This window comes from Marinobacter alkalisoli, from assembly GCF_045449795.1.
In the GTDB taxonomy this organism is placed as follows: domain Bacteria; phylum Pseudomonadota; class Gammaproteobacteria; order Pseudomonadales; family Oleiphilaceae; genus Marinobacter.
In genome coordinates this window covers 172451-226304 of record NZ_JBJJLB010000027.1, presented here as the reverse complement: position 1 = coordinate 226304, position 53854 = coordinate 172451, and the positions used below count along the sequence as shown (strand labels likewise).

The following is a 53854-nucleotide window of genomic DNA, read 5'->3' as shown; positions in this document are numbered from 1 at the left end:
TGACCGCCGTCCCAAACAAAAATGATCACAAAGACCACTATCCACTTTTTCAACCACCCTTCCATACCACTGATTTAGAAAGGAAACTTACAGGTTTCTACAAACTCACCCAGTTCATGGTCGCAATGATCATTTTTCCAGTTGCCAACGCCGCAAGCCCTACATAAACTGTATGCATATACAGCACCAAAAGGACTTGTATTCATGGATGACATTCCAGTCCCACTGCCAGCTATCCCGACCCGGTTCATGGATCGTTTCCGCGCATTTATTCGCGCCCGGCACCTGGCTTATCGCACCGAGAAAACCTACTGCAACTGGGTACGGGAATTTATCCGGTTCCACGACAAACGCCATCCGGAATCCATGGGAGCGGAAGAGGTGAATGCCTGACTGCCCTCAATTCCGCTCCTGTTTTTTTAGTGCCACCTTCAGCTCCGCGTTTTCCTGCGGCTGCCCCCAGCCGTTGCCATGCACCAGCTCCTCAATCGGCAACCGTGAGCGCCAGCCTTTGGCCTGCAGTTCCGGCTGGTCGAGGAATTCGCTGACGTAGCCCAGGCACAGGTAGGCCAGCGGATAAACCTGTTCCGGCAGGTTGAGAGTGTTGGCGAGCTTCTGCTGATCCAGGATGCTGACCCAGCCCACGCCGATGCCTTCGGCGCGGGCGGCCAGCCACAGGTTCTGTACTGCCAGGCAGGTGCTGAACAGGTCGGTTTCGACGATGGAATTGCGGCCCAGCACGTGGGTGCCGCCGCGGCTGCGATCGCAGGTGATGCAGAGGTTGATGGGGCTTTCAAGGATGCCCTGGAGCTTCAGGCTCTTGTAGCGGGTATTGCGCTCGCCGCTGTAGTTATCGGCGGCCTTGCGGTTCTCTTCCTCGAAGATGTCGAGGACGGACTGGCGCACCTCGGTACTGTCGATAACGATAAAATCCCAGGGCTGCATAAAGCCCACAGATGGCGCGTGGTGGGCGGCGCCAAGCAGGCGGGCCAGGACGTCCGCCGGGATCGGGTCGGGCAGAAACTGGGATCGGACATCCCGCCGTTCGTAGATGGCTCGGTAAAGTCCCTCACGTTCATTATCGCTGAAAGGGCGGTTGTGGTCGGTCATCGGTTTTGTGTGTCCTGTTTGCAGAGGCCCAGCAGGTTGCGTAGCCAATCCGTGTCCAGATGGTCTTCCACCAGGTCTGCCAGCCGGTCCAGTTGTTGTTGGCGGTGTTGCTGGTAATTCACCGCCTCGCCCGACAGCTCTGTGTCGGCACCCAGGCCCGCCCAGTGCAGGATCGCGGTGCAGGCTTCGGGTTGATCGAAGATGCCGTGAACGTAGGTGCCCGCCACCAGGTCATCCTCGCTGATGGCACCGTCCGGTCTGCCATTCAGTTCAGCCATGGGGCATGCCAGAGCTGGGCCGGTGGTGACGCCGTTATGCATTTCATAGCCGGTGAAGGCGGCTTTATCCGGACCGATGGCGAGGGTGCCGGTTACGTTCTTCAGCTGTTTGCCGTCGACCATGCGCGTGGTCATGTCGAGCAGGCCCAGGCCTTCAGTGTTACCGGCCTCGCCTTCCAGTCCGCCCGGGTCCTGTACCTCGGTACCCAACATCTGAAAGCCGCCGCAGATGGCGAAGACCTTGCCGCCGTATCGCAGATGCTTGCGGATCGCCGCAGGCCACCCCTGTGCCTTCAGCCACTGCAGGTCGTGGCGGGTGCTCTTGCTACCGGGTAGCAGGATCAGGTCCGCCGGGGGGATGGACTGGTCGGGGCCGATGAACTGGAGGTTAACTCCGGGGTGCAGGCGCAGGGGATCGAAATCGTTATGGTTGCTGATGCGGGGCAATACCGGAACGATCACGTTCAGCGCGCCGGCCTTGCTGGTGCCACTGGTGCCCACGCTGTCTTCGGCGTCGATCACCAGTCCGTGCAGGTAAGGCAGTACGCCGGTTACGGGTTTTCCGGTGCGTTCGGCCAGCCAGTCCAGCCCCGGTTCCAGCAGGGCGATATCGCCCCGGAAACGGTTGATGATAAAGCCTTTGGTGCGTGCCCGTTCGCTGTCGGAAACCAGTTCCAGGGTGCCCACCAGTTGCGCGAACACGCCGCCCTTGTCGATATCGCCGACCAGCAGCACCGGGCAGTCCGCCGCTTCGGCGAAACCCATGTTAGCGATATCATTGGTGCGCAGGTTGATCTCGGCGGGGCTGCCGGCGCCTTCAGCAATGATCACATCATAACGGGCGCTCAAATCGCGCCATGCGTTCATCACCGAGGTCATCGCCTCCGCCTTGTAGGCGTGGTAATCCAGCGCATCCATATTGCCATGGACCTTGCCCCGCAGGATCACCTGTGCGCCTCGATCACTCTGGGGCTTGAGCAATACCGGGTTCATGTCGCTGTGGGGCTCCAGGCCACAGGCCAGGGCCTGAAGGGCGGTGGAGCGGCCAATCTCGCCACCATCCACGGTAACCGCGCTGTTGAGGGCCATGTTCTGGGGCTTGAACGGCGCCACGGAAATGCCCTGGCGCGCCAGCCACCGGCACAGGGCGGCCACCACCGTGGTTTTGCCGGCGTCGGAGGTGGTGCCCTGTATCATCAGTGTGGTCATGGGTTCCCGCCTGTTACAGCTCTACGCCTTTCTGGGCCTTCACGCCCTGATCCTTGAAGGCGTGTTTCACAATGCCCATTTCCGTCACCGTGTCCGCCAGGTCCACCAATTCCTTCGGTGCCGAGCGACCGGTGACCACCACATGCTGCATCTCCGGCCGGGCCTGCAGATCATCCAGCACCCGGTCCAGGTCAATGTAGTCGTATTTCAGGGCGATGTTGAGTTCGTCCAGCAGGATCAGGTCGTAGCTGTCGTCCTTGAGCATGGCGGCGGCGACATCCCAGGCGGCGTTGGCGGCTTCCACGTCCTGCTCCCGGTTCTTCGTGTCCCAGGTGTAGCCCTGACCCATGACGTGGTAGTCCACATTGGGCAGGTCCCGGAAGAAGGCTTCCTCACCGGTGCTGAACGCGCCCTTGATGAACTGGATAATGCCCACTTTCATGCCATGGCCCAGGGCCCGGGCCACCATGCCAAAGCCGGAGCTGCTCTTGCCCTTGCCGGGGCCGGTGAGCACCAGCAACACGCCCTGCTCTTTCTGGGCGTTGGCAATGCGCTCCTGCATGATTTTCTGTTTGGCTTCCATACGGCGGGCATGGCGTTCGGGGTTTTTGGCGCGTTCACGCATGATCAGGCTCCTTAACGGTGAGCGGGCGTAGCTATTGCTTCGCCAGTAAATAAATGTCCATTATCCAGCCGAATTCCTGTCTGAGTTCCGCCCTGCGCTGTGTAATCTGAGGGCCAGTCTCGCTTAACCAGCCCGCCATCAAACACTGCTTGTCCATTCCCAGATAGGCTCCCCACCAGATATAAATGTCTTTAGGGGGGACAGAGCTGAAAGCACTGCCGCCATCGAGCATAACCGCGACACTGGGTACGTCCGCCGGCCAACCGCGCTCCCGCAGGCGTCGCCCCGTGGTGATCAACACCGGTTCCGCGATGGTATTGAGCGGAACACGGTGTTCCGCCGTCAGCACCTGCAGGCTGGTAATGCCCGGTATCACGCGGACCTCAACGGGTTTACCCCGCTCACTCAAACGGTCGGCAATCCGCAGACTGCTGTCATACAACGATGGGTCGCCCCAGATCATCAGCGCAGCGCGGCCGCCATCAGGCAGGTGGGTATCGACCATATCGCCCCACACGGCGGCTATGGCGCTATGCCACTCTTCCACCGCCTTCAGGTAGTCAGAACTGTCTTGCCGGGTCGGCAGATCAAACTCGACTATCCTGGCTGGGCGGTCTGACTCAAGCAGTCGCTCGCAGAGCAGGCGACGCAGGTCCACCAGGTCTGCCTTAGAGTCTCCTTTGCGCGGCAACAGAATCAGATCGGCATCATTCAAAGCGCGAACCGCAGCCAAGGTGACATGGTCCGGATTTCCGGTACCAATTCCGATCAGGGCCAGCTCAATCATGGCCATCCTCGTCAGCAAATGGCGAGTCTGCCGATTGCGGCCGGAAGCGTCGATCATAGCCTACAGCGTACAGGCGGCTTTCCTGAAAATCGTTGGTTGCCAGCGCCTTGCCCACCAGTATCAGTGCGGTGCGGGTAAGCGTTGAACCCACCGCCTGCTCCAGCGTAGCCAAAGTGCCCCGGACTATCCGCTCGTCCGGCCAGCTGGCACGCCAGACGATCGCGGCGGGGCAGTCATCACCGTAGAATGGTTTCAACTCTTCCACCACATGGGAAAGGTTATGAATGGATAGATGGATGGCCAACGTGGCCTGGGTGCGAGCGAAATGTGCCAGCGTTTCATTCTCTGGCATGGCACTGGCCCTCCCCTGGGTGCGGGTCAGCACAACGGACTGGGCGATACCCGGAAGGGTGAGCTCCTTGCCAAGACTGGCTGCGGCCGCGGCAAACGAGGGAACTCCGGGAGTGATCGAATAGGGGATTTGCAATTGTTCAAGGCGCCGGAGTTGCTCGCCCATGGCGGACCAGACCGACAGGTCGCCAGAGTGAAGACGAACAACGTCCAGGCCCTCCGCGTGCGCCCGCTGGATTTCCTCAATAATCTGATCCAAAGCCAGAGGCGCCGTATTAACGACCCGTGCATGGGCTGGACAATGGGCCAGTATTTCCTCCGGCACCAGCGAGCCGGCATAGAGGCAAACCGGCGAGGCCGTGATTAAATCGCGGCCTCTCAGGGTGAGTAAATCCGGGGCGCCGGGGCCGGCGCCAATAAAATGTACCGTCATAAGATTATGTGTTCCGCTATAGCGCCGGTGGCCATTCGATCTGCCGATATCTGACGGGGCCCAAGCAGGCGTGAATCCTGCCCCGCCCCAAGCAACGCCAGCGCTTCGGCGACGCTGCCGGTATTTTTAGCGTGCTGACTGTGTCGCGAGCGCGTGAGTGTCTCGACTCCCACACAGACATCACCTTCTATAAGGACCACGGGAAGCCCCCGCTCAGCGCCCAGTAGCTGAACCAGCTCGGCCTTGTCGGCCAGCGCCACGAGTCTATCCACCTGGCCATAGTGCTGGATCAGTCGCTCCAGGACTTCGGCCAGAGAGGATAACTGCGCTCCCCGGCGGTGACCAAACCCCGCTACCGTCATGTCGTCACCCGCCACTGAATGATGGGATACTGAGCCTTCCAGCCACGCCGGGGTCCGATTGGCCCGGCCGATGAAAAAGCCAGATGGACCAATTCTCCTCCTCGGGCCTGATGCCATTGCATCAGCAGGCTTTCCGATTCCAGTGTCACCGCATTGGCCACGATTCGAACCCCTTGCGGCAGGCGCTCCCAAAGCGCCTGAAGCAGAGCCTGTGACAAGCCACCGCCGATGAACACGGCATCTGGCAGGGGTTGATTGGCCAACACCTCCGGCGCCTGCCCCTCGACCAGCGCCAGCCAGTCCACGCCCAGCGACCGGGCATTTCGGGCAGCCCGGGCCGCTCGTTCCACCGATGCCTCAAAGCCAATGGCCTGGTTGTCCGGGTGAGCAAGCAGCCATTCGATCGAAACAGCACCAGAACCGGCCCCTATGTCCCACAATCTCTCGCCCGCCTTCGGCGCCAACGCCGACAGGGTCAAGGCACGAACCGATTGCTTGGTAATCTGGCCATCGTGTTCGAAAAAATCGTCGGGTATGCCAGCTGTGCACGGTAAGGGCGGCCCCTCGCCAGCCACCTCAAGCCCCAGGGCAACCGGGTGTTGAACATCGTCCGGCGGACTCTGATCAGCATTGATCCTGCGAAGGCGTTCCCCCGGACCATCCAGTGCCTCAAGAATGTGCATCACGGTGGGCCCGAACCCCCATTGAGTGATTTGACGGCCAAGCTCGGCTACCGCCCCACCGTCGCGTAACAGGACCAGCAGCCGTTGACCTGGCTGAAGAAAGGGGCGAATGCGGGTAAGCGGCGCAGCGTGCAGCCCCAGGCACTGGGTCGACTCCAACCCCCAAGCCAATCGCGACGCAGCCAGGCTAAAGGTGGAGGGTCCTGGGTATATAGCCCATTCCGACGGGTCCAGATGTCGCGCGAGCACGGTCCCGGCCCCAAACCAGAACGGATCGCCCGAGACCAGCATGACCACCCGCCGGCCCCGTTCAGCCAGGAGCATTGGAACACCCTCTGCAAAGGGCACCGGCCACTCACGAACGTCGGCATCAACACCGGACAAAACCTTCAGGTGCCGGTGGGCCCCGAAAATAATCTCCGCCTGTTCCAGGGCATTCAGACTTGCCGGCGTAATGCCCGATGTGCCACGCTCGCCCCACCCTATAATAGTCAGCCAATGGGCGTTCCCAAGATTAACCATGATTAAAGTCCTGATCCTTGGCGGTACGACGGAAGCAGGGGTGTTGGCCAAGGCCCTGGCTGATGCTCGTGTGCCGGCGCTGTATAGCTATGCAGGCCGAGTCAGATCGCCAAAGCCTCAACCGATACCGGTTCGTACCGGCGGATTCGGCGGGCCTGAAGGATTGGCAGAATTTTTGCGCGCCGAGGGCTTCACGCATCTGGTTGACGCCACCCACCCCTTTGCCGAACAGATAAGCCGGAACGCGGTCCTGGCCAGCGCACAGAGCAGCATTCACTTGCTGGCACTCACCCGCCTGCCCTGGCAACCAGTCAAAGGCGACCACTGGCAAGAGGTTGCCAACGTCGAGGCGGCGGTTCAGGCGTTGGCGGGCCCTCGCCAGCGAGTCATGCTGGCCATCGGCCGTCAACACCTTGAGGCGTTCCAGGCGCAACCACAGCATCACTATGTGTTGCGGCTTGTCGACGAGCCCGCGGGTCCCTTGCCGCTTCCTGACTGTACCGTCACTGTTGATCGGGGACCTTTCACGGCGAAAGGCGACCTGGCGCTGCTCAAGCGCCATCGTATCGACCGAATCGTGAGTAAGAACGCCGGCGGCGAAGGCGCGGCGGCCAAGCTGGTGGCGGCTCGCCAATTGAGGCTGCCGGTGCTGATGATCAATCGTCCTGCTCTCGCCACCCGCCATGAAGTGCACGATGTCGACCAGGCTTTGCACTGGCTCCGTCATGCGGTGGACCTCGGTGTGTAAGCCCAGGCTTGCCCATTTCGGTCAATGACCCGGGTCAGGCTTGATCCGACCATAACCAGAGTCCGCATATCGGCCATTTCCGGCTTGCTATCGGCCAGAGTGGTGATAAGAACCTGCTCCTCAGGCGTCGAGACGGCCCGGGCAAATATCATGACCCGTTCGGGCCCGCAGGCCTCCAGTAACACCTTGAGCGCACGAGCGAAACCCTCTGGACGCGCTTTCGAGCGAGGGTTGTACAGCGCCATGGCAAAATCCGCGTCGGCCGCCAGGCGTAGCCGCTTTTCGATGAGATCCCAGGGCTTGAGATTGTCTGACAGGTTAATACAACAAAAATCATGCCCCAGCGGAGCGCCAACCCGGGCACTGGCCGCGAGCATGGCGGAGATGCCCGGTAAAACCCGTATATCCAGAGAACGCCAGGCGGGGTCGCCAGATTCCAGCGCCTCATAAAGAGCCGATGCCATGGCAAACACTCCGGCATCACCGGACGATACCACCGCCACCTTGCGGCCCGCTGCCGCCAGTTGCAGCGCATGCCGAGCCCGATCCAGCTCCTCGCGGTTATCCGAAATATGCCGGACCTGATTTGGGTGGGGCGGAACGCGCTCCACATAGGAGCCATAACCCACCACGTCGGTTGCCTCCTGTAGTGCGAGACTCACTTGCGGGGTTACCAGTTCCGCCGCGCCCGGTCCCAATCCGGCGATGACGAGTGAACCGGTCATGGTCGCCTCCCATTGCCATGGATCAGCAAAATCGAAAAGTAAGGCGCAATGTCCCCGGCTTCCCGGAAGGGCAAGACGCGCTCCTCCGTCATGGCGGCGTATTCGACCAGCCAGGCTTGATCAATCCGCCCGGCCAGATCCAGCGCACGCCGGACTTTAGCGAGATTGCGACCAATTTTCATGACCACGAGCGCATCGGTCTCCGCTATCCGCTGAGCCAGGTCGGCTTCGGGTAAAGTCCCCATAGCGACAGTCATCACGTCGTCGCCCCATGTGAATGGCTGCCCTGTCGCCGTCCAGGCAGCGGACATACCGGTAATACCGGGCACCACCGAAACCGGCACTCTGTCTTTGAGACGCGTAAAAAGGTGCATGAAAGAGCCGTAGAAAAACGGGTCCCCTTCACACAGGACAACCACATCTTCCCCTGCCTGGGTCAGCCTGGTCAGATGATCAACACAGAACTGATAGAAGCCAGACAACAACTCGTTGTATCGCGGATCACTAACGGGAATTTCGGTGGTCACCGGGTATTCCATGGGCAGCTCTATGACCGAGTCCGCCAGCATGCCTTCAACGATGCTACGCGCATGGCCCTTGCGCCCTTTTTTACGGAAATAGGCGATATGGCGGACCTGCCGGATCAGCTTGTCTGCGCGCACGCTCATCAAATCCTGAGCCCCCGGGCCCAGGCCCACACCGTAGATTGTACCCTTCTTCATTCTGTTCGATCCGCTATAGCGTTAACGGCAGCCACGGTGACCGCGCTGCCTCCCAGACGGCCCCGCACAATACAGCAAGGCGCGGCGCCGCTGTCCCAGAGTGCCTGCTTCGATTCCGCCGCACCCACAAAGCCAACCGGGCAGCCAATAATTGCCGCCGGTCGCGGACAGCTCGGGTCTTGCAACATATTGAGCAAATGAAACAAGGCCGTGGGTGCGTTACCAATGGCCACCACCGCACCGTCCAGGAAAGGCCGCCATAACTCCAGCGCCGCCGCCGAACGGGTATTGCCCATCTCCTTCGCCAGCGCCGGAACCCGGTCAACGGTTAAGGTACAGACGATAGCGTTATCCGCCGGTAGTCTTTTCCGGGTGATGCCCTCGGCGACCATGCGGGTGTCACACAGGATTGGCGCTCCCTGCTCCAAAGAGGCCCGTGCCCGGGAAACCATTTGATCCCCGAATAATATCGACGGAGCCAGCTCTACCATGCCCAACGCATGAATCATGCGCACTGCCACCGGCTCTTCGTCTTCGGAAAAATGGTCGAGATTCGCCTCGTCCCGGATAATCGCAAAGGACTCCCGGTAAATGGCAGAGCCGTCTGTTTCATAGGTGTGAAGCATTATTCAACTCCAAAATAGTGGCGTACCTGAGATGCCGTCAGGCCAGTGACATGGGGTGTCCCATCAGCACTTCCGCGAAAAATCAGGTCATAACGACCGTGTCGGCCGACAATACAAACGTCCGCAGGCAGACGCCGCGCGCAACCCTTGGGGCAACCGGAGACGTGCAGAGAGCCGTTCGTTGCGCCCGCCAGATGCGTTGCCAGTAGCCGCGTACCAACGGTGGCCTGCTCGCAATAAGGTGCACCGGGGCAGGCATCAATCTTTAGCTCTGGTGCCTGGTTATCGATCAACAGGCCGTCCAGAAAGCGGGCTTTAACGCCGGTGACCAGAAGGCGACGCCAGGGCGTCACTCGAATGCATTCAACGTCGCTGGTCTTCAGTAGTTGACTCAGGGTTTCGGCGTTCACTTGGCCAAAACGCAGCCCATAAACCGCCCCCAGCGCATGGTTCCCCAAGGCAAACGGCGGGCGGGACTTTGCCGGCGGCAAAGATTCCGGCGCCCAAGGCGGCAAAAGGCCTTCGTGGCGTCGCATTCGTCCCGACTGGTGCCCTCCGGACTCGGCAAACCAATGGGCCAACCGGATAATGAGCGCCACTGCGGCGGCAGGCGACTCTACCGGCGTGCCCCTCTGACGGCCGTCAAGCCGAACCAGCAGTTGGCCGGTCGCCGCACGCTCAATGCGAAAGTCCGCTGAATGCGCCGCCAGAACAGGGCTTTCACCTGCATCAACGGCAAAACCCACCTTAGCGGGTAAGTCCGGTAACTCGGCGAGCTGGTCCAGCAAGGCGGTGGTCGCCTGGTGTGTGGCATCACCCGGCTGCCAATCCGGTGCCACCAACAGATTCCGACGCGCCTCCAGTGAGGGGTCATCCTCAACCAGACGCGCCTGAACCAATGCCTTCATGAGCGGGTGCCAAGCCTCTTCACGGACGCCGCGCAGTTGGAGGTTGGCGCGATTGGTGAGGTCGATCACCCCACTCCCCCAACGCTGGGCCGCCTCACAGAGCGCCAGCATCTGCCGTCGGGTGAGTTCCGCATGCCGGGGGCGCACCCGCACGATTAAACCATCGCCGGAGGCCATCGGTTGCCAGGCACCGGGGCACCAGCCTTTAATCTGGGCCTTATCCCCCATGGGGACCTCTACCGACGGTGGTCCCGGCACGCTCCCGCGTTTCGTCCAGATCGAGTAGCAAGTCCTGTAAAACCTCTGCGTAAGCTCCGGGCTCTTTCCATAAGCCCCGCTGTACGGCCTCCAACAACCGTTCCGCCATATCTTCCAGGGCCGACAGGTTGTAGTCGCGCAAGAATTGCTGGTTGCTCGGGTCGGTCAGCAACGTATTGGTAACCTGTTCGTACTGGTAGTCGGCGATCAGGTCGGTGGTCGCATCGTACCCGACCAGAGAATCGATTGTCGCTGCCATTTCAAAGCCACCCTTGTAGCCGTGTTCACGCATGGCCGTGATCCACTTCGGGTTCAGCACCCGTGACCTGACAACACGGTTAATCTCTTCTTTGAGCGTGCGGATACGCGGCTGAGCGGGGTTGGCGTGGTCGGCATGAAAAGTACTCGGCATGGCGCCACTGAGGCTATGGGTGGCGTTCGCCATGCCGCCCTGAAAGGCAAAATAGGTATTGGAATCCAGAATGTCGTGTTCCCGGTTATCCTGGTTATGCAGGACCGAATCCATACCCGCCAGCCGGTGTTCAAAGTCCGACCGGGCCGATACGCCGTATTCGGAGGCCTGGCCATAGGCATAGGCTCCGGCCTGAATATAGGCCTCGGCCAGATCATCCCGGGACTGCCAGTTGCGCTTCTCCATCAGACGATTCAGACCGGTGCCGTAGTCTCCTGGTCGGCTGCCGAATATACGGTAGCTCGCCTGGCGTCTGGCTTCGGTAGCGGAAAGCTCCTGTCCCTCAAGTTCTGCCTGTCGCGCACGCACAGCATCGCGGATGGTGTTCTCGTTGCCGGGCTCTTCATACTCAACGACAGCCTGAACAGCGGCATCGAACAGCCGCATGACATTGGGAAACGCATCGCGAAAGAAGCCGGACACGCGCAGGGTGACGTCCACCCGCGGACGGCCAAGCAGCATGGTGGGAATAACTTCAACATCCACCACCCGCTGCGAACCCAGGGACCACACCGGCTTGACGCCCATCAGCGCCAGCGCCTGGGCAATATCGTCGCCACCGGTACGCATGACCGCCGTACCCCAGATAGACAGGCCCAGGCTTTTGGGGAAGTCACCGTTATCCTGCAGGTAGCGCTCGATGAATGACTGGGCGGACTTTTCCCCCAGGGTCCAGGCAGCAGGCGAAGGAATGGCCCGGTTATCGACCGTGAAAAAGTTTCGCCCGGTGGGCAGGGTATCCAGGCGCCCGCGCGTAGGCGCGCCACTCGGGCCAGGGGGAATAAAATAGCCGCTGAGACCATCCATCAGTGACTGGATTTCCATATGGACGCCCCGCTTCAGGGCCGCCAGCAATGTGTCGCGGGCATAACGGCATTGCTCGGCTGTAGCCGGGTAGGCAGCGGCCAGCGCCTCACTCACATCACCCTGTACGACGTGGTCCAGCACAATCTGGTGTGCCAACGTTTCCAGGCGATCACGGGTATCAGCCCCACTGCGCCAGGGGGTGTCGCTGAGTTTTAGCAATACCTCGGGGCGGGGTCCCTCCCAGGCACCTGTCCCGGGGACCAGCGGGTCAAAGCAGCTGCCGTCGGGCGGGCTCGCAGGGGCCAGGCCCAGATCCGCCACCAGGTTATGCAGAATACCGCGATAGGCGGGCTCACTCCCGCGCGGCAGCCGCAGCAAAGCCACCAGGGTACCGGCGAGTTTATCGTCTTCGGGAAGCTCCCCCAGCACGTGCAAACCGTGCCTTATCTGGGATTCTTTGATCTCACAGAGGTAGCCATCCAGCTCATTGAGAAGTGCTTCATCATTGTCCTCGGCGTCGTCAGTAACGCCCTGGCTTAGCTCCTGGTCGATGCCAGCCTGGCGCAGATGGTCGACAATCGACTGACGCAACAGCGCCTCGCGGCGCGGGTCCATCCCCAGCGCCTGATAATACTCATCGGTCAGCGCCTCCAGTTCAGCCATGGCACCATAGAGTTCTGCCCGAGCCATGGGCGGCATCAGGTGATCGACAATAATCGCCTGGGTGCGGCGCTTCGCCTGTGCGCCCTCACCCGGATCGTTGACAATGAACGGATAGAACAGCGGCATGGGGCCCAGCACAATGTCGGGCCAGCACTCGGCGGACAGGGCCGTACTCTTGCCTGGCAACCATTCCAGGTTGCCGTGCTTACCCACGTGGACCACCGCGTCCACGCGGTAGTGCTCACGCAGCCAGAGATAAAAGGCCAGGTAACTGTGGGGGGGCGCCAGTTCGGTATCGTGATAGGTCGCCGTTGGGTTTTCGCCCAGATCTCGTTCAGGCTGAATACCGACAAAGGTTTCGCCCAGGCGAATGCCGGCAATCATCAGCCGACCGGCACGGCATTTAGGATCCTGGCGGGGGTGCCCCCAGCGCGACCACACCGATTGCTGCAGAGCCAACGGCAGAGTCTGGAACCAGGTCAGATAATCTTCTACCGCAATGCTCTGCCCACAGGCGCGCTGGTCAATGCTATCCGCGGCGTTGGTCACCACTGACTGCAGGGCCTCAATCAGACCGGCGCCGTCGGCTGGTATGTCGGCCACCGGGTAGCCTGACGCTTTCAGACTCCGCAGAATCCGGACCGTGGAAGCAGGCGTATCCAGGCCAACACCATTGCCAATTCGCCCGTCGCGGTTGGGGTAATTGGCCAGAATAAGCGCTACACGTTTTTTATGGTTGGGGGTGTGGCGAAGCACGCAAAAACGTCGGGCCAGCTCGGCCACAAAGTCCGCCCGCTCCGGATTCAGCTGGTGGCGGATAACCGACAACTGGCACAGCTCGCTGTAGTGGGCTTCGGTTTTGAAGCCCACGGCCCGGGTGATCACACGGCCATCCATTTCAGGCAGCACAACCTGCATGGCCACATCCCGACTGCGCAACCCGCCTGACTGGCTCTGCCAATCCTCTTCCGTACTGCTTGAGAGCATTGCTTGCAGCACAACGGGCCAGCCGACAAATGTGCTCTCGCCTTCCGGGCTCGACAGGGCATCCACATCCCCTGGAGACCGGTTGATCGAAAATCCCGTGGTATTGACGATTAAAGTCGCGCCCGTTTGCTCTATCAACTGGTTGATAAAGGTCAGGCAATCATCGTCTTTCAGCGAAGACACGACCACCGGCAACGGGCTGAGCCCCTTGCAGTGCAATGCCTGGATCAGGCCATCGACAACCTCCGTGTTGGCACCCTGCAAGTGGCTGCGGTAGAAGACCAGAATGCAAACCGGCTGACCGGATTGCCGGGACTCCTGCCACTGCGCCAGCGTGGTCTCATGGGTACCGCCGCCAGAAGCAGGGCGGTAAAGCGCCGCCTTGGCGATGGCTTTGGGCTCGCGCCAGGGGTAATCGAGCTGCAGACATTGATCAGCGATAAACCGCAGCAGTTGCTCTGCACCATCGGCACCGCCTTCACGCAAATAGCGCCAAACAGACCAGGCGGTCTCAAACGACACGGATGAGGCTTTGAGCAACCCCTCGTCCGGGTCTTCACAGCCGGGCACCACAATAAGCTGCCGCCCCGGAGCCGCCTCGGCCCAGGCCAAAAGCCGTTCATAGCCATATTCCCAATAGCCCGTGCCGCCCAGCAACGAGAGAACGACCAGGCGTGCCTGCTCCAGCACCTTGGTTTCATAGAGGTCATAAGCGGCTGGTTTGAGCAGGTTCATCCAATTGGCCAGCCGCACCCGGGGATAGTCTTCGCCCAACCGCTCGGCACCCTGGGCCAATGCCGACAAGCTGCTGTCGGCCGCGGAAAGAACAACAATGTCGCCGGGCGTCTGTTGCAGGTCGAGGATGCCCTCGTCGTCCACGAACCCGCCGGGTTTGGCCGCAAAAAGGTGCATAGGCTAGGCCTGGACCCTCTCCGCCCTGGCCAAGGTGGCCTGGATTTGGGCCGGGTCCAGATGTTTACCAATAATCACCAACTGGGTCTGCCGTGTCTCGCCTGGTCGCCAGAGCCGATCAAAGTGGCTATCAAGGCGCTTGCCAACGGCCTGTATCACCTGGCGCATCGGCTTGCCGGGCAGAGCCGCGAAGCCCTTGGCGCGATAGATCGGATTTGTCTGCAGTAATTCCCGAAGCCCTTCTGCCAGACGATCCGCGTCCACCTCTCCGAGCGTCACCACACAAGAATCGAAATGATCGTGAGCATGGTCGTGGTGCGCCCCCTCCATGTGATAGCGGTCGTGATGATTTTCAACCTGATCAATCGTCTGTTCGCTGGCAGCGGCCATGCCCATCAGTGCCTTCAACTGGGCCGTGTCTTCCGTCAAAGTATTTCTATCGATAAAAAGGGTTTTAACGGCGGCGGGAACCCGCTGCTGGACGATGCGCTCAACATCGTGCTTCTGTTCAGAACTGAGCAAATCGGTCTTGGTGACAATGACCAGATCGGCCGCACCCAATTGATCGTCCAACAGTTCTCTCAAGCTCGCGTCATGGTCCAGATTTTCATCCGCGCGCCGTTGAGCATCGACCTTATCCACATCATCGGCGTAACGGCCCTGCGCCACAGCGGGCCCATCAACAAGCGTGATGATGGCATCCACGGTGCAGTGCTGGCGGACGTCCGGCCAGTTAAAAGCCTGAACCAGGGGTTTCGGCAATGCCAGGCCACTGGTCTCAATGAGGATATGATCGATGTCCTGGCGCCGCTCCACCAGTTTTTTCATGACCGGCAGAAACTCTTCCTCCACCGTGCAACAAATGCAGCCGTTGGCCAACTCATAAATACCGTCGTTCGAATCGGTTACGCTTTCTTCTTCGCACCCCAGTGAGCAGCTGCGCAGTAGGTCGGAGTCGATATCCTGCTCACCGAACTCATTCACTATCACGGCAATGCGCTTACCAGACGCCTGTTGCAGGATGCTCGCCAGCAGCGTGGTTTTACCGCTGCCGAGAAAGCCGGTTACAACGGTGGCCGGAATCTTATTCAACTGCATCGGACAGGCTCCTTGAATCACTTTGGTCGCAGGTTTGAAGCTGTGGCTCCGGGGAGAACAGCCTTGCCACCGCTGTGGGATTATTTGGAAAAAACAGGTGGAGATAGGAGGCGGTAAGGCGACGGGCACGATAGATTGGTTCGCCGGGTGCGGGGTGTCGCTGTCGGCGCCCGTGGGTGATAGGTTCGGGCGTTCCCTGGCTTATCGAACGGTGGTGAGCATGCGCCCGTACCGGCCCTTCCGGCAGGTCGGCGGTTTGCATGCCCTGGCACCCGCGGCGGCCGCGCATGGCGCCCTCCCCCGGTAGCAGGCCCAGCATTTCGTGAGTCTGATCGTTGTAGTCCGTCAGGGTCTCCAGGCAATACAGCAAGCCGCCACATTCAGCAAGAATGGGCTTGTCAGCGGCAAAAAAGTCGCGAAGCGCCGCTTTCATACCGCGATTACCGGCAAGCGAGCTGGCATAGAGTTCGGGATAACCACCGGGCAGCCACAGCGCGTCACACTCAGGGAGACAACTGTCCGCAATAGGCGAGAAGTAACAAAGCTCCGCCCCCATCTGCTGCAGCAGATCCAGATTGGCTTGGTAAACAAAGCTGAAAGCCGGATCCCGAGCTACGCCCACCGTTATACCGGCCATGGAAGGCAGCTCAACGAAGGGGTCCTCAAGCGGTGCTTCAAACACTACCGGGGGCAAGCGCACCAAAGCCTCTGCCAGCGCTTCGGAGGCGAGCGCTTTTGCCCCGGCTTCAAACCGGAGCTCCAGATCTTCCTGCACTTCGGAAGCCTGGACCAGACCCAGGTGACGTTCCGGCAGGGCCAGACTCGAATCACGGGGCAACGCCGCCAACAACGGAACATCTTTGGGCAGCGCCAGTTCGATCAGCTCTCGGTGACGCGCGGAAGCACAAGCATTGGCAAGCAGACCGACCACCGACACATCATCGCGGAAGTTGGCGATGCCGGATACCAAGGCAGCGGCCGTCTGGGCCATGCCCTTAACGTCCATCACGATCAACATGGGCAAACCGAACCTGGCCGCCAGGTCGGCACTTGACGGCTCACCATCGAAAATCCCCATGGCGCCTTCCACCAGAATCACGTCAGCGCTGCGAGCTGCCTCGAAAAGCCGTCGTCGGCAATAGGTCTCACCAGCCATCCAGAGGTCGAGCTGATCTACCGGCTGCCCGGAGGCCTGAGCCAGCACCTGTGGATCAAGATAATCCGGGCCAGTTTTGAACACCCGCACTACTTTCCCCTGGTTACGCAACAGTCGCGCCAGAGCGGCGGTGATGGTGGTTTTACCCTGGCCCGATGCGGGCGCAGCAATAAAAACCGCGGGGCAACTTACCGATTCAGTGATCGCGTTTTTATCGGTGGGGTTCATCCGGCTTCGACTCCCATAACAGACCCGGGCAGATAGACGGCACCGAGTTGTTGCGCAATTCGCTGGGCCCGCCCCCGTTTGACCGGGCCCCGTTCCACATCCACCACCACGCAGTCGCCAAGAGGCGGTAAGCCGACCAGAGACTGGCGAGTTCGGCCATCGGTTATCAGGTAGGTTTTCACCCTGAGCCCAGGCTCCCGTTTGTGCCACTGACGAATCAGTCGGGACGCCTGAGCGAGGGCCTCACGCAAAGGCGTACCTCCGCCCCCGCTTAAGGCATCCAGCCGTGAAAGCATGGCCTTGGGTGCCCGACAGCGTTGAAGCAGCGGCGTGATCCGGTCATTACCAAACCCCAGGACCGCCATTTGATCGCGCTTGCCATAGGCCAGGGTCGCCAACGCCTGGACCAGGCCTTTGGCCTGAGCGAACAGGCGCCCACCCAGGGTGGAGCCAGACGTATCCAGTAACACGAAGTGCACCGTCGGCTGCCCTGCGCGTTCCTTCTGAAAGCGGATTGAGGTTAACGGCCATCGGCCCCGGCTAGCCACCAGAGTGGCAAACCAATCTGGCTTTTCGGCCCCCTGTAAACGGGAACGTTGCCCGCTCTGGCGGCCTTTGCGTTTGCTGCTGGCCTCTGACATAGGGCTTTGCATGCGATGCGCCAGCGCTGACTGCAATTGCGGCAATCGATTATGGATGCCCTGATCGAGTGGGAGCGTCTTCTCTGCTATTGGTGGCATGGCGCCCCACTGGCCCTGTTCGGACGTACTCTCTGAGGCACTAGAGCCTTGCCCGTTCCGGGCTTCTGACTTCTGACTATCCACCCGGGATGCCCCTGAAGAACCCTTGGATGGAGGCGGCGATGAGGGCGGGGGGAAATCAGGCGGCTCGGCTGCCATCTTGCGACGATGGACGAGCACCCATTCCTCCACGGCGTCCAGATCTTCCCGGGCAATGGTGTCGCTGCCCCGCCAGGCCGCATGAGCCTGCGCCGCCCGGTGCCAGCCCACATCCGCTCGCACTCCTTCAACCTGGGCGGCTTCACAGGCCTCTGCGATGTACTGGTACACCCACGGATCGGTAACAACGCCCGGCAAGAGCGACTGCGCCGTTCGAATGCGTTCCGCCAGCGCTTTCTGCTCCGGCGCAAAATCCGCACAAAAGCCATCCGGGTCGCGTTCAAAGGCCTCGCATTGTTGAACGATGGCCATACGCTGATCCCTGGGCATGGTGTGCGCCAACTCCACACACAGCCCAAACCTGTCCAGCAACTGGGGGCGTAAATCACCTTCATCCGGGTTCATCGTACCGATGAGCATGAACCGGGCACTGTGGCTATGGCTGATACCGTCGCGCTCAACCACATTAATGCCACGCGCGGCTGTGTCCAAAAGCAAATCGACCAGGTTGTCTGGCAATAAGTTGACTTCATCCACATACAGCACTCCGCCGTCTGCGTCGGCAAATAGGCCGGGTCGGAAAGCGGTTTCCTGTTGGGTCAGAACCTGCTGAAGGTCCAAACTGCCCACCAGGCGATCCTCCGTTGTACTCAAAGGAAGGTTCACAAACGGCAAGCTTTTCCGCTCGGTGATCGGCAATACATCTGCCAGCCCCCGTGCGAGCGTCGACTTGGCGCTCCCGCGTGGGCCCGAAATTACGACGCCGCCAATCCGGGGGTTGATTGCATTCAGCACCAACGCGGTTTTCAGCGGCTCCTGCCCAACGATTGCGGTAAACGGAAACTCAGGCTGGCGCTTGCTCATTACCGATCTGACTTGTCTTGTATGAACGTTGCAGTATCAGGGCGCATAACAATCCGACCGATAACCAGAAAAACAGATTAGTAACCGCTGATATCCAGATGAAGTCGCTGTGCAAAGCCATGAGCGATGCGACGACCGTCGCGTCGGGGTTCTCGAATAACGGCCCGGTGTGTACGGGTACAAACCCATAAGGCAGGACCAACAAAGGGAATGCGAGCACTTTTTTCCAGCGTCGTGCCAAAAATAGCACACCCAATCCAATGGCAACCGACAACACGGCGAATACCCACCACAGCTGGCGGGACATCAGTGCTGGACTGGCCGTACCGGGAATTTCCGGGGGCAACCCGATGGCAGGCGCTACGAACACCACAAGATAACTGCACGCCCCGATAAACAAGCCGTGGGCCGGCGTTAGTCGTAGGCGACCGCGAACATACAGTTGATTCATAACCACCAGAATGATCGCGGAGAAACCAATCGCCGCCAGCACATTCGACAGCGCCGTATACAGCCACCTCTCAGTACCCTCTTCGGGCGCCCAGACATCAGGATCGTGATGGTGATCTGCACTCTCACCTTCGCCATGAGTGTGATTATGGTGAGTGTGCGCAACCTCTGCTGGCGCCTCACTACTTTCAAACTGCTCTGCAGCCAAAAGCGTCGGTGTCACCCCAACCGACTGAACAGCGGTGAGCAACAGACCGGTAATAACGCCAATCAAACAGGCGCCGAAAATTAGCGAACGGAACATTAGAATTTCCTTCAACTTCTGGTTAACAACGCTGTATTTCACTCGCAGGGACAGATCCCCCTACGACACACTGATGTTCAGTGGCAGGGAAACACAAAACTGTGGCGGGTATCGTGTGCCGCGTTGTGCGCGACATCCAGAGGCACAAACCCAACGGCGAAAAGGATAAGAACGCCGAACAGGACAACCGCCCCTTGTTGCAGAAGAGAAGAAACGTTGATCAGAGAGGCCTTAGGCCTCGCCTTTGCAGATGAGACAATAGCAGACATATAATTCCCCAAGTGCCCGCCGCACCGTTGAAGGATTGATAAAATAACAGGCCGGTCTTCGGGCTCAAAGGGCGACAGCGCAGCAATGGCGCCATCGAGCCCTGCTCCTTCCCAGCCGTAGCCGGTGGTATAGCAGGGTTTAACCTTTATTACCGATGCGGGGGCAGCCGTGGGATTGGCCTGGGACCTAACCACACTTCCCGATTATCCCCTGACGTTAGGGGCACCTGTCTTCCAATGGAGCATGCTAAACCATCGGTTTGGCTACCGCAATCGCATCCTGTGTTTAGCCTTTCCTGGGCACAAAGAGTGGCGTGCCGTCTACCTCCACTGCCAACAACTCCTGGTCATAAAGTCTTTCGAGTGCAGACGGCACCAACATCCGTTCGGCTGCCCCCCAGCACGCTTCGCCGTTTGGAAAGAGCAATAACAGGTGATCACACCAGCGGGCAGCCAGGTTGAGGTCGTGCAGACACATAAATACCGAGCGCCCACTGCGCGCCTGCTCCGTCAGCAACTGCAATACCGACACCTGATGGTGCAGGTCCAGATGGTTGGTGGGTTCATCCAGCAGCCAGGTATCGGGCGCCTGTGTCAGCACTGTGGCGATGGCCACACGCTGGCGCTCGCCACCGGAGAGGGTGTTCACCAGGCGGTCGCTCAAGTGGCCCACATCCAGTTGTTCCAGTGCCTGCCGCGCAAAGCGCTCATCCTCCCCCGATTCCATCTGCCAGGGCGACAGCCAGGGGTGGCGGCCAATCAGCGCGGTTTCCAGTACCGTGGCCGGAAAGCCATCCTGCCGTTCCTGGAACACCAACCCCAGTTGTTGTGAAATCCGCCGGCGCCGGAGCCCGGTCAGTGAGTGCTCACCCAAACGGACTTCCCCATGGCGCGGCGCCCGCAGGCCGGCCAGGGTGTGCAGCAGTGTTGTCTTGCCAGCGCCGTTCGGGCCCAGCACGCCCCACATCTGCCCCGGTTTCACCGTGAAGTCCAGGGGCTGGCCGTCGCCCCGGTCGGGAATATCAATGACCAGTTCTTTTGCCCGTAACGGATTCATCAGCGGCTCCGGTACAACAGGTAAAGGAATGTGGGCACCCCCAGCAGGGCGGTAATCACACCCACCGGTAATTGTTCCGGCGCAATAACCACCCGCGCCAGGGTATCCGCCAGCACCAGCAGGGCACCTCCGCCCAGGGCGCAGGCAGGCAGGATCAGGCGCTGGTCGTTCCCCAGCACCAGTCGCAGCATGTGGGGCACCACCAGGCCGACAAAACCGATACTCCCGGCCATGGTGACAGCGGTCGCAGTGAGCAGACTGGCGAGGATATAGATCGTCCACTCCAGAGGTCGCACCGCAACCCCCAAAGCGGCTGCCTGCATAGGCCCGCGCGCCAGTACGTTCAGGCTGCGGCCGAGCGGCACCACCAGCAGGCACACCAGTAACAGGAAGCCCAGAGCCGGCCAGGGCGAACGGGCGTAGGACACATCCCCCATCAACCAGTACAGCATCCCGGGCAGGCGCTGGGCCGGGCTGATGGCCAGCATCAGGGTAATCACCGCGCCCCAGCCAGCGGCCACCACCACACCGGTTAACAACAATCGGGACGGGGTCCAGCTGCCGGTACCGTGGGCCAGGCCAAACACCATCAGGGTCGCCAGCAAGGCACCCGCAAAGGCTGAACCGGAAATGATCAAACCACCCAGTCCGGCCAGCATGGCCAATAACGCGCCCACGGCAGCGCCGCCTGAAAGACCAAGCACATACGGGTCTGCCAGCGGATTGCGCAATAGCACCTGCATCAACGCCCCGGCCACCGCCAGCAGCCCGCCGGTGGCAAAGGCTGACAGGGTGCGGGGCAGGCGCAGTTCCAGCACCAGGGTTTGCTGCAGGTTACTGCCCTCCCCCAGAAGCACCGCCAATACCTGGCCCGGCGCCACGCTGACGCTGCCAGTGCCCACGGACAACACCATGGCCGCCAGGCTGGCCAGCGCCAGGATCAGCAGCGGCTTGAGCAACGGCCGGCTCACCGGTGCAGTCTCCGATCAGCGTTTGGCACGGGCAGTGTCCAGTTTCTGGCAGAACAGTTGTGAACCCTCCAGCATGCGGGGTGTCGGGCGCTGTACCAGGGAGGGTGGGATAAAGTAAAGATTGTCTTTGGCGGTGGCTTCAATACCGGGGAATGCCTCCCAGCGGGTCAGCCAGTGCCGGTTCTCTTCTCCCATGCCACCGGCGAGAATCGCTTCCGGGTTGGCGCCGATCACCGCCTCGGGGCTGATCCGAGGCACCAGCCGTTCCAGGTCACCAAACACATTGACGCCACCACACAGGGTGATCACCTTGCCGATCAGGTGTTTATCGTTCACCGTCATCAGCGGTTCGTCCCAGACCTGATAGAACACCGGCACTGGCTCCGCATTACGGTATTGGCGTTCCAGTTTGGCGATGCCCTGGCGGAAACGTTCGGCTTCTGCGAAGCCTGCCTGTTCGGTGCCAGCCAGGGTGGCCAGCCGTTCAATGGTGTGGGACACCGCCTCGAAGGTACGGGGTTCGATGGAGAACACCGGTAACCCGAGGTCTGCCAACGCCTCAAGTTGCTCCGGCGGATTGCCAGTGACCCAGCCAATCACCAGGTCCGGCTGCAGTTCCATCAGCCGTTCCAGATCCATGCGGGTATGGCTACCCACTGAGGGCACCTTGGTTGCAGCTTCCGGGTAGTCGCTGAAGGACACCACCGCGACCACTTTCTCTCCGGCACCGGCAGCCCAGACCAGTTCGGTGGCCCCGGGGGACAGGGCTGCGATACGACTGGCCGGCTGCTCAAGGCAGACTTCCGTGCCGGTGTCATCGGTAGCACACACTTCCGCAGCAAGAACAGGCGTGTGCCACAAGGCCAGCACGGCTGCGCCGAAGAGCGCCAATGGTCTGGAGACATTCAGCATGAGGTCGTCCGGTTAGTCTGATTCTGGCAATCGTCATTGGCCGCGGCCCCCAGGGAGTATGACGCCGAGCCACCCTTGCGGGCGGATTCAAAGGCTTCCCGCTGTTGCGGCTCGAGCTGGTCCGCCACCCAGTCCATCAGCGGATGGTCGGGGCGGGTATGGCCGCTGCCGGGCAGGCCATGGTCGATGATATTGCCGGCGAAGTCACGGGCCAGGGCGCGACGGGTGAATACATCCGCCTCCCAGAACCCGCGCTTGGCCGCCAGCAACGCAATGGCCTGCATATGAGTCTTGACGTGGACATTGTGCCCATCGGCCAGGAACTCATCCAGACCCAGCCCATGACGATCCTGGAAGTACACTTCATTGATCTCGTCCCACATGCTGGAGCGCAGTACTTGGGGGCTGGTGATCTGCCAGCCCCAGAGGTTGTCGAGGAAATCGCTGCCCATGGTACGGGCCCCGGCATAACCATGCTCCATCAGCGGCGCCAGCCATTGCGGGTTGAGGTTGCGGGCGCGCAGCTCCACCTGCAGGGCGCGCTGAAGCGAGTCCACCCGAGGGTTCTTCGGATCCGCGTACTGCAGCACCCGATTCTGCGGGGGCTCGCCGCGCAGGTGTTCCACCGCGTTGGACAGGCCCCCCTGGAAGTCGAAACCGTCGTCGTTATCCAGCAAACCATAGAGATGGCTGGCCCGCCCCAGATAGGTGTGATTCACCGTGTGCAACTGGCGATCAAAGGCCTGGTGAGCGGGTTCACCCTGACTGCCCTTGCCGTAGACGTGGCCCATGCGGCGGCGGTAGGCATCGCCCAGTTGTGACCGGTCCTGCCAGGCGCCAGTGCGGGTGGAAAGACGGTTAACGCCGGCGCCGTAAGACCCCGGTGCGGTGCCGAACACACGATGGGCAGCCTGGGCGCCGGCATCCCGCGCGGAGGCTCCCGCTGCCATCAGCACCCGCGTATCCGCGACCCAGCGGGCCGCGACGCCGTTAACGGCCAGGGTTTCATTACCGCGTTCGCGCATTTCCACCGGCAGATCCGACAGGGCCTGATCCAACGCTTCCACCATTTCCGGGTGTTCGGCTTCGATGGTGTTCGCCGCCCCGGCCAGAGCGTAGCGGGACGCCAGGTCCAGCCATTCCAACTGGCTCTCATAGAGATCCCGGAACAGTCCGGAGGTGGTAAAGACTACGTTGCGCCGCACCGGGGTATCGGTCTCCGGCCCAGCGGGCAAACGCTCCAGCCCTTTCACGATCCCCCGGCTGTTCCACACCGGGCGAATACCCAGCAGTTTCATGCCAAAGGCGATCATCACCCCTTCGTCCCGCACAGTGTCGGACGCCCAGAGCACCAGGGCATCACTCTCGCCCTGCTGTTTGCTGTTGTCGGCCATGGCTTCTGCCGCCAGCTCGGTGGCCAGGGACCAGGCCACGCGGGTCGGAATCAGGTCATCAGACAGAGCATGGAAGTTGCGACCCGTGGGCAATACCGCGGGAGTTCGCAATGGGTCGTTACCCTGCCCCGGCGCCACAAAGCGGCCCTCCAGCGCGGCGAGGAAGCTCTGGCGTTCGGCAGCCGGGGAAGCCTCCAGGTTCTGTCGCCATTCCGCCTCGGGGGTGCCAGCCTTGCCGGCCATGGAGTCCAGCATGGTGTCCACCATATCCGCACTCCAGTCACGACCGAACACATGCAGCCCCAGGGGCATGAAGTGTTCCTGCATATCGGTGACGTAGTGGCCGGCTTCGTGGACCAGAAGATCGGGGGATAACTCATCCACGGAGACCTCTTCCACCGCCAGCCCCATTTCGCTGGCGATTTCCCGTTCCAGGTCCTCGCTGATATCCAGTACCTGGATTTTCTCCCGCAGCATATCCAGGGCCCGTTCCCGGGTCGGGCTGTCGGGCTCGTTGGCGGACTCCCAGGTTTCCACCAGTTGTCGCAATTCCAACAAGTCATCATAGAGTTCGGTGGCCGCCAGCGGCGGGGTCAGGTGGCTGATCATCACCCCCAGGGCCCGGCGTTTGGCCTGGATGCCCTCGCCCACGCCGTCAACGATGTAGGGATAGATCAGCGGCAGGTCGCCCCCCAGCAGGTCCGGGTAGTCGTCCCCGGTCAGCCCGGCGCGGCGACGGGGCAGGAATTCCCGGGTGGAGTGACGCCCGACGTACACCAGGGCATCCGCCTGATAGTGATCCCGCAACCAGTGGTAGAAGCCCACGTATTGATGGGTAGGCGGGAAGGTGGTGTTGGCGTGCAGCAGTTCCTCGTCCACTTCCCAGCCCCGGGGCGGTTGCGGGCCGATATAGATGTTGCCGAATCGCAGGCCGGGAAAGATCAGCCGGTCGTCCACCACCATGGACTGCCCCGGCGCCTCGCCCCAGCCTTTGAGGCCGGGTATGCCGGTATTCGCCAGTGCATCCCGACGGGCCTTCAGTTCATCCTGGTGACCACCCTCGTTCAGCCGACGCTGCCAGAGCGTTTCGTATTCATCCAGCCGGGTCAGGGCGTTCTTGCGGTTGGGGTGCTGGACGTGCTCAATCAAATGGCGCAGGTCGCGGATGCCCCGGTTCAGCAGCCCGGTCGCCAGGTCTTTCTCACCCATGCCGTGGGCCTGTTCCAGTCGCTCGTGCAGGTAGCCCAGGGGGCCGTGGGCCATTTCCTGCTGGACCACCGCCGGCAGGGTCTCCAGGTAGCGCCGGTAGGTGTCGCTGTCCATGGAGGCCACCTGCCCGGCCATCTCCCTCAGGGCCCGGGGATCATCCGGCAGGCTCACGCCGCGCTGCTGGATCAGGTCTGTGAGCGCTTCCGGGCTGTCCGGCAGCGGGCCGGTGGCGTAGCCTTCATCCTTGAGCCAGGTCAGCATTTCGTAGAGGGAGGCGGGCACATCCAGATTGTCCGCACCAATGTTCTGGCGCCCCGGCGGGTGGTTGTAGTAGATGATCGCCACGCGCTTGTCGGCGTTGTCCTTGGCTTGCAGAACCTGCCAGCGCTTCAGGCGATCAGCCACGGCTGCCACCCGGTCAGGCACCGGTTGTGTCAGGGTCAGGGCCACGCCGGTGTGTTCGTCAATCACTTCCGGTTCGGCCGTGGCCAGCACCATGGGCTGGCTGACACCCTGGAGTTCCGGCATCGCCAGTTTGTAGTGCACCTTGTCCGCCGGGATGCCATCCACCGACAGTTGCCACTGGTTGGCGGTGCGGGAGGCCAGTCGCAGGCCCTTGATGACCGGCACATCCAGCTGGGTCAGTGCTTCGGTCACCTGGCGCCGGCCCTCACCGCCGCCAATGGTGAAATCCTGCAGGCTGATGATGCCGGACAGAGTAGCCGGCCCAACAGCGTTACCCAGGGTACGTACCGCTTCCAGGCTGGCCCCGCCCCAGCGGGACAGTATCGCAAAGCACCGGATCTCCCGCGCTTCCAGGGCGGCACAGGCGGCATCCAGCAGGGCCCGGTCTCCGGGGCGGTCGCCGCTGTCCAGATCCAGCAGGGTAACCACGGGGCCGGGTTGCAGCTCCAGATCCCCGGCATCCTCCACGGCTTCCCCGTTACGGTAGTAGCGAACCAGTGCCCGCGGTGGTAGGTCGGGCACGGTCAGGTCATGGCCAGCCTGCACCAGCAACCAGCGCAACAGGCCATCCAGATGTTGCGGCGTGCGGCCCTGATACAGGGCCCGCCCGTCCAGCCAGGGGGCTTGTTGCGGAAACTGGTGGCGCAAGGCCGTCCGGTGGGCCTTCACATCAGCACCCGGCTCCGGGGCTTTCATCAGGTCGTTGAGGGAGGAGGCATCCAGTCCGTCCAGTACCGCCCGGCCTTCCAGCCGGGACAAACGGGTCAGGGCACGGTCGCCGTTGACGGCGAGTATCGGAAACGAGCGCTCCGCCGCCTGATCCCGAACCGCCTGTTCAAGCCGGCCCACCTGATCGCCGAAGACCGCCGCCAGCAGCAGTGCATCGGCCCCGCCTACCAGCTCATCCAGTGCCTGGTTGTCCAGGGCGGCCAGTTGTTCCGGCGTTCGCAGTACCACCCGGTGATCCGGATTGGCGGCCAGGAACCGCTCTGCTCCGGCGGCCATTTCCGCCGCCGAGCGTTCCGAGACCACGCCAACAACGGTGGCACCGAACACCGGAGGCGAGAGCAATAGTGCCAGCCCCAGGAGAAAGGCAAATACCGGGCGGTGAATGATCCGATCTGGCCGTGTGTTGTTCATACCCTTGCCTCTCCGTGGTCGATCAGATGTCGTAGCGTATGGTCAGCATCGCGGTGCGACCGGCGGCTATGTATGAGCTTCCATCTGAACGCTCCGCTGTGGCGTATTCCCGGTCCAGCACATTGTCCACCGTCAGGTTGGTGGTCCAATGGCTGTCAATCTGCCATTTCGCCCGCAGGTCCCAGGTGGTGAAGCCAGCGATGCGGTTCTCATTCTCGGCATCGTCATAGCGATAGCCCTGCCCCTTCACGGTAGTACCCAGGGAAACCCGGCCAAAGGCCCGGTCCACATCCACCCGGAACTGCTTGCCGCTACGGCGACGAATGCGGTTGTCGGTCTCCTCGTCCCGGGGGTCGATTACTGAGGCGGCAGCCTGCACGGTCCATTCGTCCAGTTCCAGGCCAGCGCTGAGCTCGGCACCCCGGATACGCGCCTCGTTCACATTGAACGGTGCGAATCGTCCGTCCTTCATGGTGAACACAATCAGGTCATCGGCGTCAGTCTGATAAATGGCCGCATCCCAGTACCAGTAGGCGTACTGCCCGCCAATGCCCAGCTCCACGCTGCCGGCGGTTTCCGGCTGCAGGTCCGCGTTACCGAAACCAGGGAAGTAAAGATCGTTGAAGGTGGGGGCACGGAAGGACGTGCTGTAACTCACCCGGGCCCGATGGTTCCGATCCAGATCAATGCCCATGGCCACTGCGCCGGTTTCCTCGCGACCAAAGGCCTCGTTGTCGTCCGCCCGAAGGCTCAATTGAAAGTCCGTGGGGCCGAAATTCAGCAGGGCCTGACCAAAAATAGCGGCGTTGGTGCGGCTCGATTCGTCGTATTCCGTGGTGCTTTCGACCTCATCCACCAATAGCTCGCCCCCAACGATGTATTCGTGACGACCGATGCTGATCTGGTTCTCCCAGCGGGCGCTGCGGGTTTTGGTATCAAAGGTGCTGTTGCCGAAGGTATCGCGGTTATCCGATTCGTCGAGGGATTCCGCCAGCAGGATGCGGCTGCGCCAGTAGTCGCTGATGGGGGTGTCCAACCGGAAACCGAGGGTCTGGATGGCGAAGTCGGTATCACCGCCCTCGAATTCGGTATTGCCCTGGGCGCGCATGAGGACAATGCCAGCCTCACCGCCGGAGTCAAACTGGTGGGCGACGGATGCGAGGGCAGAGGTGTTTCGAAAACCTTTGTCTTCGCCGCCTTCCACGATCGCGGTGCCATCGGTTTCCAGATGGCTGGCGCTCAGGCTGTATTTCATGCTGCCTTCTGTACCGGCGGCCCCGGCAATATACTCCTGCGTGTTGAAATTGCCGCCACCGGCCTGAACCCAACCCTCATGACCGGTCGGCGCACTGTGGGTGAACGCCTGGATAACGCCGCCAACGGCATCGGCACCGTAAAGATTGCTGCGGGAGCCCCGCACAATTTCCACCCTCTCAATCATCTGCGGCGGGAAATACTGCCAGGCGGCACTGCCGCTGGTGGCCGAGCGCAGGCGCACGCCATCCACCATGAACACGGTGGATTCGCTGCCGGTACCCCGGGTGTACACACTGATGTTCTTGCCGAAAGAGCCATTGCTGGTGATGTCCAGGCCCGGCTGACCTACCAGCAGTTCCTCAAACGTCTGGGGCTGCAGGCGTTCGATGGCCTCCTGATCGATCACGGTAACAGAGGAATCGCTTTCGCCCCGGGTTTTTGGACCCAGGGTCGCGGTGACCACAATCGGGTCCAGCGTGGATTCGGAAGCTTCATCCCCCAGGGCGGGCTGGGCTGTGATCAACAGGGTTGCCGCAGACAGGGTAGCGGTCGATAGTGCGTACTTCATCTCAACGTCCTCATACTCGTGCACGCCCGCACGAATGGATTGGGTAATGACGTCGGGGCAGGCAATCGGGTAACGGGAGAAGAAGCAGGTGGTCGGGGAGCATCCAGGTCGGGTTGGAGTAGCCGGCACCTGCCACACTGTCGCCCACCGCAACATCTGGCAATTCCAGGCCGGTCTCCGGGCTTATGAGCGGTCTGCCTCAGACAGACCCGGGTGATCGCCTTCCCATACCCTCAGGGGGTACAGTGGCGCATTCGATCACCGTTAACTCAATTACCGTTGCGGGGGCAGCGCTGGACTCTCACCGGCTTCCCGTTTCACCCCTGTGTCGCTTTGCACGGGGCACCTGAAAAAGTGCGGGAAGGCTAGCAATCGGTTAACGATTGGTCAATGACATTCGGCAAGCCGCCAAAGCCTGCGACAGTCGTTCCCACTCCGCTTCGGAACCGGGCAGCCCAAACCGCAGAGCCGGCGGGTGATCGAACCGACGCACCAAGATGCCGTGCCTGGCCAGCCCATCCGTCAATTCCGCCGAGCGTGGGTGCTCAACATATCGAAATAAACGCGTACCGCTGGAGCCATGCAGCCCATAAGACGCCAGTAACCGCCCCAGCCGCTGACTGTCTGCCAACAATCGCTCGGCAGTCGAGGCCTGCCAGCGTTCATCCGCCATGGCCAGCCGCATCACGTAACGGGCGGGACCACTCACCGTCCAGGGACCAATCGTGCTTCGCAGGCGTTCAGCCAGTTCCGGCCCGGTCAGCACCGCGCCAGCCCGCACACCCGCCAGACCAAAGAACTTACCGAGAGAACGCAATACCACCAGGCCTTCCCGTCCGGTCGCAGACCCCAGGCTCAGCTCCGGACAGCCGTCAACAAACGCCTCATCGACGATCAGCCATCCGCCCCGGCGTTGCAGCCGCTGGTGCCAGCGCAGCAGACGCTCCGGTTCGACGGTCTCTCCGGTGGGATTGTTGGGGTTGATGCACACCAGCACATCCAGATCGTCCAGCCAGGATTCGTCCTCACCGGCCACCTGTGTCCAATCCAGGCTGACCACCTGATGCCCGGCACAGGACCAGCTATGACCGTGCTCCCGGTAGCCGGGGCTGGGAACACCGACACGGCACGAGGGGCGCAACCGGGGCAATGCCATGATTGCCTCCTGGCTGCCAGCCACCGGCACGCAGGCAGCGTCAGCGGGAGCGCCCGCCCACTGCCGCACCAAGGTTTCCAGGCCATCGTCCGGTTCCGGCAACCGCTGCCAGACCTCCGGCGGCAGATCCGGCACCGGCCAGCCATGGGGATTGATACCCGTAGACAGATCAAGCCACTGATCGCGGGGAATGCCGCAGCGTTTTGCCGCTGCATTGAGTCGTCCGCCATGTTCCGGTGGCGTCATGGTCATATCCCTACGCTCCACAGAAGGCCTGCCACGGCAAACAATGCAAGCACGCCAAGCCACAGCCAGACACCCAACCACACCAGGCGGAGCGCACCGTCCACTGTGTCCGCGCTGGCCGCCGGTCCCTGTCCCAGCACCGGTCGCTGTTTTACGCCATTCGCATAAGGCGAAGGGCCGCCCAATGACACCGCCAGGGCTCCGGCACCGGCGGCCATCACCGACCCGGCATTCGGGCTGTCCCACTGAGGGGCCTGGGTCCGCCAGCAACGCCAGGCCAGGCGGGTGTTGCCAAGCAAGGCATAGGTCAGTGCCGTCAGACGGGCGGGCACCCAATTCATGACATCATCCAAGCGGGCGGCCACCCGCCCGAAATACAGATAACGTTCATTGCGATAACCCCACATGGCATCCAGCGTGTTCACCATTCGGTGCAGCAATACCCCGGGAATGCCCGCCACCAGAAACCAGAACAAACTGGCAAACACCGCATCCGCCCCGTTTTCCAGCATCGACTCGCTTGCCGCCGCTGCCACGCCCTGTTCATCTAACGCACTCGCGTTACGGCTGACAATCCGGCCAACCTGTTCTCGTGCAAGCTCAAGGTCGCCGCTATGCAACGCATCCGACACCGCCCGACCATGCTCCATCAGCCCTCTGATCGACAGTGCAAGGTACAACACCAAAGTTTGCAGCAGCAGATACACCCATCCATTCAGCGTCCATCGCAATAGCTCGGCCACCATCAGCACTGGCAGCACCAGGATTAATACGCCCAGCAGCCCCCATGATATTGACCGACCTTTATGCATCGGCGACCGGTTCAACCACCGTTCCACCAATCCCACCAGACGTCCGAACCCTACCAGCGGATGCCAACGGCGAGGTTCGCCAAGCCAGCGATCCAGAAGCACAGCAATAAGGCAAACAATCATGGGGAATACCAAGGCGTTCAAATTGGCGGCATCTCTCTTAAATAGACAAACTTGGGAGCAAGGAATTGGTTGGGTAGGGCTCTCCAAAACACGCTGTGAATACATCCCTGTAAGCTCCGCTCCGCCATCCATGGCTCCGCAGGGTTTTGGAGAGCCCTACCCAACCAATTCCCCAGACTATGGGCGTTCTTGATCAGGCAGGAGTTTACCCGAGTCACCGTCGGCCTTGACACCTTTTCGAGTGGGGTAGACCATTCCCTGTTTTCATTGGCTAGGAATCATTCATGCCTTCTCTGCCTCCAAGCTGGACCCAGCAGCCACCGAAACCAGATACGCTCCGGATCCGACAAGCAACGGATCGCCAGCAGGTTCTAACCAAGCCACCGGGTTCTCTGGGGCAACTGGAACAACTGGCGGTACAACTGGCTGGTCTGCAGAGAGCTGAACAACCAACGGTGGATCCCGTACGAATCACCGTATTTGCCGGCGACCATGGCGTGTGCGAGGAAGGCGTGTCTGCGTTCCCGCAGGAAGTGACAGCACAGATGATCGGCAACTTCGCAGGCGGTGGCGCGGCCATCAGCGTGATGGCAAAACAGCTGGATGCGTCGCTGGAGGTAGTTAATCTGGGCACTGTGGGCGAGGTGCCAGTGTTACCCGGTGTCCGGGACGAACAGATCGCCCCGGCGACGGCCAACCTGGCGGTGACCAACGCGATGACCGAGGCCCAGGTGTGTGCCGCGCTGGCCAGTGGCGACGCGGCGGCCGAACGTGCCGCCAACGCCGGATGCCGGCTGTTTATTGGCGGCGACATGGGCATTGGTAATACCACCAGTGCCGCTGCCCTGGCCTGTGCTCTGCTGAACGAAGCTCCAGAACAACTGGTCGGTCCCGGAACAGGTTTGGACACGGCGGGGATTTCCCGCAAAAGTCAGGTGGTGGCCAGGGCACTGAAACGACACGGTGACAGCACCGATCCTTTGACAGTACTGACCTCTCTTGGCGGCTTTGAGATTGCCGCGCTGACCGGGGCGATTCTGGGTTGCGCGGCGCGGGGCATTCCGGTGCTGGTGGATGGTTATATTGTCTCGGTCGCGGCGCTGTTGGGCGTGCATCAGCAGCCCGCGCTGCGGGATTGGCTACTGTTCGCCCACCGCTCGGCGGAGCCCGGGCACGCCAGGGTTCTGGAAGCCCTGGATGCGAAGCCCCTGCTGGATCTCGGCATGCGCCTGGGCGAAGGCAGTGGCGCGGCAGTAGCCGTGCCCCTGCTGAGGGCCGCCTGCGCCCTGCACAACCACATGGCGAGTTTTGCCGATGCCGGCGTGACCAATAAGGACGTTGCGTTATGAACACCGGAATCACCACGATCATTGATCTGATCCGCCACGGCGAGCCCGCCGGTGGCCCGATGTTCCGGGGAAGTCAGGACGATCCACTCAGTGAAACGGGTTGGCAACAGATGCGTGGCGCCCTTTCAGAGAACGATACCTGGAGCCGTATCATTACCTCACCGCTGATGCGGTGCCGCGAGTTCGCTGAGCAATTGGCATCTGAACGGGGGATTCCCCTGGAGCAGGACGAACGCCTGCGGGAAATCAGTTTCGGAGCCTGGGAAGGCATGACCGCCGACACCATCCTCGCTGGCGCCCCGGAGGCGCTGGCCCGGTTCTGGCGCGACCCGGTCGCGCATCCGCCCCCCGGCGGCGAACCCATGGCGGAATTTCACGCCAGGGTCCGAGAGGCGTGGCATCACTGGTGTCGTGAAGCTGCAGGACAGCGTGTTCTGGTGGTGTGCCATGGTGGCGTGATCCGTATGATACTGGCCGAGGTTATGGGCATCCCCCTGACGCGCTCCTTCTCGGTCCTGGCGGTTCCCTATGCCTGCCGCAGCCGCGTACGCATTGATCATTCCGATCACGGCGTACTCAGCAGCCTGCAGAGCCACGGGGTCTGACGCCCGTTACTCCTCGAGCTCCTTTAACCACAGCGGCAGCCCGGCAACGCTCATCACTACCTGGTCACAGGTGGCCGCAAGCGCCTGGTTCAGCCAGCCCAGCTCATCGCAGAACCGGCGGGTCAGCGGGTCCATACCGATGGTGCCCAGCCCCACTTCGTTGCTGACAATGGCGACACTGCCGGGATAGCTCCGCAACGCCTCCAGAAACGCTTCGCGCTCGCGGTTGAAGGTCTCCTCGCCGGCAAACAGCAGATTGCTGACCCAAAGGCTCATGCAGTCGATCAACAGGAAAGGTGGAGAGGTCTCGCCCCTGTGGGTCTCCAGGACACTGGCAAGCCGCAGCGGTGCTTCCGCCAGCCCCCAGTGATCCGGGCGGCTGTCCACATGCCGTTTCACCCGCTGCGCCATTTCCTCATCCCCCACCGTGGCCGTGGCAACGTAGACCACCGCACCGCCGGATTCGGTGGCCAACTGCTCCGCCAGCGCGGTTTTTCCCGAGCGAATGCCTCCCATAACGAGAGTTCTTGATACGCCCATGCATGCTCCTTCGAATCCGTAGATGTGATCAAAAAATGGCCCAATGTGACGCAGTTCACATTTATTCAATATGCTACAAACTATCACGTTATCCCGGAGAAGGGTCTTTCCGGGCGACCACAACAATAATTGAAATGCCTCAACAATAAAAAACGATTTGCCGGGCAACCGGTAATGACGACGAATGAGAGGTTCACATGAACAATAAGAAACGCCCCATGCGTACAGCATGGGCATTGGCTGGCGCGCTATTGATCACCGGATGTGGCGGCGACTCCGGTGGCAGCGACGATGCCAACCCAGCCCAGGGACCATCGACATCCCCCGAAGATTCAACCGTCGCTTCCGATCAGGATACCTTCCGGGAAGCCCCCACTCTTGACCGCTACAGTTTCGCCAACGGCTGCTACACCCTGGAAGCCGAAGGCAACTACCTGAGCGCCGACCCTCAAACTGGCCACTACTCTGTCACCACAGACGCCACTCAGGCCACACCGTTCCGGCTGCGCCCGACCCGACTCGGGGCCTACCTGTTGATGTCCGGGTATCAGCGCAACAGCGGGGAAACCGGCCAGTTCGAACTGCTGGGCATCAGCGATCCCGCCGGCGAATTTCTGGATGAGGCCGGTAACTTTATCGGCGAGATCAGTTACCTGGTCGCCGGGCTGGGCGACACCACGAACCTGGTGCTCGACCCAGTTTCTCCGCTGGGTGACGCGCTCCGCGCCATTGGTGAAAGCCTGGAATTCACCGGCGACCAGATCGGAGACACCACCGTGAATCCCGCCCTGGCGATGGTAGCCGAGCCCAGCGATCTGGCGGTATGGCAACTTCAGCGCCAGGGAGAGGAGCAACAATACACCCTGGCGTCCGATGTCACCGGCCTGATGCTGTCCGCCCGGGATGACGGGCTCGCACTGGTCTCCCCCTCGGCCATTGATAAGTCCGGCAGCTTTTCCCTCACGGAAGCCTCCGGCTGCGACACCTACCCGGAAGCGGAACTGAACGCGGAAATTCTCGATTCGCAGGGGCCTGCGACCTATCTCAAAGAGGTGGACCGTTTCCGGAATGTGAAAGGCATCGACAAGGACGATGTCTTCGGTTTTGTCGACACCCATTCCCACATCTCGGCCTATGAATTCATCGGCGGACGGGTCAATTACGGCGCTCCCTTTCACCGCTTCGGGGTGACTCACGCGCTGCACGACTGTGAAGCCGTCCATGGCCCCTGGGGCGCGACCGGCTTTGTGGAGCTGGCCACCAGCGGTATCGGCCTGCACGACACCCAGGGCTGGCCCACGTTCAATGACTGGCCCAGGTACAACTCCCTGCAACACCACCAGAGTTACTACCGCTGGATGGAGCGAGCCCACCTGGCGGGCATGAAAATCCTGGTGAACCACCTGGTGCACAACGAGATTCTCTGTCGCATCAACCCGCAGAAAGAGAACGACTGTGACCCCATGGAATCCATCCTGCTGCAGATTCAGCGCATGTACGAGATGCAGGACTACATCGATGCCCAGCATGGCGGCCCGGGCGCAGGCTGGTTCCAGATCGTCACCAGCCCGGCTCAGGCCCGTGAGGTGATCGATAACGGCAAACTGGCCGTGGTGCTCGGCATTGAGATGTCGAAGGTCTTCAAGTGCGGCGAATTCCTCGGCGTGGCCGAATGCACCCGGGAGGAGATCGTGGAACGGCTGGATCAGTTCTACCAATTGGGGGTCCGTAACATCTTCCCGGTTCACAAGTTCGACAACGCCTTTGGCGGGCACCTGCCGGACCTGTCCACCGGCATTGGTATCGGCCCCATTCTCTATGCCGGGAATATGCTGGAAACCGGTCACCCGGTGGAGTTCGAGCAGTGCCCCGAGAACGTGGAATACACCGGAGGCGAGCCTGACCAGAACGCCGACCTGCAGCCTTTCGGCCTGTTCGATCAGTTGCTGTACCAGATGGACTACCTGGGCGAGCGTTTTCCGGAAACCCCGGAGGAAATGGCGGCACTCGATCCGCGCCGTGGCACCGATCAGCTCTGTAACCGGCGCGGTCTGAGCGATCTTGGCGACTTCCTGATCGAGGAACTGGTGCGCCGCAAGATGATGATCGAAACCGACCACATCAGCCGCAAGGCCGCCGCGCGGATCCTGGAGATTACCCGGCCGCTGGACTACCCGGTGATCAACAGCCACGGCAGCTGGGGCGGCACCGAAGCGCTGCGGGATCGTATCGCGGCCCAGGGCGGCATTACCGCCTCTTTTGGCGGCACCCGTGAAGACTGGGTACGCAAATTGACCCGGGATGGCAATCGTCCGCGCCATGACGATCTCAAGGTCGGCCCGTTCGGTGGCGCCGGCTTCGCTTCGGACGTCAACGGCATAGCACAGCTGGCGGCCAATCCGGGCACCACCGAGGACGAAGCCAGCCTTTACCCGTTTACCTCCATCGACGGGCGAGTCCGCTTCGATGTGCAACGCACCGGGGATCGGGAATTCAGCCTCTACGATGGCCGCGGCGTGGCCCATTACGGCCTGTACCCGGACCAGATCGAAGACATGATCCGCAACAGCGATGCCGATCCCCAGCAGATTGATGACGCCGTCAACCAGCTGTTCACTTCCGCCGAAGCCTATCTGCGGATGTGGGAACGGATTGAACGCGCGCCGCTTTAAAAACAACAAAAAGAACAAGGACAGAGCCATGACATCTACAACACCTCAAAACCACAGACGCCCCTGGCGCTCCGCCCTGATTCCCCTGGCGACGGCCACGCTGCTGCTTGCCGGCTGTCTCGGCGGCAGCGGCGGATCGTCGGATTCGGCATCAGCCAGCGACGGTTCCGGCAACAACGTGGCCGGGGACCAGGTTGACCGCTTCAGCGATGGTCGCACCTTCCGGGTAGAACCCGGCCCGGATGCCACCCACGACATGGTCAACGCCATGATCCAGCTCCGCCCCGGCGACACCCTGGCGTTCGGCTGTGGCTTTATCGAACTGAACCACGGCCTGCTGATTCAGGCCACCGAAGATGTGCTGATCAAGGGGTGTGGCAAAGACAGCACCGTGCTGTCCTTCCGCGACAGCGATAACGTCACCGGTCTGGAGGCCCTCAACGTGCGCGGTATTACCGTGCAGGATCTGACCATTGCCGACTCACCGGGGGACGCTTTCAAACTCAAGGGCGTGAAATGGGGCACGCTGCTCAACGTGCGCGCCATCTGGTCCGGCGGTGGCGACCCCATCACCGCCAGTAACTACACGGATCGGCTGCACGTGCAGTGCACCAATCCGCCGCTAAACGAAGGCGACCCGACACCGGATTACATCCCCAGCTCCGCCAGCGGTCGCTACGGCATCTACCCGGTGGAGTCCGAGAACATCCTGGTGGATAACTCCGAATCCGTAGGCGCGTCCGATGCCGGCATCTACGTCGGCCAGACCAACACCGCCATCATCCGCAACAGTCGCGCCGTGTATAACGTCATGGGCTTCGAGATCGAGAACGTCCAGGGTGGTGAGTACGACAACAACCTCGCCGAGTGCAACACCGGCGGCTTCCTGATCTACGACCTGGAGAACATCACCCAGTACGGCGACACCTCGGTGATGCTCAACAACCTGGCCCGCAATAACAACACCTACAACTTTGCCCACAGCGGCCTGGTGTCCGCCGTGCCCCGGGGCACCGGCTTCATCACCCTGGGCTATGACAACATCGAAGTATTCAACAACACCTTCGAGGACCACAGCACCGCAGCAGTGATCTATACCAGCTACGAGCTGATCGACGGCAAGGACAAAACCTCGGACAAGAAACTGGACCCGTACACCGAAGGTCTTCATATCCATAACAACGTGATGCGGAATTCCGGTTACGACCTGCCGCCGCCCAACTTTGAAAAGGTGCTGCTGGAAGGCCAGGTGGAAACGGTGCTGCCCACCCTGATCGGCCTGAAAAACATCACCAACCCCGGCAAGGGCGCCCACATCATCTGGGACGGCCTGCTGGATGATCTGGACGAGGACTGCCCCTACCCGGTGGACGCCAACGGTGATCCCGTCCCGGCGGATGAGAACGGCAAACCGATCCACACCAATGAGCACCCGAACCCGTCGTGCCACTACAACGTCTACAAGTTCAACGCCAACGGCGAGCGCAAGCTGCCTCAGTGGGGCTCGTGCTTCCACGATAACGATTTGGCCGCGGACAGCCAGGCCTACATGAACTTCCACGGCACCCAGGGGCTGGAACTGGTACTGGCGGCGGCTGAACAGGACCCCAGCATTCTCACTCTCGAAGGCCTGCAATCGGTGCTGGAAGGGCTGACAGGCGTCGTTGCCGACACCGACAAGTCGGTTCACGACTGCCAGGCTCGCTTTGGCAAGGTACTGCCGTCGCTGCCCCGGGTGGACATCCCGCCGTTCGAACCCAGCGGTGCCATCGATCCGGCCCCCAGCGAGGAATACGTCAACCGGCTCTGCAGCAAACGCGGCAAGCCGGGCAGCGTCAACCGGGATGCCCTGGAAGTGAACTGCCCGACGCTGGACCAGTACAACCTGTTTGCCGATCCTCACGATCCCCGCAGCACACCCAATGACGGCGGCGTGCCGTTCGTGCTCAACAGCAAGCTGTTCTCCGACTACGCCACTAAATACCGGGTCGCCTTCGTGCCGCCGGGCACCAAAGCGGTCTACGTGGATGGTCAGGGCGGCAGCAACGTCAATGGCAGCATCCACTTCCCCACCGGTACCGTGATTGCCAAGACCTTCGCCTTTACCGATGAGAGCGAGGGCACCGAAGAACTGGTGGAAACCCGCCTGCTGATCAAACGGGTCAGCGAGAGTGGCAAGGCGTTCTGGGATGGCCCTACGTACATCTGGGAGGAAGACAGAGAAAGTAAACCCGTGGCGAAACTCGCCCTGGGCGGCGGTACCCGCGCGGTGAGCTGGCATTACCAGGATCAGATTACCGGCGAGCTGATGGCGGGCAGCACGGAGAACTACGCCATTCCCAACGCCAACCAGTGCATCACCTGCCACAGCAACGATGACGTGGAATCCGGCAGCGCCCCCATTGGCCCGAAACCCCGCAACCTGAACCGGGCTTATGCACCGGAATCTGCCTTCATGGGCAGCAGCGGTCAGGGTGGTTTCCCCCGGGTCAATCAGCTGAAATATTGGCAGGATCAGGGCATTCTCACCAATGTGCCGGACCTGCAGATTGATGGTCGCGGCATTGCCACCAACATCGAACGCCTGCCCCACTGGAATCTGGCCGGTGACAGTGGCGAAACCGCTGGGTCCGACGCCGATGTGGAAGCCCGCCTGCGAGCCTACCTGGAGGTGAACTGCCAGCACTGCCATAACGACCGCGGCGCCGCGTCCAACACCGGGTATTACCTGGACCACTACCGTGACGTCGACGCCGGCTACGGCATCTGCAAGAAACCCACTGCCACCGGCGGCGGTTCCTGCGGTCGCCAGCACATCGTAGTGCCGGGCGACGCTGACAGTTCCATCGTCTCCTGCCGCGTCACCGACAGCAGCGATCCCCAGCGGCGCATGCCACCCATCGCCCGCAGCGTCACCCACATGGAAGGCGTGGAGCTGATCAATTACTGGATCAACAACGTGGTGGACAGTGACTACGCCAATGGCGATGCCTGCAGCAACGGCAGTATCTTTCAGTCGCTGAACTGAGCGCGCCGGGGCAGTCTGGAATGGCTGCCCCGGTTCTCATCCGGCTTTCGTGGCCCTCTCCGTTCCTCACTGCTATATTGCTTCCTGAGAACGCCAAACGTGACCGCTGCTCAGGGAGACTTCATGCAGGCAGAGCTTATCGACATCCGCAACCATCTGGCCCAGCATGCGCCCTTTGACGAGATGCCGGAAGAGATGCTTGATAAGGTGGTTTCAAGCATCGAGATTTCCTACTTCCGTGCGGGCACGCCCATCCTGGAAATTGGCCAGCGCAATAGCTGGCTGTTCTACGTGCGCAGCGGCGCCGTGGAGGTCTATCGTCGGTCTGGTGAACTTTACAGCCGGATGGGCGAAGGCGAGTTCTTTGGCCAGTTCGGATTGCTGATGCACAAGACCGTACGTTTCCCCGCCAAAGCGATTGAAGACTGCCTGATCTACCGGATTCCTGACACCGTTTTTCAGTATTTGTGGGATAACGACGAGAACTTCGCCGATTTCGCCGACACCGAGGGCCGAAGCCGACTGCGCTCCGCCCTCTCCCGCCGGGAAAAGTCCAACCAACTAATGACCGCGAAAGTCACCCGCCTGATCGCACGGAAACCGGTGACCGCGCCCTGCACCGTGCGTCTTCAGGAAGCCGCACGCATCATGACCGACCAGGGCGTATCGGCACTGCTGCTGATGGACGAGCAGGGTGATAAACCGAAACTCAAGGGCATCATCACCGACCGGGACCTGCGCACCCGTGCCGTAACCGAAGCGCTACCCTCGGAAACGCCGATCAGCGAAATCATGAGCGACGACCCGATCACCACCCGCGCGCGAAGCTTTATCTTCGAAGCCATGCTCACCATGCTGCACAACAACGTGCACCACCTGCCCGTGATGGAAAACGACGAAGTGCGCGGCGTGATTGCCCTCTCGGACATCGTCAAGTATGAGAGCCAGAGCAGTCTGTTCCTGGTCAGCAACATATACCATCAGCAGGACGTCAAAGGCCTGAAAAAGATCAGCCACGAGGTTCGCGACAGCTTTGTGCGCATGGTGAACGAAGATGCCAACTCCCACATGATCGGCAGCGCCATGGCCGGTATCGGCCGCAGTTTCACTCAGCGCCTGCTGGCGTTAGGCGAAGAGAAGTTGGGCCCGCCACCGGTGCCCTACTGCTTCATGGCCCTGGGTTCCATGGCGAGGGACGAACAGTTGGTGGTAACCGACCAGGACAACGCCATGATCCTGGACGACAGCTTTGTGCCGGAAGAGCACGACAAATATTTCCTGGCGCTGGCGAAATTCGTCAGCGACGGTCTGGCTGCCTGCGGCTACACCTACTGCACCGGCGACATCATGGCCACCAACGAAAAGTGGCGCCAGCCCCTGAAGGTCTGGAAATCCTACTTCATGGACTGGATTGACAACCCCAAGGCGGAAGCCCTGCTGAACAGCAATATCTTCTTCGATCTGGACGGTATCTACGGGCGAACCGAATATGCCGAGGAGTTGAAAACCCTCGTGGCGGAGAAAGCGAGCCATAGCCAGCGCTTCCTGGCCATGCTCGCTCGCAATGCCCTGAACCGCACACCACCGCTGGGCTTTTTCCGCACATTCGTGATGGAAGAGAACGGCAAACAGAACAAGACTTTCAACCTGAAGCGTCGAGGTACCGCGCCGGTCTCGGACCTGATCCGTGTCCATGCCCTTGCTTGCGGTTCACGGGCCCAGAATTCTTTCAATCGCCTCAAGGCCATCGCCGAAACCAAGCTGATTCCGGAAGACGGCGTGGGTAACCTGCGGGACGCCCTGGAGTTCATTTCCATCGTCCGCATCCGCCACCAGGCTCTGGCCATCGAGGCCGGACGAGAGCCGGATAACAACGTCCGCCCGGAGGACCTTTCTCCCTTCGAGCGCAGTCATCTGAAAGACGCGTTCCAGGTGGTCAGTAACGCCCAGAAATTCCTGAAGTTCCGCTACAACGCACCGGTGGGTCGGCATGGCTGATGATCCGATAACCCCGATCACCGGAACCGACGAGTCATGGCCCGAACTGTTCGGGACACTGGCAAGCGAGTCCAGGGACCCCCGGCTCAAGGCCTACTACGAAGCCGGCTGCGTCGCCCCGGATACGCCGTTGTCCGAAGCTCCACTGGTCGCCCTGGATTTTGAAACCACCGGGCTGGACCCTGACGAGCATTCCATTGTCTCCATTGGCCTGGTGCCGTTTTCCCTTGATGGTATCAAGCTCGGCGCAGGCCGCCACTGGGTGGTCCGGCCGCAGCTCCCCCTGCATCAGACCTCAATCACCATTCACGGCATCACCCACACGGATATCGACAAGGCACCGGATTTGAGTGACGTCCTGGATGAGATACTGGCGGCCATGGCGGGAAGGATTGTGGTGGTTCACTATCGCAACATTGAACGACCGTTCTTCGATGTGGCCATGAAGTGGCGACTGAACGAAGGCATCCGTTTTCCGGTCATCGACACCATGGCGATCGAGGCACACCTGTATCCCAACCGCCGGCCAACACGGTGGCAAAAGCTGAAGGGCATGAAACCGGTGTCCATCCGCCTGGCTGACAGCCGGACCCGTTACGGGCTGCCCCACTACCCGCCCCATAACGCGCTGATTGATGCCATTGCCACGGCGGAGTTACTGCAGGCCCAGATTCACTATAATTTCAGTTTGGAGACTGCCGTAAAGGACCTATGGTTGTGACGTCGCCACCGGATTATCGCTGTCTGCTTTCACCTCACTGATATACTGGCCATAGCCCTCTTCTTCCATCTGCTCCAGCGGGATGAACCGGAGGGCGGCCGAATTCATGCAGTAGCGCAAACCCGTGGGCGCCGGGCCATCATTGAACACATGCCCGAGGTGCGAGTCCGCGATGGCACTGCGAATTTCAGTGCGGGTCATGAACAGGGAGCGGTCCTCTTTTTCCACCACCACGTCATCCGCAATCGGACGGGTAAAGCTGGGCCAACCCGTGCCGGACTTGTACTTGTCCCTGGAAGAAAACAGCGGTTCTCCGGACACTACGTCCACATATAAGCCCGGGCGTTTTTCATCCCAGTATTCGTTGGCAAACGCCCTCTCGGTGCCATCTTCCTGGGTCACGTAATACTGCTCTTTGGTCAGCATCCGCTTGAGTTCTTCATCGTCCGGCTTCACAAACGACTGCAGATCCCGCGCATCATTCTTCATGGCGCCCTCTTCCGGCTGATACTGGGAGTAATCAACTTCCTGCTCGTCACCCCAGACCTTCTCGATGAACTGGTAACGGCCGGAGTTGAAGGTGTAGAACTTGTACCGCACCGGGTTCTTCTTGTAGTAGTCCTGATGGTATTCCTCCGCGTCGTAAAAAGACTTGAAGGGCACGATTTCAATGGCTACCGGGTCGTCGTAACGGCCGGATTCTTCCAGTGCCTTCACCGATGCTTCAGCAGCGCGCTTCTGTTCTTCATTGTGATAGAAAATGGCGGGCCGATACTGGCTGCCCCGGTCCACGTACTGGCCGTCCACGTCCGTCGGGTTCGCTGTACGCCACAGGGCCTGAAGCAGGCCTTCGTAGGTGATCACATCCGGGTCATAATAGACCTGGACCGCCTCGGTGTGGCCGGTACTGCCGCCAGAGACCTGTTTATAGGAGGGATCTTTCTCGTCGCCACCGCTGTACCCGGATACCGCTTCGACAACCCCCGGCACATTCTCCTCATACATTTCCTCCACGCACCAGAAACACCCGCCGGCGAAGGTGGCTACCGCCAGATTCGGGTCATCGGGGGCGTATTTTGAGTCCATATCGTTGGAAGCACCCACCTGGAAACCGGTCAGTGCTATGGCCGCCGCCATGGACATCAGTAACAGATACCGTTTCATAACCTTAACCTCTTGCCCTTTGATTACTGTGACCAGTCTGCACGGAATTAATCACACCACTTTCTCCAGTTTATTACGTTTGTATAACGCCGGAGAGATCAATGCAGATGCACACGGTTCAGCTTGAGGGCGTCACCGGTAACCGAATACAAAACGAAGCGCCACCGGACGGCAGGTTGGCAACGTCAATATCACCACCCTGGAGGGTCATGATCCTGCGGGCAATGGCCAGCCCGAGGCCGGCATGGCCGCCAGCCCCAGCGGAAGATTCACCGCGGTAGAATGGATCGAAGATGTGGGGCAGGTCCTGTTCCGGAATGCCGGGGCCACTGTCCCGCACACAGACTCCGGGCAGGCCATCTGCCTGCCCGAAGGCCACCTCGATACGCCCTCCGGAGGGGCTGTAGGCAATGGCGTTACCAATCAGGTTATCCAGCACCCGCTCGGTCATGGCCAGGTCCGCGTAGGCCAGGGGCTGGTCCGGATCACCGTTGACGACCAGTTCCAGCCCCCTGTTGCGGGCTTCCGGCCCGTGTTTCTGGACCACGTCATGCACCAGCTCAGCGAGGGGAAAGGGTTCTGGCACCGGCTGCTTTTCCCGGGCTTCCAGGGCCGCCAGCTCGAACAGCTCATCCACCAGACGGCTCAGGCGCCGGCCTTCCTTGAGGGCGATGTCGAGAAAACGGTCCTGCTCGTCCGGGCTGAGACGATCCCGCCGCAGTTTCAGGCTTTCAATATAACCCTGCATGGAGGCCAGGGGCGTGCGCAGGTCGTGGGACACCTGGGCCACCAGTTGGCGGCGCTGGGTGTCTTTTTCCGTCAGTTGCTCAATCTGGGACGCAATCCGGCTGGCCATGTCATCAAAGGTGGCCCCCAGGTAGTCGATCTCGTCCCGGACCACGGGCCGCCTGTCACGCCAGGTATTGGCGGGTTGACGGCTCATGTCGGTGTGCTCGAAATCCTCCACCAGCCGGGTCAGCAAGGTCAGCCGGCGGGTCAGCAGCCGGAATATCGCCAGCCCCGCAATCATCACCACCGCCAGGCTGACCAGCAGGGCCCAGGCGCTCAGTTCCAGCAGCTGGCCACCCCGGGCCATGGTTTCCGCGGCGTCGTATTCCTCGCCCCGCAGCACCACGTAGAGATAGCCTTCCGGGTTATCCGCCGATGGCACGGGGGTCACGGAGAATACCTTCTGCCGGTCATGGCTGCGCGGGTCATCGCCCAGCACGGGGTAGCGGCTCATGTCGTCCATAAGCCGGTGGATGGGGTCCAGCGAGACCTGCTTGCGCTTGATTTTGGCCGGGTCTGCGGAATAGGAAAGGATGGTGCCATCCAGGTCCAGCAAATAGATTTCAATACTGGGGTTGATGGTCATATACAGCGCGAAGAGCTCCTCCAGCGCGCTACGGTCAAGCTCCCCCTCATTGACCAGGTTACGATCCGACACCAGGTTCTTCGCCAGGTCCCGGTGCAGCTCCTGATTCACCGAGGCGTTGTACTCCCGCAATGAGTAGAGGCTGATAAAGGTGTACAGCAGGCCGACCGCCAGTAACAGCAGGAACAGGCCCAGAGCCAGCCGGGTGTAGAGTGTCTTCACCATGGATCAGTCCCGGAAGCGATAGCCCACCCCCCAGACGGTTTCAATAAACTCCGGCCGGGCAGGATCCTTCTCGATCTTGCCACGTAGCCTGTTGATATGGGTGTTGACGGTATGCTCGTAGCCCTCATGGTTGTAGCCCCACACCTTGTCCAGAAGCTGGGCACGGCTGAATACACGGCCGGGGTGACTGGCAAAGTGCCATAACAGGTCAAACTCCCGGGCCGTCAGGTCCACCTCCTGATCCCTTACAAACACCCGACGGCGATCGGGGTCAATGCATAAACCATCGGCCCGCAACTCTCCCGCCCCGACATTACCGGTGTTTTCGGCAGGCGCAGCCGCCATGGCATCCACACGCCGGAACAGGGCCTTCACCCGCGCCGACAACTCGGCCACGCTGAAGGGTTTGGTGAGGTAGTCGTCAGCCCCCATTTCCAGGCCCAGCACCCGGTCCAGTTCGGTGCTTTTGGCCGTCAGCATCAGCACGGGCACATAACCCGGACCGGAGCGGATCTCGCGACAAACAGAGAGGCCGTCCATTCCGGGTAACATCAGGTCGAGAACCACCAGATCAATATCCCCTTCACGAAAACGCTCAAGCCCGGTATCGCCCCGGTCACACAGGATGGGGGTCATTCCCAGGTCCGCCACGTGCATGCGCACCAGCTCGCCAATGCCCGGGTTGTCTTCAATAATCAGTACGTTTCTTGTCATAGGTTCCCGCATGTACACCATCACTGGAAATTCATAGGGTGTCAGACAGTGTATAGCGGAAACTTCACAAATCTGTCACGCCAACATCAGGCTTCCAGACTGCCCAGCAGGCGCTGACGGATAATATTGTCGGCCTCATCCATGATGCGTCCGATCAATTCCTCGCAGCTGGGAATGTCGTGGATCAGGCCTGCCACCATGCCACAACTCCAGGCGGCTTCATCCATCTTGCCTTCCTGCAGTACCAGCCGGCCCTTCACGCCGGTGACCAGGTGGCGGATATCGTCGATGGTTTCGGCCTCGCCCTTTTCTTTCTCGATGCGAACGATTTCTTCCACAGCGGCGTTGTTCATCACCCGCTCGGTGTTGCGCAGGTTGCGCATGATCAACCGGGTCTGCCGCTCGTCCGCCTCAACGATGGCCTGTTTGACGTTGTTGTGAACGGGGGCATCCGTGGTGGCAATAAAACGGGTGCCCATATTCATGCCCTCGGCCCCCAGAGCCATGGCCGCCACCAGGCTGCGACCATCGGCCATACCGCCAGAGGCGACGAACGGAATGGTGAGTTCCTCCGCCGCTCGGGGCAGCAGGATGAAATTGGGAATGTCGTCCTCTCCGGGGTGACCACCACACTCGAAGCCATCCACGCTGACTGCATCACAACCGATTTTTTCGGCCTTCAGGGCATGGCGCACGGAGGTGCATTTATGGATAACCTTGATACCGGCGGCCTTGAGCTGTGACATGTATTGCTCGGGACTGCGCCCGGCGGTTTCCACCACCTTCACACCGCCGTCGATGATGGCCTGGATGTACTCGGGATAGGGCGGCGCCTTGAAGGATGGCAAGAACGTTAGGTTGACGCCGAAGGGCTGATCGGTCATCTCAGCACAACGTGCAATTTCCCGGGACAGGTCTTCCGGGGTAGGCTGGGTCAGTCCGGTGATAATACCGAGACCGCCAGCGTTGGAGACGGCAGCTGCCAGCTCCGCATAGCCGACATGGTGCATGCCACCCTGGATAATCGGGTGGCGAATGCCAAACAATTCGGTGATTCTGGTCTTCATAGCGGGTTTCCTGTTTTGTCGTTAGAATGAAATAAAATACCGATTCGAGGTTGCAGTGACAGAAAAAACAACAACAAGGGCAACGCCAGCGGACGCCTTACGACGTGCGCGGAAGATGTGGCTGAAAGGCGAAAGAATTCACCTGGCGTCACTGTCCGAAGAACTGAATATCGGAAGGGCCACCCTGTTTCGCTGGGTCGGCAACAAGGACTTACTAATGGGGGAAGTGCTCTGGTCACTGTACGAACCCCTGAGGCTGGAAGCCCTTAGCGTGACGCCAGGCCAGGGCGTGGATTTTGTGGTTGGGGTGTACCGGCACATTAACTCCACTCTGCTGCACTCCGAAGCTTTGCGGCGCTTTATCCGTGAAGATCCGGAGTATGCGCTGAAAATACTGACCTCGTCCCAGTCCACCATTCACAGCCGCACCGTGGACGCCAATACCCGCACGCTTCGGGACCAGATAGCATCCGGTCATATCAACCCGCCCCTGAACGTCAACAGCCTGTCCTACTTCATGGTGCGCCTGGCCGAATCCTGCCTGTACAGCGACATCATCAACGGCAGAGAGCCCCGTGATGAGGAGCTGGAAGACGCCTGTACGGCGGTGCGGATTCTGCTTGGCGGGAAGGCCTAGAAGCTGGGGGCTGGTCCCGGGGCGGGGTACCGGGTGCTTCTGTCGGATTACGGCTATCGCCTAATCCGACCTACGTGATAAAGCCCTCGTACACTTCCCGTAGGTCGGATTAGCGAAGCGTAATCCGACACCCTGCTATCAGCCTTACAACTGCAACGACCGCACCTCAAGAAACTCTTCCAGCCCCCACTTGCCAAACTCCCGGCCAATACCGGAATGGCCGAAGCCACCAAACGGGGCCATGGGGTTGAAGGCACCGCCATTAACAAACACCTGGCCGGTGCGCAGTTTGCTGGCAACCTTTTTCGCCTTGTCGGCATCCGCTGACCAGACCGCGCCGGACAGTCCGTACTGGGTGCCGTTGGCGATGCGGATGGCTTCCGCTTCATCGTTGTAGGGAATCACGCACAGCACCGGGCCGAAGATTTCTTCCTGGGCCAGGCGGCTGTCGGGTTTGACGTTGCCGAACACCGTGGCTTTGACGAAGTAGCCTTTGTCGCAGCCTTCCGGCGCTTCCGGGCCGCCTGCGACCAGGGTATGACCTTCCTCGATGCCAAGTTTGATGTAATCGATGACCTTGTCACGCTGTTGCGCCGAGGCCAGCGGACCCAGGCGGGTGGTTTCTTCCAGCGGGTTGCCCGGAGTCATTTTGGCGAAAGCTGCAGCCGCCAGTTCACAGGCTTCATCGTGCTGCTCCGCTGGCACCAGCATGCGGGTTAACGCGGTGCAGGTCTGGCCGGAGTTCAGCAGGCAGTTGTTCACCGTGCCTTTCACCGCTGCCGCCAGATCCGCGTCCGGCAGGATAACCGAGGCGGATTTACCACCCATTTCCAGGGCGATGCGCTTGAAGTCATCCGCAGCCGCATGGGCAATCAGGTTGCCGGTACGGGTGGAGCCGGTGAAAGAGACCATGCGCACGTCCGGGTGCTTGATCAGGGTGTCGCCCACGGTCTGGCCTTCACCGCACACCAGGTTGAACACGCCCTTGGGCAGATCGGTACCGTCCAGGATCTCCGCCAGGATGTAGGCGCTCTGGGGTGCGATTTCCGAGGGCTTGAGCACCACGGTGCAGCCGGCGGCAATGGCCGGTACCACTTTCAGGATGACCTGATGCAGCGGGTAGTTCCACGGGGTTATACAACCCACCACGCCCACCGGCGCATACTGCACTTCCGAGTTACCGGACTGCTCGCTGAACGGGAAGTCCGGCAGCATGTTCAGGTAGGTCTTGGTAATGGTGGCCGGCAACCCGGCCTGGATACCGGTGGCCAGTTTGATCGGCATACCCACTTCGCGGCACACTGTTTCGGCGATTTCGCCAGCGCGCTCTTTCAGCCCTGCGTGGAGCTGTTCCAGCACCTTGATGCGCTGCTCCAGAGTGCTTTCGGACCAGGTTGCAAACGCGTCATCCGCTGCGGCGATGGCCTGCTCCATCTCTTCGCGGCCGGAAGCTGGAACTTTGGCAATCACCTCACCGGTACCGGCTTCGTGCACGTCGATGGTGTCCCCGGCCCAGTTCACCCATTGGCCATTTATGTAGTTCTTGCTGAGATCTTTCATTCGGTCACTCCTGTGTCTCTTTGGAACTGTCACTCGAAGACGATGACGCCACGGGCGTTCTTGCCTGCCAACATATCATCGAACGCCTGGGGTGCGTCATCAATGTGGTAAGTCTGGGTGACAAGTTCGTCGAGTTTGAGTTTGCCAGCCTTGTACAGCCCCAGGATACGGGGGAAATCGTATTGTGGACGTGCGGATCCCAGCCAACTGCCCTTGAGAGTTTTCTCGTCGGCGGGCAGGGTCAATGTGGTGATCGAGGTTTTGTCCTTCGGATCAGAAACACCCACCACCACGGCGGTACCGCCACGGCCCAGGCACTTGTAGGCCTGCTCCACCACCGGGCCGGCGCCAACGCATTCGAAGGCGTAGTCGACGCCGCCGGTGAGTTTCTTCACGGCCTTGGCGCCGTCCTCCACTTCGCTGATGTTGACGGTGTGGGTAGCGCCGAACTCCCGGGCCATTGCCAGTTTCTTCTCGTTGTTGTCGACCGCGACGATCATTTCCGCGCCGGCGGTGACGCAGCCCTGGATGGCGTTCAGGCCCACGCCGCCGATGCCGAAGACGGCCGTTCGGGAACCGGGCTCGACTTTCGCGGTGTTGAATACGGCACCGACACCGGTCATTACGGCACAGCCCACCAGGGCCGCGTTCTGCATGGGCACGGATTCGTCCACCTTGACGCAGTTGTCCACGTGCATGGTGGCGTATTCCGCCATGACGCCACAGGCGCCGAAGACGTTGAGATCTTCGCCATCCGAGCCTTTGGTGCGAACGGTGCCATCGGGCAGGGTAAACATGGCCTTGCGGGCGTTTTCGCAGAGCACCGGGCGGCCACGAACACACTGGCGGCACTTGCCGCACATGGAGATGAAGGAACTGACCACGTGGTCGCCTTCCTTGAAGGCGGTGACGCCCTCGCCCACTTCTATGACGACGCCGGCGGCTTCATGGCCGAGGACCAGGGGCGCAGGGTAAGGAATTTTGCCGGTGGTGGCGGACTGGTCGCTGTGGCAGACGCCGCAAGCACCGATCTTGATAGTAATCTCGTCCCGTTTGGGGCCTTCCACGGTGATGGTCTCTACCTGAACGGGCTGGCCCCATTCGCGGCAGACGACTGCCTTTGCCTTTCTGTCCATTCTGTTTTGCTCCTCAGTTTACGTAGCCTTCCAGCATTGGGGGCTGGTCGCGGGGAGGGGTGTCTTTTCTTATGGGAAAAGAACTCGCTGCGCTCAGACACCTTTGTCCCGTCAGAAAAGACACCCCTCCCCACGACCGTTCTGACAACGTTGGTTTTGTCGGATTACGGCTGCGCCTAATCCGACCTACATGGGGTACCTTGCAAGTAACCGTAGGTCGGATTAGCGAAGCGTAATCCGACAAACTAAACCTCCTCTAGAATTCAGAGTCCTGCATGCCCAGCGCCGTAGTATCCACAGCACTCAGCAACCGGGACAGGCCGAGCACTTTCGGCAACTCATACCGAGCAAAATACTCACAGGCTTTCACCTTACCCTCGTAAAATTCCGCTGTCTGCTCACCGTTTCCTTCCAGTCCGTCTATGGCCTTGATGGCCTGTTGCAGCCAGAGCCAGCCGACGACGGTGTGACCGAATGCCTCCAGATAAAGCGACGCGTTGGCCAGGGCTTTTTCCACATTGCCGCTGGCTTTCTCGGCGTTGATGGCGTCCGTCGCGGTGGCCATGGATTTGACGGCCCGGTCCAGATGGTCAGCACACAACACCAGCCGTTCAATATCACGGGCCTCGGCGATGGTGCCTTCTATACGGCCCATCAGTTCTTCGTAATACCTGCCGCCGGCCATGGAGACTTTGCGACCCAGCAGGTCGATCCCCTGAATACCGTGGGTGCCTTCATGGATGGGATTCAGGCGGTTGTCACGATAGAACTGTTCCACCGGGTATTCCCGGGTATAGCCATAACCACCGTGGACCTGGATCGCCAGGCTGTTGGCTTCCAGACAGAACTGGGACGGCCAGGATTTGATGACCGGCGTCAGCAGATCCAGCAGGCCAGCCGCAAGTTGGCGCTCGCTTTCGGTGGCCCCGTGTTTTTTCTCGTCCACCAGCATGGCGCCCTGCAGACACAACGCCAGACCGCCTTCCACGTAGGCCTTCTGTGTCAGCAGCATACGGCGGATATCGGCGTGTCGGATCAATGGCACTTGTGGGGTGTTGGGATCCTTCTCGCCGACCGGGCGGCCCTGTTTGCGATCACGGGCGTAGTCCAGGGCATGAAGATAGCCGGTGTATCCCAGCATGACCGAGCCCACACCGACACCGATGCGGGCTTCGTTCATCATGTGGAACATCGCCGCCAGGCCGTTGTTGGCCTCACCCACCAGGTAACCCACGGCGCCGTCTTTCTCGCCGAAGTTGAGCATGGTGGAGGTGGTGCCCCGGTAGCCCATTTTATGAATCAGCCCCGCCAGCGCGACGTCGTTGCGTTCGCCCAGACTGCCGTCCTCGTTGACCAGGATTTTGGGCACGATAAACAGGGAGATGCCTTTCACCCCGGGAGGGGCATCCGGCAAACGGGCGAGCACCATGTGGATGATGTTGTCGCTCAGCTCATGGTCGCCGGCGGAAATGAAGATCTTGTTGCCGAACAGGCGATAGCTGCCATCGTCTTGCGGTTCGGCCCGGGTACGCAGATCGCCGAGGGACGAGCCGGAATGGGGCTCGGTCAGACACATGGTGCCGAAGAACCGACCGGCCATCATCGGTTCCGCGTATTTCTTCTGCTGGTATTCGTTGCCCTGGGCCTTGATCAGGTTCGCTGCTGCAATGGTCAGCCCGGCGTAGCCCTGGGTACCCACGTTCGCGCCCTTGAGCAGGCCCACGCACATCTGAGCCACTGCTGCCGGCAGCTGCATGCCGCCACGTTCGTAGTCCTGACCGGCGGCCATCAGGCCGGTATCGCGCAGGACATCCAGGGCTTTTTTCACTTCCGGGCGCATCTCCACCCGACCGTTCTCGAATCGTGGTTCTTCTTCGTCGACCAGGCGGGCGTGAGGCGCAAACTCTTCCGCGGCTACTTTCAGCGACAGGTCCAGTGCCGCCTGTAAGGTTTCCCGGTTGTGCTCGGCATAGCGTTCATAGCCCAGGGTCTGTTCGACTTCGTGGAGTTCGAACAGCTGGAACGCAAGGTCCTGGGTGTTGATGATTTTTTGTTGCATGGCCTCATTACCCTTGGCATGAATTAACACGGTAGCCTGCCAGTCTGGAGTCTGGTCCTGCGGTGGGGATGCCTTTTCTTATGGGAAAAGAACTCGCTTCGCTCAGACACCTTTATCCCGTCAGAAAAGGCATCCCCACCCCATGACCGGCCTGGCTACACAGTTATACCCACTGACATCCGTCGCTGATCATTTCCATGAGTCGTAGGTCGGGTTACGTGGTCAGACTCACCGCCTTAAACCACCTCGAACAAGCCAGCAGCACCCTGGCCGCCGCCGATGCACATGGTAACCACCACATATTTTGCTCCACGGCGCTTGCCTTCAATCAGAGCGTGCCCAGTCAGGCGCGAGCCGGTGACACCGTAGGGGTGACCCACAGCGATGGAGCCGCCATTGACGTTCAGTTTCTCCATGGGAATGCCCAGACGATCGCGGCAGTAAACTACCTGCGAAGCAAAGGCTTCGTTCAGTTCCCACAGATCGATGTCATCCATCTTCAGACCACTGCGCTCCAGCAGACGCGGAATGGCGAAGACCGGGCCGATGCCCATTTCGTCTGGCTCACAGCCAGCCACGGCAAAGCCGCGGAAGATGCCGATGGGTTCGATGTTGTTTTTCTCGGCGTACGTGGAGTTCATCACCGTGCACACAGACGCACCGTCAGACAGCTGCGACGCGTTGCCGGCCGTGACGAACTGATCGTCCCCACGCACCGGATTCAGACCCTGCAGGCCTTCCAGCGTGGTGTTGGGACGGTTGCACTCATCACGGGTCAGAGTGACGTCTTTATGGCTGACCTCGCCGGTTTCCTTGTCTTTCACCATCATGGTGGCATCGAAGGGAACAATTTCGTCGTCGAACTTGCCGGCTTCCTGAGCGGCGGCGGTGCGCTGCTGCGAGATCAGGGCGTATTCATCCTGAGACTCACGGGTAACGCCGTAGCGCTGGGCGACGATGTCGGCGGTTTCAATCATCGACAGGTACAGCTCAGGCTTGTTCTTCATCAGCCACTCGTTGGTGGCATGGAAGCTGTTGAGCTTGTCGTTCTGAACCATCGAAATGGATTCGACACCACCGGCCACCATGGCCGGCACCTTCTCGGAAACCACGCGCTGGGAGGCCATGGCAATGGCCTGCAAACCGGAGCTGCAGAAACGGTTGATGGAAACACCAGCGGTAGTGACCGGCAGACCAGCGCGGATGGCGGCCAGACGCGCCATGTTCTTGCCCTGGGCACCTTCGTGGAACGTCGCGCCCAGGATCACGTCTTCAACGACGCTCGGGTCGATACCCGCACGCTCAACCGCGTGTTGGATAACGTGGCCAGCCAGGTCCACGCTGTGGGTGTTGTTCAGAGCGCCACGGTAGGATTTACCGAGGCCGGTACGGGCGGTGGAAACAATAACGGCATCAGACATAAAAAATTCCTTCGTAAACAGGTAGGTCGGATTAGCGAAGCGTAATCCGACATCAAGTTGAGCTTTCCGCCAGAGTTGTCGGATTACGGCTTCGCCTAATCCGACCTACGGGATCAACCTCAGTTGTAACGTTGGTTCCGGGGTGGGGGGCCTTTTCTGCCGGGAAAAAGNATGTCTGAGCGAAGCGAGTTATTTTTCCCAGAAGAAAAGGCCCCCCACCCCGGGACCGGCCCCCACACCAGCAGAATAGTCTTTAAAGGTCGCCAAACTTCTTGTTTTCGCTGACCAGCTTCTCCAGCAAGGCCGCCGGCTTCCACTGCTCACCACCCAGGGTGTCGTGGAAGTTCTTAACCGTGCTGAGGATAGCGTCCAGACCAACCTGGTCCGCCCAGAACATGGGGCCACCACGGTAGGCCGGGAAGCCGTAGCCATAGATCCACACCACATCGATGTCCAGCGAACGATCGGCGATGCCTTCCTCCAGAATCTTGGCGCCTTCGTTGATCATCACGTACATGCAGCGCTCAAGGATCTCCTGATCGGAAATCTCCCGTGGCGTGATGCCCTGCTCCTTACGGAACTCGGCGATCAGCTGATCCACTTCCGGGTCCGGGATCGGCTTACGGCTGCCTTCCTCGTACTTGTAGATACCAGCCTGGGTCTTCTGGCCCAGACGGTTCATTTCCACCAGCTTGTCCACCCAGCTCGCCGGCACGTCTTCACCGGCATTACGACGCTCTTCGCGGATACGATAGCCCACGTCAATACCGGCCAGATCTGACATCGCAAACTGCCCCATGGGATAACCCAGATCCGT

At 60.8% G+C, this 53854-nt stretch carries 42 protein-coding genes, 2 pseudogenes and 2 riboswitches (1 of these 46 only partly in view); of the genes and pseudogenes, 9 read left to right on the top strand and 35 right to left on the bottom strand.

Features of this window, described 5'->3' with window-relative positions:
- Positions 1–204 precede the first annotated feature (204 nt).
- Positions 205–393 carry a site-specific integrase gene (locus ACJO3M_RS13750; protein ID WP_407001947.1) on the top strand — a complete coding sequence of 63 codons (189 nt, stop codon included), beginning with the start codon at positions 205–207 and terminating at the stop codon, positions 391–393.
- Positions 394–399: 6 nt separating this feature from the next.
- Here the strand turns inward: ACJO3M_RS13750 and bluB are convergent, their stop codons facing one another.
- The 7 genes from bluB to cbiE are packed head-to-tail and all read right to left on the bottom strand — an operon-like array spanning position 400 to position 6360.
- The gene (bluB, locus tag ACJO3M_RS13745) at positions 400–1110 is read right to left on the bottom strand and encodes a 5,6-dimethylbenzimidazole synthase (RefSeq protein ID WP_407001946.1); all 711 of its coding nucleotides are present in this window, start codon (positions 1108–1110) and stop codon (positions 400–402) included.
- Positions 1107–2597 (bottom strand): cobyric acid synthase, encoded by a 1491-nt coding sequence (locus ACJO3M_RS13740; RefSeq protein WP_407001945.1) that lies wholly within the window; start codon positions 2595–2597, stop codon positions 1107–1109. Before ACJO3M_RS13740 ends, bluB begins: the two co-directional genes overlap by 4 nt.
- A gap of 13 nt (positions 2598–2610) precedes the next feature.
- Positions 2611–3222 carry a cob(I)yrinic acid a,c-diamide adenosyltransferase gene (gene cobO / locus ACJO3M_RS13735; protein WP_407001944.1) on the bottom strand — a complete coding sequence of 204 codons (612 nt, stop codon included), beginning with the start codon at positions 3220–3222 and terminating at the stop codon, positions 2611–2613.
- A gap of 31 nt (positions 3223–3253) precedes the next feature.
- Positions 3254–4066 carry a precorrin-6A synthase (deacetylating) gene (gene cobF, locus ACJO3M_RS13730; RefSeq protein ID WP_407001943.1) on the bottom strand — a complete coding sequence of 271 codons (813 nt, stop codon included), beginning with the start codon at positions 4064–4066 and terminating at the stop codon, positions 3254–3256.
- Positions 4002–4793, bottom strand: a complete 792-nt coding sequence (cobM, locus tag ACJO3M_RS13725) for a precorrin-4 C(11)-methyltransferase (protein ID WP_407001942.1) — start codon at positions 4791–4793, stop codon at positions 4002–4004. The genes cobF and cobM overlap by 65 nt, the downstream gene beginning before the upstream one ends.
- The gene (locus tag ACJO3M_RS13720) at positions 4790–5155 is read right to left on the bottom strand and encodes a cobalamin biosynthesis protein (RefSeq protein ID WP_407001941.1); all 366 of its coding nucleotides are present in this window, start codon (positions 5153–5155) and stop codon (positions 4790–4792) included. The genes cobM and ACJO3M_RS13720 overlap by 4 nt, the downstream gene beginning before the upstream one ends.
- Positions 5152–6360, bottom strand: coding sequence for a precorrin-6y C5,15-methyltransferase (decarboxylating) subunit CbiE (gene cbiE / locus ACJO3M_RS13715; RefSeq protein ID WP_407001940.1), 1209 nt, complete (start codon positions 6358–6360; stop codon positions 5152–5154). Before cbiE ends, ACJO3M_RS13720 begins: the two co-directional genes overlap by 4 nt.
- Between cbiE and ACJO3M_RS13710 the strand changes: the two genes are divergently transcribed.
- Positions 6359–7108, top strand: coding sequence for a cobalt-precorrin-6A reductase (locus tag ACJO3M_RS13710; protein WP_407001939.1), 750 nt, complete (start codon positions 6359–6361; stop codon positions 7106–7108). The genes cbiE and ACJO3M_RS13710 overlap by 2 nt on opposite strands.
- Here the strand turns inward: ACJO3M_RS13710 and cobJ are convergent.
- The 18 genes and pseudogenes from cobJ to cbiB form a co-directional block, all read right to left on the bottom strand.
- Entirely contained in the window at positions 7084–7833 is a 750-nt protein-coding gene (gene cobJ / locus ACJO3M_RS13705; protein WP_407001938.1) for a precorrin-3B C(17)-methyltransferase, read from the bottom strand. The two genes, ACJO3M_RS13710 and cobJ, sit on opposite strands and share 25 nt — an antisense overlap.
- A complete protein-coding gene (gene cobI / locus ACJO3M_RS13700) occupies positions 7830–8555 on the bottom strand; it encodes a precorrin-2 C(20)-methyltransferase (RefSeq protein ID WP_407001937.1) in 726 nt (241 codons plus the stop codon). Before cobI ends, cobJ begins: the two co-directional genes overlap by 4 nt.
- Complete coding sequence (locus ACJO3M_RS13695) at positions 8552–9181, bottom strand: precorrin-8X methylmutase (RefSeq protein ID WP_407001936.1); 630 nt, start codon at positions 9179–9181, stop codon at positions 8552–8554. The genes cobI and ACJO3M_RS13695 overlap by 4 nt, the downstream gene beginning before the upstream one ends.
- Positions 9181–10317, bottom strand: a complete 1137-nt coding sequence (locus ACJO3M_RS13690; protein WP_407001935.1) for a ferredoxin-like domain-containing protein — start codon at positions 10315–10317, stop codon at positions 9181–9183. Before ACJO3M_RS13690 ends, ACJO3M_RS13695 begins: the two co-directional genes overlap by 1 nt.
- On the bottom strand, positions 10307–14188 hold the full coding sequence (gene cobN / locus ACJO3M_RS13685) for a cobaltochelatase subunit CobN (protein ID WP_407001934.1): 3882 nt from the start codon (positions 14186–14188) through the stop codon (positions 10307–10309). Before cobN ends, ACJO3M_RS13690 begins: the two co-directional genes overlap by 11 nt.
- A 3-nt stretch (positions 14189–14191) precedes the next feature.
- On the bottom strand, positions 14192–15286 hold the full coding sequence (gene cobW / locus ACJO3M_RS13680; protein WP_407001932.1) for a cobalamin biosynthesis protein CobW: 1095 nt from the start codon (positions 15284–15286) through the stop codon (positions 14192–14194).
- A complete protein-coding gene (locus ACJO3M_RS13675) occupies positions 15273–16670 on the bottom strand; it encodes a cobyrinic acid a,c-diamide synthase CobB (protein WP_407001931.1) in 1398 nt (465 codons plus the stop codon). The genes cobW and ACJO3M_RS13675 overlap by 14 nt, the downstream gene beginning before the upstream one ends.
- Positions 16667–17128 (bottom strand): annotated as a pseudogene (locus tag ACJO3M_RS13670) (VWA domain-containing protein); the annotation flags it as partial. The gene ACJO3M_RS13675 and the pseudogene ACJO3M_RS13670, both read right to left, overlap by 4 nt.
- A gap of 276 nt (positions 17129–17404) precedes the next feature.
- Positions 17405–18433: pseudogene (locus ACJO3M_RS13665) on the bottom strand (magnesium chelatase ATPase subunit I); the annotation flags it as partial.
- Positions 18414–19187: a CbtA family protein gene (locus tag ACJO3M_RS13660; RefSeq protein ID WP_407001930.1), complete on the bottom strand. Its 774-nt coding sequence runs from the start codon at positions 19185–19187 to the stop codon at positions 18414–18416. The pseudogene ACJO3M_RS13665 and the gene ACJO3M_RS13660, both read right to left, overlap by 20 nt.
- Before the next feature lie 77 nt (positions 19188–19264).
- The gene (locus ACJO3M_RS13655) at positions 19265–19456 is read right to left on the bottom strand and encodes a CbtB domain-containing protein (protein ID WP_407001929.1); all 192 of its coding nucleotides are present in this window, start codon (positions 19454–19456) and stop codon (positions 19265–19267) included.
- A 32-nt stretch (positions 19457–19488) separates the two neighbouring features.
- A riboswitch (cobalamin riboswitch) is annotated at positions 19489–19702 on the bottom strand.
- Between the two features lie 40 nt (positions 19703–19742).
- A complete protein-coding gene (locus ACJO3M_RS13650; RefSeq protein WP_407001928.1) occupies positions 19743–20513 on the bottom strand; it encodes an ABC transporter ATP-binding protein in 771 nt (256 codons plus the stop codon).
- Positions 20513–21427, bottom strand: coding sequence for a FecCD family ABC transporter permease (locus ACJO3M_RS13645; protein WP_407001960.1), 915 nt, complete (start codon positions 21425–21427; stop codon positions 20513–20515). The genes ACJO3M_RS13650 and ACJO3M_RS13645 overlap by 1 nt, the downstream gene beginning before the upstream one ends.
- A gap of 72 nt (positions 21428–21499) precedes the next feature.
- Positions 21500–22396 carry a cobalamin-binding protein gene (locus ACJO3M_RS13640; protein WP_407001927.1) on the bottom strand — a complete coding sequence of 299 codons (897 nt, stop codon included), beginning with the start codon at positions 22394–22396 and terminating at the stop codon, positions 21500–21502.
- Positions 22390–26604, bottom strand: coding sequence for a cobaltochelatase subunit CobN (locus ACJO3M_RS13635; protein WP_407001926.1), 4215 nt, complete (start codon positions 26602–26604; stop codon positions 22390–22392). Before ACJO3M_RS13635 ends, ACJO3M_RS13640 begins: the two co-directional genes overlap by 7 nt.
- Positions 26605–26626: 22 nt before the next feature.
- The gene (locus ACJO3M_RS13630) at positions 26627–28585 is read right to left on the bottom strand and encodes a TonB-dependent receptor plug domain-containing protein (RefSeq protein ID WP_407001925.1); all 1959 of its coding nucleotides are present in this window, start codon (positions 28583–28585) and stop codon (positions 26627–26629) included.
- A riboswitch (cobalamin riboswitch) is annotated at positions 28581–28794 on the bottom strand. It overlaps the preceding gene by 5 nt.
- 11 nt (positions 28795–28805) lie before the next feature.
- Positions 28806–29837, bottom strand: a complete 1032-nt coding sequence (gene cobD / locus ACJO3M_RS13625) for a threonine-phosphate decarboxylase CobD (protein WP_407001924.1) — start codon at positions 29835–29837, stop codon at positions 28806–28808.
- Entirely contained in the window at positions 29834–30766 is a 933-nt protein-coding gene (gene cbiB, locus ACJO3M_RS13620) for an adenosylcobinamide-phosphate synthase CbiB (RefSeq protein WP_407001923.1), read from the bottom strand. The genes cobD and cbiB overlap by 4 nt, the downstream gene beginning before the upstream one ends.
- A gap of 293 nt (positions 30767–31059) precedes the next feature.
- Here cbiB and cobT point away from each other — a divergent pair, with 293 nt between their 5' ends.
- Positions 31060–32115 (top strand): nicotinate-nucleotide--dimethylbenzimidazole phosphoribosyltransferase, encoded by a 1056-nt coding sequence (cobT, locus tag ACJO3M_RS13615; RefSeq protein WP_407001959.1) that lies wholly within the window; start codon positions 31060–31062, stop codon positions 32113–32115.
- Positions 32112–32720 carry a histidine phosphatase family protein gene (locus tag ACJO3M_RS13610; protein ID WP_407001922.1) on the top strand — a complete coding sequence of 203 codons (609 nt, stop codon included), beginning with the start codon at positions 32112–32114 and terminating at the stop codon, positions 32718–32720. Before cobT ends, ACJO3M_RS13610 begins: the two co-directional genes overlap by 4 nt.
- Before the next feature lie 6 nt (positions 32721–32726).
- On the opposite strand, the gene cobU is transcribed toward ACJO3M_RS13610, so the two are convergent.
- A complete protein-coding gene (gene cobU, locus ACJO3M_RS13605; RefSeq protein ID WP_407001920.1) occupies positions 32727–33260 on the bottom strand; it encodes a bifunctional adenosylcobinamide kinase/adenosylcobinamide-phosphate guanylyltransferase in 534 nt (177 codons plus the stop codon).
- 197 nt (positions 33261–33457) lie between these two features.
- Here cobU and ACJO3M_RS13600 point away from each other — a divergent pair, with 197 nt between their 5' ends.
- The 4 genes from ACJO3M_RS13600 (at position 33458) to ACJO3M_RS13585 (ending at position 41679) form a co-directional block, all read left to right on the top strand.
- Positions 33458–35932, top strand: coding sequence for a hypothetical protein (locus ACJO3M_RS13600; RefSeq protein WP_407001919.1), 2475 nt, complete (start codon positions 33458–33460; stop codon positions 35930–35932).
- A gap of 28 nt (positions 35933–35960) precedes the next feature.
- Positions 35961–38960, top strand: a complete 3000-nt coding sequence (locus tag ACJO3M_RS13595; RefSeq protein ID WP_407001918.1) for a parallel beta-helix domain-containing protein — start codon at positions 35961–35963, stop codon at positions 38958–38960.
- A 123-nt stretch (positions 38961–39083) separates the two neighbouring features.
- Positions 39084–40958: a putative nucleotidyltransferase substrate binding domain-containing protein gene (locus ACJO3M_RS13590; protein ID WP_407001917.1), complete on the top strand. Its 1875-nt coding sequence runs from the start codon at positions 39084–39086 to the stop codon at positions 40956–40958.
- Complete coding sequence (locus ACJO3M_RS13585; RefSeq protein ID WP_407001916.1) at positions 40951–41679, top strand: 3'-5' exonuclease; 729 nt, start codon at positions 40951–40953, stop codon at positions 41677–41679. The genes ACJO3M_RS13590 and ACJO3M_RS13585 overlap by 8 nt, the downstream gene beginning before the upstream one ends.
- On the opposite strand, the gene msrB is transcribed toward ACJO3M_RS13585, so the two are convergent.
- The 4 genes from msrB to ACJO3M_RS13565 form a co-directional block, all read right to left on the bottom strand.
- A complete protein-coding gene (gene msrB / locus ACJO3M_RS13580) occupies positions 41668–42843 on the bottom strand; it encodes a peptide-methionine (R)-S-oxide reductase MsrB (protein ID WP_428922749.1) in 1176 nt (391 codons plus the stop codon). The two genes, ACJO3M_RS13585 and msrB, sit on opposite strands and share 12 nt — an antisense overlap.
- Positions 42844–42961: 118 nt before the next feature.
- Complete coding sequence (locus ACJO3M_RS13575) at positions 42962–44443, bottom strand: sensor histidine kinase (protein WP_407001915.1); 1482 nt, start codon at positions 44441–44443, stop codon at positions 42962–42964.
- A 3-nt stretch (positions 44444–44446) separates the two neighbouring features.
- The gene (locus tag ACJO3M_RS13570; protein WP_407001914.1) at positions 44447–45157 is read right to left on the bottom strand and encodes a response regulator transcription factor; all 711 of its coding nucleotides are present in this window, start codon (positions 45155–45157) and stop codon (positions 44447–44449) included.
- A gap of 86 nt (positions 45158–45243) precedes the next feature.
- Complete coding sequence (locus tag ACJO3M_RS13565) at positions 45244–46224, bottom strand: NAD(P)H-dependent flavin oxidoreductase (protein ID WP_407001913.1); 981 nt, start codon at positions 46222–46224, stop codon at positions 45244–45246.
- 115 nt (positions 46225–46339) lie between these two features.
- Here ACJO3M_RS13565 and ACJO3M_RS13560 point away from each other — a divergent pair, with 115 nt between their 5' ends.
- Positions 46340–46861 (top strand): QsdR family transcriptional regulator, encoded by a 522-nt coding sequence (locus ACJO3M_RS13560; RefSeq protein ID WP_407001912.1) that lies wholly within the window; start codon positions 46340–46342, stop codon positions 46859–46861.
- Positions 46862–47005: 144 nt separating this feature from the next.
- On the opposite strand, the gene ACJO3M_RS13555 is transcribed toward ACJO3M_RS13560, so the two are convergent.
- The 5 genes from ACJO3M_RS13555 to ACJO3M_RS13535 form a co-directional block, all read right to left on the bottom strand.
- Entirely contained in the window at positions 47006–48421 is a 1416-nt protein-coding gene (locus ACJO3M_RS13555) for an aldehyde dehydrogenase family protein (protein ID WP_407001911.1), read from the bottom strand.
- A 29-nt stretch (positions 48422–48450) separates the two neighbouring features.
- The gene (locus ACJO3M_RS13550; RefSeq protein WP_407001910.1) at positions 48451–49557 is read right to left on the bottom strand and encodes a zinc-binding dehydrogenase; all 1107 of its coding nucleotides are present in this window, start codon (positions 49555–49557) and stop codon (positions 48451–48453) included.
- Positions 49558–49813: 256 nt separating this feature from the next.
- Positions 49814–51616: an acyl-CoA dehydrogenase gene (locus tag ACJO3M_RS13545; protein ID WP_407001909.1), complete on the bottom strand. Its 1803-nt coding sequence runs from the start codon at positions 51614–51616 to the stop codon at positions 49814–49816.
- A 236-nt stretch (positions 51617–51852) separates the two neighbouring features.
- The gene (locus ACJO3M_RS13540; RefSeq protein WP_407001908.1) at positions 51853–53037 is read right to left on the bottom strand and encodes an acetyl-CoA C-acyltransferase; all 1185 of its coding nucleotides are present in this window, start codon (positions 53035–53037) and stop codon (positions 51853–51855) included.
- 253 nt (positions 53038–53290) lie between these two features.
- On the bottom strand, positions 53291–53854 hold the final stretch of the coding sequence (locus ACJO3M_RS13535; protein ID WP_407001907.1) for a 3-hydroxyacyl-CoA dehydrogenase NAD-binding domain-containing protein. Its footprint extends 1530 nt past the window's final position; the window shows 564 of its 2094 coding nt (coding positions 1531–2094); its start codon lies beyond the right edge, outside the window; it ends in the stop codon at positions 53291–53293.

Coding starts and splice junctions, on each gene's coding strand:
- cbiB (WP_407001923.1), bottom strand. CDS start 30,766: ATGATTGTTTGCCTTATTGCTGTGCTTCTGGATCGCTGGCTTGGCGAA.
- cobJ (WP_407001938.1), bottom strand. CDS start 7,833: ATGACCGGTTCACTCGTCATCGCCGGATTGGGACCGGGCGCGGCGGAA.
- ACJO3M_RS13550 (WP_407001910.1), bottom strand. CDS start 49,557: ATGGACAGAAAGGCAAAGGCAGTCGTCTGCCGCGAATGGGGCCAGCCC.
- ACJO3M_RS13565 (WP_407001913.1), bottom strand. CDS start 46,224: ATGAAGACCAGAATCACCGAATTGTTTGGCATTCGCCACCCGATTATC.
- ACJO3M_RS13690 (WP_407001935.1), bottom strand. CDS start 10,317: ATGGGGGATAAGGCCCAGATTAAAGGCTGGTGCCCCGGTGCCTGGCAA.
- ACJO3M_RS13595 (WP_407001918.1), top strand. CDS start 35,961: ATGACATCTACAACACCTCAAAACCACAGACGCCCCTGGCGCTCCGCC.
- ACJO3M_RS13635 (WP_407001926.1), bottom strand. CDS start 26,604: ATGAACAACACACGGCCAGATCGGATCATTCACCGCCCGGTATTTGCC.
- cobF (WP_407001943.1), bottom strand. CDS start 4,066: ATGATCGACGCTTCCGGCCGCAATCGGCAGACTCGCCATTTGCTGACG.
- ACJO3M_RS13545 (WP_407001909.1), bottom strand. CDS start 51,616: ATGCAACAAAAAATCATCAACACCCAGGACCTTGCGTTCCAGCTGTTC.
- ACJO3M_RS13540 (WP_407001908.1), bottom strand. CDS start 53,037: ATGTCTGATGCCGTTATTGTTTCCACCGCCCGTACCGGCCTCGGTAAA.
- ACJO3M_RS13750 (WP_407001947.1), top strand. CDS start 205: ATGGATGACATTCCAGTCCCACTGCCAGCTATCCCGACCCGGTTCATG.
- ACJO3M_RS13720 (WP_407001941.1), bottom strand. CDS start 5,155: ATGACGGTAGCGGGGTTTGGTCACCGCCGGGGAGCGCAGTTATCCTCT.
- cobM (WP_407001942.1), bottom strand. CDS start 4,793: ATGACGGTACATTTTATTGGCGCCGGCCCCGGCGCCCCGGATTTACTC.
- ACJO3M_RS13650 (WP_407001928.1), bottom strand. CDS start 20,513: ATGAATCCGTTACGGGCAAAAGAACTGGTCATTGATATTCCCGACCGG.
- ACJO3M_RS13655 (WP_407001929.1), bottom strand. CDS start 19,456: ATGTCTGCTATTGTCTCATCTGCAAAGGCGAGGCCTAAGGCCTCTCTG.
- ACJO3M_RS13660 (WP_407001930.1), bottom strand. CDS start 19,187: ATGTTCCGTTCGCTAATTTTCGGCGCCTGTTTGATTGGCGTTATTACC.
- cobI (WP_407001937.1), bottom strand. CDS start 8,555: ATGAAGAAGGGTACAATCTACGGTGTGGGCCTGGGCCCGGGGGCTCAG.
- ACJO3M_RS13555 (WP_407001911.1), bottom strand. CDS start 48,421: ATGAAAGATCTCAGCAAGAACTACATAAATGGCCAATGGGTGAACTGG.
- ACJO3M_RS13590 (WP_407001917.1), top strand. CDS start 39,084: ATGCAGGCAGAGCTTATCGACATCCGCAACCATCTGGCCCAGCATGCG.
- cobO (WP_407001944.1), bottom strand. CDS start 3,222: ATGCGTGAACGCGCCAAAAACCCCGAACGCCATGCCCGCCGTATGGAA.
- ACJO3M_RS13610 (WP_407001922.1), top strand. CDS start 32,112: ATGAACACCGGAATCACCACGATCATTGATCTGATCCGCCACGGCGAG.
- ACJO3M_RS13710 (WP_407001939.1), top strand. CDS start 6,359: ATGATTAAAGTCCTGATCCTTGGCGGTACGACGGAAGCAGGGGTGTTG.
- ACJO3M_RS13570 (WP_407001914.1), bottom strand. CDS start 45,157: ATGACAAGAAACGTACTGATTATTGAAGACAACCCGGGCATTGGCGAG.
- ACJO3M_RS13600 (WP_407001919.1), top strand. CDS start 33,458: ATGAACAATAAGAAACGCCCCATGCGTACAGCATGGGCATTGGCTGGC.
- ACJO3M_RS13585 (WP_407001916.1), top strand. CDS start 40,951: ATGGCTGATGATCCGATAACCCCGATCACCGGAACCGACGAGTCATGG.
- cobD (WP_407001924.1), bottom strand. CDS start 29,837: ATGACCATGACGCCACCGGAACATGGCGGACGACTCAATGCAGCGGCA.
- ACJO3M_RS13560 (WP_407001912.1), top strand. CDS start 46,340: ATGTGGCTGAAAGGCGAAAGAATTCACCTGGCGTCACTGTCCGAAGAA.
- cobN (WP_407001934.1), bottom strand. CDS start 14,188: ATGCACCTTTTTGCGGCCAAACCCGGCGGGTTCGTGGACGACGAGGGC.
- ACJO3M_RS13740 (WP_407001945.1), bottom strand. CDS start 2,597: ATGACCACACTGATGATACAGGGCACCACCTCCGACGCCGGCAAAACC.
- cbiE (WP_407001940.1), bottom strand. CDS start 6,360: ATGGTTAATCTTGGGAACGCCCATTGGCTGACTATTATAGGGTGGGGC.
- ACJO3M_RS13675 (WP_407001931.1), bottom strand. CDS start 16,670: ATGAACCCCACCGATAAAAACGCGATCACTGAATCGGTAAGTTGCCCC.
- msrB (WP_428922749.1), bottom strand. CDS start 42,843: ATGAAACGGTATCTGTTACTGATGTCCATGGCGGCGGCCATAGCACTG.
- cobW (WP_407001932.1), bottom strand. CDS start 15,286: ATGCAGTTGAATAAGATTCCGGCCACCGTTGTAACCGGCTTTCTCGGC.
- ACJO3M_RS13630 (WP_407001925.1), bottom strand. CDS start 28,585: ATGTTGCGGTGGGCGACAGTGTGGCAGGTGCCGGCTACTCCAACCCGA.
- ACJO3M_RS13695 (WP_407001936.1), bottom strand. CDS start 9,181: ATGCTTCACACCTATGAAACAGACGGCTCTGCCATTTACCGGGAGTCC.
- ACJO3M_RS13575 (WP_407001915.1), bottom strand. CDS start 44,443: ATGGTGAAGACACTCTACACCCGGCTGGCTCTGGGCCTGTTCCTGCTG.
- ACJO3M_RS13640 (WP_407001927.1), bottom strand. CDS start 22,396: ATGCTGAATGTCTCCAGACCATTGGCGCTCTTCGGCGCAGCCGTGCTG.
- bluB (WP_407001946.1), bottom strand. CDS start 1,110: ATGACCGACCACAACCGCCCTTTCAGCGATAATGAACGTGAGGGACTT.
- cobU (WP_407001920.1), bottom strand. CDS start 33,260: ATGGGCGTATCAAGAACTCTCGTTATGGGAGGCATTCGCTCGGGAAAA.
- ACJO3M_RS13645 (WP_407001960.1), bottom strand. CDS start 21,427: ATGGTGTTGTCCGTGGGCACTGGCAGCGTCAGCGTGGCGCCGGGCCAG.